Raw genomic sequence first — 50,925 nt, 5'->3', positions numbered from 1 at the left:
CTCAGCTTTCCGCTGACATCCACTTTCCTGACCTTCACCCCTTCATCATATTCCGGCGGCGTTACGCTCCCGCTGTACTGCCGGGCAGACGGCTGATACCGCGAGGCCGGTACCGCCATATCCAGCGCCTCGTGCGGGCGTTCAAGGTTGTAGACCGTCCGCCAGTGGTCGAAGGCGCGCTGCAGCTCTCCGCTGTCCGCGAACCATTTTCCCTGCAGCACTTCCGACTTCAGGCTGCGGTGAAAACGCTCCAGCTTGCCCTGCGTCTGCGGATGATAAGGCCGGGAATGGCCCACCCGGATACCGTGACGCATCAGCCACAGCTCCAGCGCCGTCCAGGTGCCGGTGGTGTCGCCCCACGGTGAGCCGTTGTCCATCGTCATCCGGTCCGGCAGGCCGTAGCGCTCAAACACGCTGACCAGCTGCTGCTGCACGGTCTCACGCCGTTCATCGGTACAGGGCGCCAGGCACAGGGAAAAACGGGAGTGGTCGTCCAGCAGGGTGAGCGGATGGCAGCGGCCACCGCCAAAGGGAAAGTGGCCCTTAAAATCCATCTGCCAGAGGCGGTTCGGCGCGTCGTGTTCGAAGCGTCCCGTGGCCGGAATGCCCGGTGAAGCGCCCGGCAGCAGGCCATGACGGGCCATCAGGTGATGGACGGTGCTGAAGGCGGGCATGGTGTGCCCCTGGTCTTCAAGCCAGCGCTTAATCTTGCGGGCTCCCCAGCGTTCATGGCGGTCATGGGCCATGCGCAGCAGGGCCGTGATGTCGTCTGACGAGCGGTTCGGGGAGTGATGAGGTGCGCGGGAGCGGTCCTGAAGGCCGGATACGCCTTCCTGAGCCCAGCGCTGAAGCCACTTGTAGCCGGTGGCAGGAGAAATGCCGTACTGACGGCAGAGGAAACGGATGTTCGCCCCGTCCTGCGAGGCGAGCAGCACAAACTCGGTACGTAATGACATGGTATCTCTCGCATCCCAGGGCATAAGCGACTCCATAAACGGATTCTTATGCCTCAGTTGTAAGTGTCTACCATGTCCCCGAACAAGTGTTCACTATGTCCCCGGACCGTACACCCACAGGGAGAGGGTGCAACTTGAGTTGCCGTTTTGCTTTTACCTCCGTTTCCACCACAGCAACCCCATCAGCACCACCCCCGGCAGCCACACCCACAGCAGTTCCGAGATAATGACCTGATGCCCGTACGGCGTGGCGTAGCGCGACAGCGCAAACGGCGCGACCTTGATCACCTGCCACGGCGCGAAGAAGCGTTCATCCGACCACGGCCACAGCCAGCCGACGCCTTTCCCGCCCGTTGTAATCGAGTCCAGCAGGCTGTGCGACAGCAGTGACACTGTTAAGAACAGCCAGCAGCGCGTCAGGCTGGCCCGGAACCATCGTCGTCCAGTCAGCACGCACAGTATCGGCACAACAAAGGCAAACAGCAGCGAATGGGTAAAGCCGCGGTGGCCGAAAATATTCCCGTAGGCGACGCCGAATTTGAACGCCAGCACGTCGGCGTCCGGCAGCATGGCGAGCACGATACCGGCAAACAGCAGGCGAGGAGGGATGACTTTCGTTCCCAGACCTAAGCCCAGGCAAAGAGGGACAGCAGCGTGAGTGATAACGGTAGGCATTGCAATTATCCATGGCAAATCATGGCAATATAGCAGCGAATCCGCTGCAGCAGACCTGTGTCAAATTCTGATTTTACGCCGACTCGCGCGCGATAAGCTGCCCGGACAGCGTAATGCGCTGGGTTTGCAGATCCGGCTCCTTCAGCTTGCGGATAATCAGCCCCGCCGCCTGTCGCCCGGTTTCATCGCTGGCCGAGGAGACGTAGGTGAAGGAAGGGGAGGTGAGGTTGACGTGCAGCATATCTTCAAAACCGATCAGCGCCACCTGCTGGGTTAAGAAGACGTCTTTCCCCACGGTGCGGCCCACCTGATGAATGCCTGAAATGGAGCCAATCATCGCATCCGGCGAATGGCAGAGCAGGGCGGTGATAGAGCTGTTTTTCTCCAGCAGCTGGCGCGTTGCCATCGCGGCGGCCTGGGTGTCGTCGCGGCAGGCCGGTGAATAATCATCGCGCCAGACCAGCCCGTTTTGCGTCATCGCGCTGCGAAAGCCGAGCAGGCGCTGCTCGCGGATAAGACAGCCCTCGCGTCCGCCAATGTAGGCGATCGTGCGGTGTCCGCGCTCGATAAGATAGCGTGCGGCAAGGTTCGCCGCCTGACGGTTATCGCGCATTACCAGATTGCATTTTTCATCCAGCAGAGACTGCGAGACCGCTACCAGCGGCAGCGGGCACTGGCGGATCTGCTCCGGTAAAGCGGCGTTACGGGTGTCAGATGCGAGATAAATAACGCCCGCGACGCCCTGCTGCTTAAACGACAGCAGGGTGCGTTCCAGATGTTCCCGGTCGTTCAGCGGCTGGCCGAGAAAAACCATATAACCCTGCTTCTCCAGCTCCTGAACGATGCTCGCCATCACCTTGATGGAAAAGCTGTCGCTGAAGTCGCGCAGGATCAGGCCGATAAGATTGGAGGTGTTGGCGCGGAGGTTGGCAGCGGCAACGTTATGAACATAGCCCAGCGTCGTGATGGCGGCATTGACCTTCTCGATCGTCGCCTCTGAGATTTTCCCTTTCTGACGTAGCACCAGCGAGACGGTAGAGACCGAGACGCCCGCGTGCTTTGCGACATCAATGATGCTGACTTTCTTCAAAACCGCTCCCTGAAATGTACCGATTATCAGCCGGATAAGACACGGCTCCCAGCGTACAGGAGACGTGTCGCTCAGGCATCTTATTATTTGCCGATCATGGTGGACATGGTCTGGGCGATAAACTGTGCTCTGGCACCGAAAATCACCTGGATCCCGTTGTCGCCGACGAAGACCACGCCGCGGGCGCCGAGCCCGTTCAGTCCGTCCCTGTCCACCGCATCGCTCTTCGCCACTTCCAGACGCAGGCGGGTGATGCAGGAGCCGACGGAGTCAATGTTCTGCGCGCCGCCCAGCAGGCCGATGATTTCGGTAGCAAGTTCGGAATCGGACTTGTCATTCGCGCTGGCGGTCACTTCCGTACGGCCCGGCGTTTTCACGTCGAAGCGACGGATCACGAAGCGGAACGTGAAGTAGTAAATCAGCGCCATCGGAATGCCGATGATAATGGCGCTCAGGAAGTTGGTCTGATAGCCGTTAAACGACGGCAGGATCCCGAACGACAGGTAGTCGATAAAGCCCGCCGAGAACGATTTGGCGATATGCGCGTGCAGCAGGTACATGGTCATGTACGCCAGGCCGGCCATGATGGCGTTGAAGACGTACAGAATTGGCGCCACGAAGATAAAGGTGAACTCTACCGGCTCGGTGATCCCCGTCAGGAAGCAGGTGAGGGCAGCGGAGAAGAGAATACCGGCCGCGATTTTCTTATTCTTCGTGTGCGCTTCGTGGTACATCGCAAGGCACGCCGCGGGCAGCGCGAACAGCATCAGCGGGAACTCGCCCTGCATGAACTTACCGGCATTCTGGTAGGTGTCGCTGCTGAAGGATTTCACGCCCTCTTCCAGCATCTTGAACCAGATGGTCTGGTCGCCGTGGATCACCTGGCCCGCCTGGGTGGTGTAATCCCCGAACGAATACCAGAAGGACGGATACCAGATATGGTGCAGGCCGAGCGGGATCAGCGCGCGCTCCACCAGCCCGAAGATAAAGGTCGATGCCGCCTGGTTATCACCGTTTACGATCACGGAGAGCGCGTCGATACCGGCCTGAATATGCTGCCAGACGTACGGCAGCAGCAGCCCCATCAGGAATGAGAGGAACGCCGTGGCGATTGCCACAAAGCGCTTCCCTGAGAAGAAGCCGAGGAATTCCGGCAGCTGCATGGTGTGGAAGCGGTTATAGCACCAGGCCGCGAGGATCCCGCAGATAAGCCCGCCAAAGACACCCATCTGCAGCGTCGGGATGCCGACCACCATGGCGTATTTTCCGCCCTGCGAAGCCATTTCCGGCGTAATGCTTAACACGGTGCTGATGGTGATGTTAGTGACAAACACCGAGACTGCCGCCGAGAGCGCCGCGATGCCGGACTCGGACGCCAGACCCACGGCGGAGCCGATGGCAAACAGCATCGGCAGGTTATCAAAGATAACCCCGCCGGCGTTCATCATCAGCGGCAGGTGGAACTTATCGCCGAAGGCCAGCAGCAGGCCCGCAGCGGGAAGCAGTGAAATTGGCAGCATTAAGGCGCGACCAATCATCGATAACTTAGACAGCGATTTAACAAACCCTGATATCAGACTCATGCTGATTTCCCCCGAGTAGCGCTTTTTTTGGCGCTGTTATTGTAAGTAGAACGTTTTAGTAGAACGTTCTACTTATCGTGGGGAAAGTCTGAAAAACGTGCAACATAATTTTCACGTTTCACCCAGAGGGGATCGTGATTATTTGAAGTTGATCGATAATTAACCGTGATGGATATGAGGGGATTTTTGATCCCCTCTCCCCGTTGGGGAGAGGGTTAGGGTGAGGGGAAACTCAGGCCGTCACGGTCACGCTCTGCCCTTCAAAGCTCACGGTCTGGCCGGCGACAATCTTGCAGCGCTTGCGGGTTTCCACTACGCCATCTACTTTCACCTGCCCGTCGGCGATAACGATTTTCGCCTGCGCGCCGCTTTCGCTCCAGCCTTCCAGCTTGAGCAGATCGCACAGCTCAACGTGCGGGTGTTTGCCTAATGAAAATGTGGCCATCTTATGCTTCCTCTACATCGTGGTACTCTTCGCATGCCTGCAAAGTATTCTGAATCAGGGTTGCGACGGTCATCGGGCCAACGCCGCCCGGTACTGGCGTGATGTAAGAGGCGCGAGCCGCCGCATCTTCGTACACCACGTCGCCGACCACTTTGCCGTTTTCCAGACGGTTAATCCCGACGTCCACGACAATCGCGCCCTCTTTAATCCACTCGCCCGGAATAAAGCCCGGCTTGCCGACCGCGACGATCAGCAGATCGGCGTTTTCAACGTGGTGACGCAGGTTTTTGGTGAAGCGGTGGGTCACGGTGGTGGTGCAGCCTGCCAGCAGCAGCTCCATGCTCATCGGACGGCCCACGATGTTGGACGCACCGATGACCACGGCGTTCAGGCCGTAGGTGTCGATGTTATAACGCTCCAGCAGCGTCACGATGCCGCGCGGGGTGCACGGGCGCAGACGCGGCGCGCGCTGGCACAGGCGGCCCACGTTGTACGGATGGAAACCGTCGACGTCTTTATCCGGCGCGATGCGCTCCAGCACCTTCACGTTGTCGATGCCCGCAGGCAGCGGCAGCTGAACCAGAATGCCGTCGATCTCTTTATCGGCATTCAGGGTGTCAATAAGTTCCAGCAGTTCCGCTTCGCTGGTGGTTTCCGGCAAATCGTAAGAGCGGGAGACGAACCCCACCTCTTCACACGCTTTGCGTTTGCTGCCGACATAAATCTGCGATGCCGGGTTGCTGCCAACCAGCACAACGGCCAGCCCTGGAGCGCGCTTTCCGGCCGCTTTACGCGCCTTCACTTTTTCCGCGACCTCAGAGCGCACCTGCTGCGCAATCGTTTTACCGTCAATAATCTTTGCTGCCATCAGAGAGAAGATTCCGTCTGTAACGTTTGAAAGGGGGGATGGCCTGTATTTTGTCAGAAGCGAGCCCCGCTGTCAGTCACCCTTTACGAGTTTTCATCCGTGAGGGGCAAAAACCCTTCTTAAGTGATGGTCAATTTCTTAGGCGGTATTAGGATGTGACCTGGCGAAATGGCAGTGTTTTGACATATTTAAAAATTGCTTCCTGAGCTACTTTGTCTCCTCCGAAATAAGTTTTCAATTACGCAATTGAACGTATTTCTTATTCCCGATTTTTCGCGGGAAGGGTTATTTACATTTTAAAGGAATAGACATGAAACTCAGCAACATTGCTTCTTCTGTTATTGCAACACTGGCCCTGGTCGCGGGTGCCGCTAATGCAGCCGACCCAGTTACGCCGGTTACCGTAAATGGCGGTACCGTGCATTTTAAAGGTGAACTGGTTAATGCTGCTTGTTCAGTAAATACCGATTCTTCCGAGCAGACGGTTAATCTCGGTCAGTATCGTACCGCGAAATTCACCAAAGTGGGCGACACCACCTCTAATATTCCGTTCAACATTGAACTGAATGACTGCGATCCGCTGGTTGCTAAAACCGCTGCCGTTGCTTTCACCGGCCAGATCGACGCGACCGACAAAACCCTGCTGGCCGTGACGTCCGGTAACAACGACAACACCGCGAAAGGCGTGGGTATCGAGATCCTCGACAGCAAATCCAGCGTGCTGACCCCGGACGGTGCCACCTTCTCTGCCGCGAAAGACCTGATTAAAGGGACTAACACCCTGCAATTCACCGCGCGTTACAAATCAACGGCTGCGACCACCGAGCCAGGCCAGGCGAACGCTGACGCCACCTTCGTAATGAAATACGAATAATACCCTCGCACAGGGATGTTCAGGCCTCAGGGACGAGGCCCGTCATACGCTACTGCCAGGAACGAAGGATGACAAGGACTGGAACACTACTGCTGTTAACCCTTGCGATGGCCTGCCCGGCATCGGCGCATACCGTGGTGATCGAAGGCGGCAAGGTGCATCTTCGGGGGGAGCTGGTAAATGGCGGCTGCGCCGTGGCGCCCGACAGCCAGAATATGCGCATCGACATGGGGCAGTACCGAACCAATTCATTTTCCGGTGTGGGCAGCTTTTCAACGGTTAATGTGCCGTTCACCGTGCGGCTGCTGGACTGCAGCGTGGATGTCTCGCGCATCGTGGGGATCCAGTTTCAGGGCGTGACGCCCGCGGAAGATCCGCAGGTTTTTCTGGCGACATCGCGGCCAGGTGAAACGCCTGTCAGCAGCGGCGTAGGGCTGGCGCTTTTTGATGAGCAGCAGCGTCAGATTATCCCGAATGCGACGGCCGTAAGCTGGTTGCCCGTGAATACCAGCGAGCTCGCATTTCATTTTAGCGCCCGCTATCGCGCTATTTCCGAACACCTCGTGCCAGGCAATATTCAGTCGGATGTCTGGTTTACGTTGATTTATCCATAACACCTGCGAACACATTATTAAAGGTACGGTTTTGATGAATATGCTAATTAAACCAGGACTGCTTTTATCGTTTATTTTAATGATGGTTTCCGCATGCGCGAATGCTTCCGGCGGTATTGCGCTGGGGGCCACGCGCGTTATTTACCCGGCGGATGCGAAGCAAACGTCGCTGGCGATCACCAACAGCAATAAACAAGAACGCTATTTAATTAACGCGTGGATCGAAAATGCCAGCGGGCAAAAGGAAAAAACCTTTGCCGTCACGCCACCGCTGTTTGTTAGCGAGCCGGACAGCGAAAACACGCTGCGTATTATTTACGCCGGTCCGGCGCTGCCCGCCGATCGCGAATCGCTCTTTTACATGAACGTGAAGGCGATCCCGTCAGTGAACAAAGCGAAAACAGAAAACAATAACGTGCTGCAGCTGGCGATCCTTTCGCGCATCAAGCTCTTTGTGCGCCCGAATAACCTGGCGATGCAGCCGGATGAGGCGCTTTCCCAGCTGCGTTTTGAGCGCGTGGGGAACCATCTCAAAGTCAGCAACGCCTCGCCGTATTACATCACTCTGGTCAACCTGAAGCTGGGCGGTCAGACGCTGGAAAACCTGATGGTGGCGCCGAAAAACTCGGCTCAGCAGGTGCTGCCCGCCGGGGCCAGCGGTACGCTCTCCTGGCAGAGCGTGAATGACTACGGCGCCATTACACCGGCGCGCAGCGTCAACCTGTGAGCAGAGTCAGGGCGATGAAAAACCACCAGGGACGTTACTGCCCGGTTGCGCTGGCGCTGATGGCCGCGCTCTGGCCGCAGGCCGGCTGGAGCGAAAGCTACTTCAACCCGGCCTTCTTGTCCGACGACACCGCCAGCGTGGCGGATTTGTCGCGTTTTGAACAGGGGCACCAGCAGGCACCCGGCATCTATCGCGTGGATATCTGGCGTAACGATGAGTTTATCGGCACCCAGGACGTGCGTTTTGAACAGGCCGAGAACACGCCGCCGGTGGCGGGCGGCCTGTCGCCGTGCATTACGCGCGCGATGCTCGATCGCTTTGGCGTCAACGTTGCCGCATTTCCCGAGCTGGCGAAGGTGCAGGGTGAAACTTGCGTTCCGTTGACCACGGCCATTCCCGGCAGCGAAACGGTATTTAACTTTGCCTCACAGCGCCTGAACGTCAGCCTGCCGCAGGTGGCGATGCAGAACAGCGCGCGCGGCTATATTCCGCCTGAACAGTGGGATGAAGGCATTCCCGCCGCGCTGGTGAACTACAGCTTCACGGGCAACCGAGGAAGCGAAGACGACAGCTATTACCTGAACCTGCAGAGCGGGCTGAACTATGGTGCCTGGCGTTTACGCAACAACGGCGCATGGCGCTACACGCAAAATAACGGCAAGCGGCGCAGCGAGTGGCAGAATATTGGCACCTGGGCGCAGCGCACCGTTATCCCGCTGAAAAGTGAGCTGGTGCTCGGCGACAGCAACACAGGAAATGACGTTTTCGACAGCGTCGGTTTTCGCGGCGGGCGGCTCTATTCGTCTGACAGCATGTACCCCGACAGCCTGCAGGGCTACGCGCCGACCGTGCGCGGTATTGCCCGTACGCCTGCCAAAGTGGTGGTTCGCCAGAACGGCTACGTTATCTATCAAAGCTACGTCCAGCCCGGCGCGTTCGCCATCACCGATCTTAACCCGACCTCCTCCAGCGGTGACCTGGACGTCACGGTGGAAGAGAAAGACGGCAGCCAGCAGCGTTACACCGTGCCGTACTCCACCGTGCCGCTCCTGCAGCGTGAAGGGCGCTGGAAATATGACCTCGTGGCGGGGGACTACCGCAGCGGTAACAGCGACCAGGATACACCGTTCTTCGCTCAGGGCACCCTGATTACCGGGCTTGCCAACGGCTTTACGCTTTATGGCGGCACCCAGCTGGCGTCACGCTATACCGCAGTGGCCGTCGGTGCCGGGAAAAACCTCGGTGACTGGGGCGCAGTCTCCGTCGATATCACCCACGCCCGCAGCCAGCTCGCGGACGACAGCAAGCATGAAGGTCAGTCCCTGCGTTTTCTCTATGCAAAATCGCTGAACGGATTTGGCACCAACTTCCAGCTGCTGGGCTACCGCTACTCAACGAAGGGGTTTTACACCCTGGACGACGTGGCCTGGCGCTCAATGGAGGGCTACCAGTATGCCGATAGCCAGGACGATAACGATGTGCCGGACGTGCAGAGCTATCACAACCTGACGTGGAATAAAAAAGGCCGCTTCCAGCTCAACATTTCCCAGTCGCTGGGGGATTACGGCTCGGTCTATATCTCCGGGAGCGAGCAAACCTACTGGGGGACGGACGAAACGAACCTCTGGTATCAGCTGGGCTACGCGGGGGGCGTGAAGGGGGTCAACTACTCCCTGTCATGGTCGTGGAACAAATCCGTCGGGATCGACGGTACCGACCGGATCGCGTCGTTTAACGTCTCCGTGCCGTTTAGCCTCTTTACCCGCCAGGGCTATCGCCGGGACAGCGCGATCGATCGCGCCTATGCCACCGCTTCCGCCAGCCGAAACAGCGATGGCGACACCAGTTGGCAAACCGGCGTCAGCGGCACGCTGCTTGAGGACCGCAACCTGAACTACAGCGTGACCCAGGGACACGCCAGCACCAACGGCTCAAGCGGAAGCGCCAGCGCCAACTGGCAGGCGACCTACGGCACGCTGGGCGTGGGCTACAACTATTCCCGCGATCAGCACGATCTCAACTGGCAGCTCTCCGGCGGGGTGGTTGGCCATGCCGACGGCGTGACCTTCAGCCAGCCGCTGGGCGATACCAACGTGCTGATTAAGGCGCCGGGGGCATCAGGCGTCAGCGTGGAAAACCAGACCGGCGTGAAGACCGACTGGCGAGGCTACGCGGTCATGCCGTATGCCACCGTCTACCGCTACAACCGCGTGGCGCTGGATACCAATACCATGAGCAACAACACCGATATCGAAAACAACGTGAGCAGCGTGGTGCCGACCAAAGGCGCGCTGGTCCGCGCCAGCTTTGATACCCGCATTGGCGTGCGCGCCCTGCTGACGGTAACGCGCGGCAACCAGCCGGTGCCGTTCGGCGCCGTGGTGCGCGAAACCCAGAGCGGGGTGACCAGCATGGTGGGGGATGACGGGCAAATTTACCTGAGTGGGCTGCCGCTGGAGGGCGAACTGCTGGTCCAGTGGGGTAACGGGGCGCAGTCCCAGTGCCGTGCGCCTTACAGCTTGCCTGAAAAGAGCCTGCAACAGGCGATCACACTTAAGGGGATCCGCTGTGATTAAAATCCATATCTTTGCCCTGTCGCTTCTGGCACTCCTGCCCGCGACAAACGCGTTAGCCACCGTGTGCGTCAATGAAAAGGGCGTGCCGACGGAGGTGCATTACGACCTGACGGATAAATTCAACAGCTCGAATAACCAGGTCGGGCAGGTTGTCACCCTCAGCGAGAAATCGCAGTGGGTGGGGGTAAACGCCGTCTGCCCGAAGGGCACCGTCGGGAATACCACCAAGCGCAGCTACGTGACGGATTACCCGATCACCGGGACCAGCGATGGCTATCAGTATCTGAAGCTTAACGACTATCTGGACGGGGCGATGAAGATCACGGACAGCTATGCCGGCGCGTTTTATCCACCCAAAAACTATATCCAGATGGGGAGCCATCCTAACGTTTCAAAAAACCAACCGTTTGGCGTGCAGGATTCCAGCCTTGTTTTCCGTCTTAAGGTGACCCGACGCTTTATCAATATGGTGGTGATCCCGCGTGCCACTATGTTCCGGGTTTACGTCACCACCACCTCCTCCGATCCGTTGACCACGCCGGTCTACACCATCAGCTATAGCGGAACCATTCAGGTGCCGCAGAGCTGCGCCATCAACGCCGGCAATGTGGTTGAATTTGATTTCGGCGACATTGGCGCCTCCCTGTTCAGCAAGGCGGGCGTGGGTAACAAGCCGGAGGGGGTCTCATCGCAGAGTAAAACCATCGCGATTAAATGCACCAACGTGGAGGCAAACGCCATGCTGACAATGCGCGTCGAGGCTGAAAAGGTCTCCGATAATGCGCTGGTGTCGGATAACCCGGATGTGGGGTTCATCATTGCCAACGAGAGCGGTGCGCCGCTCACGCCTAACAACCTGACGAGCAAAATTCCGTTCCGCCTGGACGACAGCGCGCAGGCGCAGGTGGGGATCCGGGTCTGGCCGGTGAGCGTGACGGGCAACAAGCCAGCGGAAGGGCGCTTTACCTCGCGCGGATATTTGCGCGTGGATTACGACTAAGGAGCAGACATGCGAAACGGGATCCGTTTTATCACCGTGGCGCTCTTTGCGCTTTGCACCCAGGCTCAGGCGGAAACCGCATTGGGCGAAATTAATATTCGGCTCTACGGCAATATTGTCGATTTCACCTGCGTGGCAGAGGGTAACGATAGCGACAAAACGGTCACGCTGGGCACCTGGCCCACGAAGCAGCTCAACACCACGGGGAGCCGCACACAGCCTATGCCCTTCACGCTGAAGCTGACCGGCTGTCCGCCCGGGGCGGCGTCCATTACGTTCTCGGGTAAGGCCGACGGGAGCAATAGCGGGCTGCTGGCGCTGAATGACGCCAGTACAGCGAGCCACGTCGCCGTCGAGATCAGGGATGCGGATAAAACGCGTCTGGCGCTTCAGCAGGCCAGCCAGCCGGTCACGGTTGATGCACAGGGGAATGCGACTCTGTCATTTTATGCCAATTATATTGCCACGGCCGATAACCCTCAGCCCGGACGGGCTGATGCGGATGCCACCTTCATGATTAATTATAATTAGCACTGACCGCACTCCCTGCAGCTCGGATAAACTGCAGGGAGTGAATTCAGGTTATAGCAGCTCGTGCGCTTTGGCGTAATCTATTAATTCCACGATGCTTTGTACGCCAAGCTTGGAATAAATATTGGATTTATGCGCACTAATGGTCTTATTGCTTAACAGTAACTGCTCAGCAATCTCCTTATTGGATAATCCATTCGCCAGATAACGTAATACCGTGACCTCGCGATTCGATAATGGCATATCCACTGCCATCCCTTTTCCCGAACCCATATGGTTAATAAAATTCAGCGTTTCAGACGGGAAAAAAGAATAGCCCATCAAAATCATCTCTACGGCGTTGTAGATCTCACCCAAATCTTTTCGTTTACTGACGAAGCCGTTGGCCCCGGCGCGAATAGCACGACCCGCGTAAAATAACTCTGATTTAGAGGAGAGGAACAGAACCTTGATGTCTTTGTTTAAGTTTCTGATTCTCTTCAGTAAAGCGAAGGCGTCTGTGCCCGTGAGTTCGATGTCAAGGATCACCAAATCGATAGGATGATTGCGAATGCAGTCAAGAACTTCATGGCTATCGCCAGACTTAAGCTTGACTGTGATATTTTTATTTTTCTGTAGCAGGACCTCTATCGACATTCTGACGATAGGATGTTCGTCCATAATGATAACGGATGCCGGTTTCATTTTTAATGCCTCAGATTGTTAAAAGCGTTATGCAGAGTTTTGTAAAACTCTCGAAATGCCGGAAGGATATAAAGTGCAGTCCCTATACCGTAGTATTTCCCTGGAAAGAGCGAAAGCATCCTTGTTTACGTAATGAAAAGAACAGTGCCTCAGCGCGGTCATCTCATTTGGCTGGTGTTGGCAAATAGATTTTTCTTATTCAGATTTGGTACGCATCTTATTATACAGAGTAAGTTTTTTCCGAAAACCCTGTAAATTAATCTCCGCTTATTGGTTTGTATTATCTTCTGGATCTGAATGGCTATGTTTTTAAATTTAGCGGAAATATCCTGTTATCCCATTTACCGCATCTTTTCATCTTTATGTAATAACAAAAAATAACAGATGTCTCTTTATGTTGCGTGTTTGTTAACGAAAGAGGGCGTCAGTTCGTAGGGCGAGCCAGGGTAAAAGAGGCGAAAAAGTGCCCTCGCAAGGTGTCAAACCTTCATCTGAAAGTGCTTAAGGCGCATCAACGTCACGCCATCATCGCGCAGGAGAACATGCTACCCACTTTGCTTTCCGCTCCTGGAGCGTGAAGCGAAGCTGCTTGTTTTTACATCATTATCATCTTATTAACGCCTTCTGCATTCACTTAACGGATGGAGGAAAGTGCTGCCTTTGATTCATTCTGTGACATTTCACATGGTTCCGAGCCAGAAATTAGGAATAGTTATAAAATCGAATACATTGTTAAAATTTAACCATTCAATAACATGAGTGGTAAGTAAATTCCTAAACCGCTTTAGGAAATAAGAGGTTAGTGAGTAAGTTAGAACGTGCAGTCTGAAAGGTTATTAAGAAGGTGTAACAATTCCTGGCGATGGCTCAGCCCCAGCTTAAGCAGGATGCAGCTCAGACGGTAGATAATGCGGCTATAGGGGCGATTCTGCAGAAGGGCGATCTGACGTAGCGTCTTACCGCGGGCAAGCTCCTGCAAAATGGGCCATTCGTTGCGGGAAAACCAGTCTTTGTCGGACCCCTGCGGGGGGCGGGTATCCATCAGGCTGTGCTGAAGCCCTGCCGCGTTCATCTGACGTTCCAGCACGTGAAAAGGCCCCGCCGCTTTGCAGAAGAGGCGGGTATCATAATTATCAGCCCGGACCAGTAGCCACGGCGTGAGGAAGGGGGGATACAGGCTATGCCTTCTTAACTGATCCAACTGATCGATCAGCCCGGTGGAACGGCTTTCAACATCCACCACCAGACGCGCTGAAGGCCATTGGGCCTGAGCGCCGAGGGCATCATCCAGCGAGGTATAGTCGCAACAGCTGCTCAGGGGAAACTGCCCGTTAAGAAAGCCGGTGCGCAGAAAATGATCCTCCGTGACCAGAATGATAAACGGAGCGTCGGTTTTTCGGGGCTGGCTGATGGACTGGCTCAAAAACTCGAGCCGGTCGAAAAAGGGGGGAGCAAAAGGTGAGCGCGTAAATCCCAGTGCATCACTTCCTGTACGCCGCCGCCGGTAACGGCGCACTGTCATTCGCATGGTCTCCCTCCTGGAAATGGCTCTTTAATCCTCCGGCCATGTCCAGGACGGCCAGTAATATCCCTGGCCGAGATCTGCGCCTGCCTGCAGTGCCCAGGTGCGATCGCGTTCAGTCTCAATACCTTCGATGAGTACGCTCCCGGCCAGCTGAAAGCAACGTGAAACCAGCTGCCTCAGCGCGGGCGTGGCGCGTAAACGCCAGAATGCGCCCTTATCAATTTTGATGCCGTTCAACGGTAATCGACAAAATAAAAACGGCTGAATGACAGATTCGTCGATGTCATCCAGCCATATACTGTGCCCCTGTTCCCGGAGTTTCGACAGGTTTTGAATGACGCGCTGCTTCTGTGCGGCAGAGAACGCCAGAAAGGCAGAGAGCTCAACAATCTCGATATTCAGCGGCGTGTTTTTCAGATTGATGAGCCGCTGAAAAGACGCTGGCTCTGTCAGAACGGTTATCGGCAGATTAATAAAAAGGTTATTACCGTGCGGCGTCTTTTTTAGTGCGGCAAGCTGCGCTTCGAGCAGCGTCATTGACCAGCCTGCCGATTGATGGCGGAAAAAATCCTCGCTGTGCTGCGGTTCGGACAGAATGCTAAGCACCTCCACGCCAACCTGACGCTGAGAGGTGAGGGCGACGACAGGCTCCAGTTTGATGCCGACGATGTCCTGAGAAATAAACTGTAACCGGGGGGGCGTATCGAACGGGTTTTGCGCTGTCACTCCATTGTCCTGTTGTCTGTCAGCCTCCAGGCGGCCGGGAAACCTCGCTCTAGTGTGACGAGCCGACGAACAGGAAAACAGCAGGCGTTACTTAAATGCAACTAAGCCTTTTCGCAGCGCTAAATTTTACGGTGAAACAGCGAGAAATGTTGAGAAAATAGCCGTATTTACAATCGGCTAGCGGTTATTGCCCCCGAAAACGGAAAAGGCATTGACTCACCTGCCATTGACCGTATAATTCTTCGCGTTTCACCACCGCGAAGTTCACTCTTCTCAGTGCGCCCTTAGCTCAGTTGGATAGAGCAACGGCCTTCTAAGCCGTAGGTCGTAGGTTCGAATCCTACAGGGCGTGCCATTTAAAAACAGGCACTTACGCCAGTTTCAACCCAGCCTGATTTCTCCTTGTGTCGTATTTGTGTCATGGTTGCCAAAAATGGCATCAATTTTCCGTGCGTGTTTGCTTAAATGGTTCGGTGCCAGGTGAGCATAGCGACGGACCATTTCTATCGACTCACAGCCGCCCATTTCTTGAAGAACGGACAGCGGCACACTGGAATGTATAGACAGACCGTTTATGGCCTGATAAGCGGGAAAGGCATGATTGTCATCTTTCCCGTGTGGTTATGGTGAATTAGCTCTACTGCAATCATTCTGGCGGGATGTAATCCGTTACTTGCTCAGGTAAAAGATCTGGCATCGCAATAGTTCGCCCTTCATCATCTACAAATTCAACCATGTAGGCCAGATATGGTTTTTCATGTATGAATACTATGGCACCGACCATGCCTTTAGTTAACCCTTCATCCGGCAAATCTTCCGCTAATACAACGACTTCAAACTCTTCTCTTCTCATGTCCTGCATCTCACTTAACAAAAATCGTCGTCATGCGTGGAACGACGGCATCAGGTTCATATATCCAACCGCTACGTACTATCACTGTCTCACCGTTGGCGCCTAATATTGGCATATCTACGGCCATTCGCTGCCCGTGCTGGTTTGCCTCCAAAACTTTAGCGGGGGCGGTTAATATACCCTCCTGGACTCGACTCCCTAGCACGTCTGAATTTGTCGGGTTATAACCCAGCGCAGACTCGAATACTCTGGCCTTATGCCCTCCGACTGGGTGGTTAACATCTAAAGAGTAAGTCGCTAGTTTTCTGTAATCCACAACGGCATGTTCGGCATTTAGCAATGCTCCTGACTCCGAGGTAAACCCCTTTAGAACAGGAGATTCAAACGTTGGAATTTTGCTTAACGACGATAATTCTTCTGGCTCGCCAGCAACGTTAATTTTTCCCATCGTTAGCCCAGCGGCTACTGATGCAGCGGTAATCAGTAATCCTTTGTTATCCATCACTTGATCGTAGCCCGCTGGGGCATCGCCTCCCAACTGTTCGGCTGTCTGCCTGAATCCCTCAATGTTGCCGTTGTAAATACCGCCAGCCGCAAGCAGTCGCCCTGCAGCTTTGGTGTTGATGGTTTTCGCCACCTGTGCGTACTGCACGGGTTCTCCGGAAGATTGAAACTTTTCAGTTGCAGCAGGTTTCCTGCCGTTCTGGTTGCTGATGGCGAGCCGGAATGCACGCTGAAAATCACTGACAACCCAGCAGAACGGATCTGCGTTATCAAAAATCAGTTCACCATCAGCGCTGATGTGGAAAGGGTTTACTGTTTCGTCCCAAGGTTCATCGGTATCAAGGCCGATAATCCAACCCTCCATCAGGTTTATTTCCAGATCATCATAAATCGGATCGTAGCCCGTTCGCTGATAGGGTTTGTTGTTAAGTCCATCTAGCGGTCTGGGAGCCTCGTTTATTGGTGGTGACGTGTAGTTCCTGTAGTCAAGGTCATAGCAGTATGCTGACTTTTTAAGTGCAGCTTCCGGGGTCAGAATATGTTGGAACTCATCGGGCGACACTTCCCGTTCAAGTTCCCACAGTGTGTAGAGTCTGAGCATCAAACGTCCTGTTAATCCATGTTATTTATATGGATTTTCCGGGCGGCATGTCTATAAATCAATCATTTTGTTATCCGTCAGTCAAACAGGGCGCTGATGTCCTGATGCTGACCTGAGTAATACCAACAACAAAATTCACGGCACGGCTGACAGTTACAAGAAAAAATAATGTCATGACGACCACCCCCACGCGAGGGGGTCGTTCTTCATCACCTCACGCGACGCCACCCTTCCGACTTTCTTCGCTCAACCGCTTTCCTCAACCAGAAATGCGCGGTTACACTTGCTAACGCATAGATAATGCGTATAGTTCTCATTTGCATTGCAACCAATACATTCTAAGGCCCGTCAACGGGTCATTTTTGCGCGCACTTTCAAACGAGTTAACGATGAACAACACCAAAATGCACAAAACGCTGCTGGCGCTCGCCATTGGCGCGGTTACACATTCCGCCTGGGCGGCGGAGGATAAAAAAGAAGACACCATCGTTGTGCAGTCTGCACCTGCCGGCGACTTCAAACCCGGCGGCGACCAGCTGGTGCCGGCCTTCCTTGACGGGCAGGTGGCGAACGGCGGACGCATGGGGATGCTCGGCCAGCAGAACGCCATGGACGTGCCGTTCAACATCATCAGCTACACCTCAAAGCTGGTGGAAGATCAGCAGGCGAAAACCATTGCTGACGTGGTCGCCAACGACGCGGGCGTGCAGTTCGTTCAGGGGTACGGCAACAGCGCGGAAACCTTCCGCATTCGCGGCCTGAAGTTTGACGGCGACGACATGACCTTTGGCGGCCTGTCCGGCGTGCTGCCGCGTCAGGTAGTGGATGCCCAGATGGTCGACCGCATTGAGATCTTCAAAGGGGCTAACTCGCTGATGAACGGCGCGGCAAGCTCCGGCGTGGGCGGGATGATCAACCTTGAGCCAAAACACGCGGGCGACACCCCGCAGGCGAAAGTGGGCGTCGACTACACCTCGGATTCGCAGATTGGCACCACGCTGGATGCGGGCCGTCGCTTTGGCGATAGCGACCAGTTCGGCGCGCGCGTGAACCTCGTACATCGTGAAGGGGAAACCGGCGTACCGAACGATCGCCGCCGCACCACGCTGCTCTCCACCGGCCTGGACTACAAAGGCGACCGCTTCCGCACCTCGCTGGACCTGGGCTACCAGAAAAAAACCTTCCACGGCAGCCCGACCAGCGTCAACATCTCGGCGGTGGATTTTGTGCCTGAACCGCCGAAAAACGATCGTAACTTCTCGCAGAAGTGGGCCTACAGCGATATCGAAAACGAGTTCGGGATGTGGCGCAGCGAGTACGACATCACCGATAGCTGGACGGCCTATACCGGCCTGGGGGCGCAGCACGCGCATGAAGAAGGGATCTACAGCGCGCCGAAGCTGGTGGACAAGAGCGGCAAGGCGACGGTCAGCCGTCTGGATACCAACCGCATCAGCGATTCCGTCAGCGGCATGGCGGGCATTCGCGGCAACTTCAACACCGGCTTCGTTTCGCACAAGGTGAACGTCGGGTACTCCGCGATGACCAAAAACGAAAAAATCGCGTGGAAAATGTCGGCGACGAAGGATAACCCGACCACCAACATCTACCACAACACCGGCGTTGATATGCCGGACAGCACCAACTTCAACGGCTCCGGCGGTAAATACAGCGATCCGCTGACCAGCGGGCGCACCCGCACCCAGGGCTGGCTGCTGAGCGACACGCTGGGCGTGCTTGACGACAAGCTGCTGTTCACCGCAGGCGCGCGCCATCAGAAAGTGGTCGTTCGCGGGTATAACAAAATTACCGGCGCGGAGAACGACGCGGACGGTTTCGACGGCAGCCGCTGGATGCCAACCTACGGCGTGGTCTACAAACCGTGGGAGGAAATTTCCCTCTACGCCAACCACACCGAAGCGCTGCAGCCGGGCAAAACCGCACCTAACACCGCCACCAACTACGGCCAGAGCACCGGCATCGTTCACTCTAAGCAGAACGAAGTGGGCGTGAAGGCGGACTTCGGGCGCGTGGGCGGCTCGCTGGCGCTGTTTGAGATCAAAATGCCCTCGGCGATCCTCGATGCTAACAATCACTACGGCCTGGATGCAGAGCAGCGTAACCGTGGCGTGGAGCTGAACGTCTTCGGCGAGCCGATGCTCGGGATGCGCCTGAACGCCAGCGCCACCTGGCTGCAGGCGGAGCTGACCAAAACCAAAAACGGCGTGAACCAGGGCAACGATGCGATCGGCATTCCGAACTTCTACGCCGTGCTGGGCGCGGAGTACGACATCAAGCCGGTTGAAGGCCTGACGGCGACCGCGCGCGTAAACCATTCCGGCACGCAGTATGCCGATCTGGCGAACACCAAAAAGCTCGACAGCTACACCACGCTGGATCTGGGCATGCGCTATCGCTTCGCGGTGAACCACAACGCAAACCAGATGACCGTGCGCGCGGGTATCGACAACGTGACCAACGAAAACTACTGGGCCAGCGTGGACGATTCCGGTACCTACATCACTCAGGGCGAGCCGCGTACCTTTAAGGTCTCGGTTGGCTACGAGTTCTAAGCGTTCCACCTCGTTATCCGGGGCACGGATGCCCCCATCCTTCCGTCACTGTGTTATAAAATTGTAATAAAAGCTTCTTACACTGGTCGCCAACTCCTTACCTCTTGGCCAATGACAGGAAGCCGCTATGGGCAGACCCCTCAAATCCGTATTTAAAAAAGAACATCGCGACGACATCGCTAACCGCAGCGCCAACCCGGTATTCTCCGAGGTAGCAGAGGTGTTCCTCTCCCGCCGCCGTTTTCTCCAGATGGGCGCCGTGGCGGGCGCTGCCGTTTCATTCCCCTTTTTGATCAAACCCGAAAATGCCGTTGCCGCGGTATCGAAGCCTTCCGCGCTGGCAAAGGCGGTTTCCCTGGGCTTTACCAGCATCGACGTCTCTACGGAAGATACGGTCAGGGTGCCGGAAGGCTATATTGCCCGCCCGTTCTATCGCTGGGGTGACCCGACGGGGATCAAGGGCAACATGCCGGCCTTTAAGCCGGACGCCAGCAACACCACGGACGAACAGGCCGTGCAGGCGGGCATGCACCACGACGGCATGGCGTGGTTTAGCCTGCCGCAGGGGGAGCAAAACCCGGAGCATGGCCTGCTGGCGATGAACCATGAATACATCGACAACGGGATGCTGTTTACCGACGGTACGGCGAACTGGAGCCTCGACAAGGCCCGCAAGGGGCAGAACGCGATGGGCGTCTCGGTAGTGGAAGTGAAAAAAGCGGGTAGCGACTGGCAGGTGGTACGCCCGTCCTCCTATGCCCGCCGCATCACCGTCAATACGCCGATGCAGCTTACCGGCCCGGCGCGGCATCAGGACTTAATGAAAACCGCCGCCGACCCGCAGGGGGAACGCGTGCTGGGCACCATGCAAAACTGCGCTAACGGCCATACGCCGTGGGGCACCTATCTCACCTGCGAGGAAAACTGGTCGGATATTTTTGTCAAAAAAGCCGATCGCAACCCGCTGGAAAAACGCTACGGCATCAGCGACAGCGATGAATCCTACCGCTGGAACGAGGTGGATGAGCGGTTCAGCGTCGATAAAACCCCTAATGAACCCAACCGTTTCGGCTGGGTCGTGGAGATCGATCCCTACAACCCGACCTCCACCCCGCGCAAGCACACCGCCCTGGGCCGCTTCAAGCATGAGGGGGCAGCCGTCACGCTCGCCGCCGATAACCGCGTGGTGGTCTACATGGGTGACGATCAGAAGTTTGAATACATCTATAAGTTTGTCTCGGACAAAAAATACGATCCCGCGAACCGTGAAGCCAATATGCAGCTGCTGACCTCCGGTACGCTGTACGTCGCCAGGTTCAACGAGGACGGTAGCGGCGACTGGCTGCCGCTGGTCTTCGGGCAAAATGGCCTGGATAAGAGCAAAGGGTTTGAAAGCCAGGGCGATCTGCTTATTAAAACCCGTCTGGCGGCCGACGCGGTGGGGGCAACTAAAATGGATCGTCCCGAGTGGATAGCCGTCGATCCGCACGCCAGCGGCAGCGTCTACTGTACGCTCACCAACAACAGCGATCGCGGAAAAGAGGGGAAGGCGCCGGTGGATGCCGCCAACCCGCGCGCCAACAACGTGTTTGGTCATATTATGCACTGGCATGAAGACGGCGCGGACCCTGCCGCCGCACGCTTTAAGTGGGATATTCTGGTCATGGCCGGACGCACCGACGGCGACGATCCGAAGGCCAAAGGCTCCATGCAGGGCGCGGCATTCGGCAGCCCGGACGGACTGTCGTTCGATCATCAGGGCGTCCTGTGGATCCAGACCGACGTCTCCTCCAGCACCATCAATAAGAAAGCGTACGAGGGGATGGGCAATAACCAGATGGTGGCCACCATTCCGGGCACCAACGAGTATCGCCGTTTCCTGACCGGGCCGCGCGGGTGTGAGATCACCGGCATTGCGTTTACGCCGGACAACCGCACGCTGTTTATCAACATTCAGCACCCAGGGGAGGGCGGGGATGATATTACCGATCCGTCCAATCCGCGCGCCGTCTCCAACTGGCCGGACGCCAGCCCGAACGGACGCCCGCGTTCGTCAACGGTAGTGATCGTCAAAGCGGACGGCGGAATTATCGGGTCGTGAAGTTTATCCGCCGGGCGCACGCGCTGGCCCGGCGTTAAGCTTGCTACCACCAGCATGAAGTGTTAAAACGTGCCCCTTCTAAAAAAGAGACAGGGGTAGGGCGTGAAAGACGCGTCATCCGCTTCAGGCCATGGTAGCGCTGAAGCCTCGTCGGATCAGAATCCGACGCTGCAACGTGGTTTGCAAAATCGACATATTCAGTTAATTGCCCTCGGCGGCGCAATCGGTACCGGGCTGTTTCTCGGTATCGGCCCCGCCATTCAGATGGCCGGCCCGGCGGTTCTGCTGGGTTACGCTATCGCCGGGATTATCGCCTTCCTGATCATGCGCCAGCTCGGCGAGATGGTCGTTGAAGAGCCGGTGTCAGGCTCCTTCGCACACTTTGCCTATAAATACTGGGGCCCGTTCGCAGGCTTCCTTTCCGGCTGGAACTACTGGGTGATGTTCGTGCTGGTGGGGATGGCAGAGCTGACCGCCGCAGGCATCTACATGCAGTACTGGCTCCCGGACGTGCCAACGTGGATCTGGGCGGCGGCCTTCTTCATCATCATTAACGCCGTTAACCTCGTCAACGTGCGCCTGTATGGCGAAACCGAGTTCTGGTTTGCGCTGATCAAGGTGCTGGCGATTATCGGCATGATCGGCTTTGGCCTGTGGCTGCTGTTCTCCGGCCACGGCGGCGAGCGGGCCACTATCGACAACCTGTGGCAGCACGGCGGTTTTCTGGCAACCGGCTGGAAAGGGCTGATCCTCTCCCTGGCGGTGATCATGTTCTCCTTCGGCGGGCTGGAGCTGATCGGCATCACCGCTGCCGAAGCGCGCGACCCGCACAAAAGCATTCCGAAAGCGGTCAACCAGGTGGTGTACCGTATTCTGCTGTTCTATATCGGCTCGCTGGTGGTGCTGCTGGCGCTCTACCCGTGGGTGGAGGTGAAGTCCGACAGCAGCCCGTTCGTGATGATTTTCCACGATCTCAACAGCAACGTGGTGGCTTCGGCGCTGAACTTTGTCATCCTCGTGGCCTCGCTGTCGGTCTATAACAGCGGCGTTTACTCTAATAGCCGTATGCTGTTTGGCCTCTCCGTACAGGGCAACGCGCCGAAGTTCCTCACCCGCGTCAGCCGTCGCGGCGTGCCGGTTAACTCGCTGTTCCTTTCCGGCGCGATTACCTCTCTGGTGGTGCTTATCAACTACCTGCTGCCGAAACAGGCCTTCGGGCTGCTGATGGCGCTGGTTGTCGCCACACTGCTGCTGAACTGGATCATGATCTGCCTGGCGCACCTGCGTTTTCGCGCGGCGATGCGCCGCAAGGGGCGCGAGACGCAGTTTAAGGCGCTACTCTACCCGGCGGGGAACTATATCTGTATTGCGTTCCTGGGGCTGATTCTGGTGCTGATGTGCACCATGGAGGAGATGCGACTCTCGGCAATGCTGCTGCCGGTGTGGGTGGTGTTTCTGTTTATTGCCTTTAAGCTCTCTCGAAGGTAAAAGCAAAACGGCAACCTGGTTGCCGTTTTTAGTGTTTGCACCCTCTCCCTGTGGGAGAGGGCCGGGGTGAGGGCACCAGGCCGCACCATCACCTCGCCTTCACCCCCGGTGGAGGGCCTACAAAAGACTGCTCCATCTTTATCGTGACCCCTCTCCCAAATCTTCTACGATCCACAGGATCTTTATTTTGTAATCGATTACTTTTTATCCGAACTGTTTTGTAATCGATTACTTTTTCCGGGTGAGGCTTATCATGGTGTCAACTGAAAGTAGTGAAAAGGCCATAGCGCAGCACCGGCTGCTGGTGCCGCGTCTGTCGCTGATGATGTTTCTGCAGTTTTTTATCTGGGGTAGCTGGTCGGTTACGCTCGGCCTGGTGATGACCCAGCACAACATGTCTCTGCTGATTGGCGATGCGTTCTCCGCCGGGCCAATCGCCTCCATTCTTTCGCCGTTCGTGCTCGGGATGCTGGTGGACCGCTTCTTCGCCTCGCAGAAGGTGATGGCGGTGATGCACCTGGCGGGGGCTGCAATCCTCTGGTTCGTGCCGGGCGCGCTGATTGCTGAAAACGGCGCGCTGCTGATTGGCCTGCTGTTTGGCTACACGCTCTGCTACATGCCGACGCTGGCGCTGACCAACAATATCGCGTTTCACAGCCTGGCGAACGTGGATAAAACCTTCCCGGTGGTGCGCGTGTTCGGCACCATCGGCTGGATCGTGGCGGGCATTTTCATCGGCGTCACCGGCGTGGCGTCCAGCGTCACCATCTTCCAGGTGGCGGCGGCCAGCTCCGTGCTGCTGGCTCTCTACAGCCTGACGCTGCCGCACACGCCAGCCCCGGCGAAAGGTCTGCCGGTGAAGGTGCGCGATCTCTTCTGCGCGGATGCCTTTGCGCTGCTCAAAACCCGCCACTTCTTCGTTTTCTCCGTCTGCGCGATGCTGATTTCCGTCCCGCTCGGCACCTACTACGCCTACACCGCCTCGTACCTCGCGGATGCCGGGATTGCGGACGTCAGTACCGCCATGTCGTTCGGGCAGATGTCGGAGATCTTCTTCATGCTGGTCATTCCGCTGCTGTTCCGCCGCCTGGGCGTGAAGGTCATGCTGCTGATCGGCATGCTGGCGTGGTTTGTGCGTTACGCCATGTTCGCGCTGGGCGTCAGCGAGGAGGGGCGCATCCTGCTGTATCTCGGCATTCTGCTCCACGGCGTCTGCTACGATTTCTTCTTTGTCGTCGGCTTTATCTACACCGACCGCGTGGCGGGAGAAAAGGTGAAAGGCCAGGCGCAGAGCATGATCGTGATGTTCACCTACGGCATCGGCATGCTCCTCGGCTCGCAGATTTCTGGCGCACTCTATAACCGCCTGGTGGCCGGGCAGTCCGTGCCGCAGGCGTGGGTGACATTCTGGTGGATCCCGGCGGTGGCTGCCGCGGCGATCGCGCTGATTTTCCTTCTCACGTTTAAGTATGACGATGACAAGGCGTAACGTTCAGGAGGTGGTATGAGGACGATAAAAGGGCCCGGCATTTTTCTCTCGCAGTTTATTGGCGCAGAAGCGCCGTTTAACTCGCTCGACGGGCTGGCTGGATGGGCGGCAGATAAAGGTTATAAGGCGGTGCAGATCCCCTGCAACCATCCGCACATTTTTGACGTGGAGAAAGCCGCAGAGAGCCAGACCTACTGCGATGACATCAGCGGTAAGCTGGCCGCGAACGGGCTGGTCATCAGCGAGCTTTCGACCCATCTGGAAGGGCAGCTTGTGGCGGTAAACCCCGCCTACAGCGAGGCATTTGACCACTTCGCGCCCGCGTCCGTGCGCGGTAACGATGCGGCGCGTCGGGCGTGGGCCACGGAGAAGCTGAAGCAGGCGGCGGTCGCCTCGGCAAGATTAGGCCTGAAAGCACACGCCACCTTCTCCGGCTCGCTGGCCTGGCCGTTTTTCTACCCTTGGCCGCCCCATAACGAACAGCGTTTTCAGGAAGCGTTCGAAGAGCTGGCAAACCGCTGGCGGCCGATTCTGGATACCTTCGACGAGCAGGGCGTGGACGTCTGCTTTGAGCTGCACCCGGCGGAAGATCTGCACGACGGCGTGACCTTCGAGCGTTTTCTGGCGCTGGTGGATAACCATCCGCGCTGCAATATTCTCTTTGACCCGAGCCATATGCTGCTGCAGCAGATGGACTACCTGACCTTTATCGACATCTACCACGCGCGCATCAAGGCGTTCCACGTGAAGGATGCGGAGTTCCGCCCGAACGGGCGCAGCGGCGTGTACGGCGGCTACCAGCCGTGGATCAACCGCGCCGGTCGCTTCCGTTCGCTCGGCGACGGGCAGATCGACTTTAAGGGCATTTTCAGCAAGCTGACCCAGTACGACTATGACGGCTGGGCGGTGCTGGAGTGGGAGTGCTGCCTGAAGGACGGCGATACCGGCGCGCGCGAAGGCAGCGAATTTATTCGCCGCCACATCATTCCGGTCTCCGGGCGCGCGTTTGATGATTTCGCCGCTGGAGGCAAGCATGATTAACGTCGGGATTATCGGCAGCGGGTTTATCGGCCCGGCGCATATCGAGGCGCTGCGGCGTCTCGGGTTTGTCCAGGTGGTCGCGCTGTGCGACGGCTCGCTCGTTAAGGCGCAGGAAAAGGCGCGCCAGCTTAACGTGCCGCACGTCTACGCCAGCGTGGAGGATCTGCTGGCGCACCCCGATCTGCACGTGGTGCACAACTGCACGCCGAACCACCTTCACGCCGAGATTAACCGCCGGATCCTGCGCGCGGGCAAGCACGTGTTTTCCGAAAAACCGCTGTGCATGACCCCGGACGAGGCGCGCGAGTTGGTGGCGCTGGCGGAGCAGGCAGGCGCGGTGCACGGCGTGAGCTTCGTCTATCGGCAGTTTGCGATGGTGCGCCAGGCGGCGAGCATGCTGCGTGCGGGCAGCGTCGGGCGGCTTTTTGCCTCGCACGGCAGCTACCTGCAGGACTGGATGCTACTGGAAACCGACTACAACTGGCGGGTGGATGCCGCGCTCGGCGGCGCATCGCGCGCGGTGGCGGACATCGGCTCCCACTGGTGCGACACGGTGCAGTTCGTCACCGGGCGGCGCATTACCGAGGTGATGGCGGATCTCGCCATCGTCTGGCCGACGCGCAGGGCCAGCAGGGGCGGGAATCAAACCTTCTCCCACGACGAGCGGGCGGAGTATGAAGACAAACCGGTCACCACTGAAGACTTCGGCTCGGTGCTGTTCCGCTTTGACGACGGCAGCAAGGGCTGCTTTAGCGTCTCGCAGGTGAGCGCCGGGCGTAAAAACCGCTTGACGTTTGAGATCAACGGCAGCGAGCGCTCGCTGGCGTGGGATCAGGAGGTGCCGCAGCAGCTGTGGATCGGCCATCGCGCGCGGGCCAACCAGACGCTCACCGACGATCCGGGGCTGATGAACCCAGACGTTGCCGACAGCGCCCACTTCCCCGGCGGGCATATTGAAGGCTGGCCGGACGCCTTCAAAAATATGATGGCGCAGTTCTACCGCGCCGTGCAGGCGGGCGCGATGCCGGAGGCGCCGCAGTTTGCAACGTTTCACGATGGCGCAAACGTGATGTATATCATTGATGCTATTGTGAAAAGCCATCAGCAGCAGCGCTGGGTGCGCGTGGAACAATAACGCGTTGCCCGGTTCGCCGGGCAATAAATTTATGGTAGCCTGCACAAAACGCTAACCGCAGGATGTGTCGTCGCTATGTCAATTCAGAAAATCGCTCAGCTGGCCGGGGTCTCCGTGGCGACGGTCTCCCGCGTGCTGAATAACAGCGACACCGTGAAGGCGAAAAACCGCGAGCGCGTTCTGCGGGCGATTCAGGAGAGCAACTACCAGCCAAACCTGCTCGCCCGTCAGCTGCGCACCGCCCGCAGCTATATGATCCTGGTAATGGTGTCCAACATTGCCAACCCGTTCTGCGCCGAGGTGGTGAAGGGCATCGAAGCCGAGGCCGAGAAAAACGGCTACCGCATTCTGCTGTGCAACTCCGGCTCGGATATTGAGCGCTCCCGCTCGGGCTTAAGCCTGCTTTCCGGCAAAATCGTCGACGGCATTATCACCATGGACGCCTTCTCGAAGCTGCCGGAACTTGCCGCGCTGATTGGTTCTGCCCCGTGGGTGCAGTGCGCCGAATACGCCGATGCGGGCGCGGTCTCCTGCGTCGGCATCAATGATGTGGACGCTTCACAACATGCCGTCAGCCGGCTGGCCGACGGCGGCCGCAAGCGCATCGCGATGATCAACCACGATCTCAGCTACAAATATGCCCGCCTGCGCGAGCGCGGCTACAAGAGCGTGATCCACCTGCGGGATCTGGACTATCAGGCGGTGGAGTATGCCAGCGATCTCAGCTCCGGCGCGGGCATGGCCGCGATGCAAAATCTGCTGAAAGAGAATCCGCCGGACGCGGTATTTGCCGTTTCCGATACGCTGGCGGCGGGCGCGCTGCGCGCCATTCAGCAGGCCGGGCTGCGGGTGCCGGAGGATATTGCGGTCGTGGGCTTTGACGGCACCGAGCTGGCGGAGATGATTTCGCTCACCACCATCGAACAGCCGTCGCGGGATATCGGGCGCAAGGCGGTCGATCTGCTCTTAAACAAGATCGACAACCCGGATGCGCCCACGGAAAGGGTGATGATGGACTGGCGCTTTATTTCCCGCGCCAGCACCTGATTATTTTGCGATAACGCCCGCCAGGGAGCGAATATCGTTCCCGGTTGGCGACTGGTGAATACGCAGACCAAATTCATCCACCACCGCGAAAATATGGTCGAAGATGTCGGCCTGAATCTCCTCATATTCCGCCCAGACTACCGTGTTGGTGAAGGCGTATATTTCAATCGGCAGACCGTTGGCGTCCGGCGCCAGCTGGCGCACCATTAACGTCATATCTTTGCGAATGCGCGGATGGTTGCGCAGATATTCATTCAGGTAGGCGCGGAAGGTGCCAATATTGGTCATCTTGCGCAGGTTTAATACCGACTCCCCTTCACCGTTCTGCTGATTCCACAGGCTAATTTCCTCATGGCGCGCGGCCAGATAGGGCTTCAGCAGCTTCGCCTGAATCAGCTTCTGCTGCTCTTGCTCGTCGAGAAAATGAATGCTGGTGGTATCGATATTCAGGCTGCGCTTGATGCGTCGCCCGCCGGAGGCGGACATGCCGCTCCAGTTGATAAAGGCGTCGGAGACCAGCGCCCACGTCGGGATGGTGGTGATGGTGTTGTCGAAGTTGCGCACCTTCACGGTGGTCAGGCCGATGTCCGTCACCGTGCCGTTGGCGCCGTACTTCGGCATCTCCAGCCAGTCGCCGAGCTTGAGCATATCGTTAGCGGAGAGCTGAATACCCGCCACCAGTCCGAGTATCGGGTCTTTAAACACCAGCATCAGAACGGCGGCCATGGCGCCCAGACCGCTGATCAGAATCGCCGGGGACTGGCCGATCAGCAAGGAAATAATCAAAATCCCCACCAGAATGGCGCTCACCAGCTTGATGCCCTGGAAGATCCCCTTCAGCGGCAGCTGCGACGCGGTCGCCATCTTTTGCGACAAATTAAATATCACGTCCAGCAGCGAGAAGAAGGAGAGCAGGGCATACACCATCACCCACAGCTTCGCGCAGGTGGTGAGCATTTCCGCCGCTTCGCTGCCTTTTTGCAGCCACAGTACCGCCTGAACGTTGACGATTATCCCCTGCAGGGTAAAGGCCAGACGATGAAATAATTTATTCTGGGTAATGATCTGCAGCCACAAATGGCTGCTGGCCTGCGCGCGCTTCTCGAATGCGCGCAGCACCAGCTTGTGCAGAATAAAATGAACGATGATGGCGGTGAGAAAAATAATACCAAAGATAATCACTAAAGAGGTGGTGTGATTAATTTCAATGCCTAACTCTTCAACCTGAGCAATTAATTCCTGCATAACATCTCCTGTATTGTTGCAGCCCCATAATGGCGGCTGCGGATCTATTATGCAAATTCGCGGGCTTATTTGGCGGCCTGGCAGACCTTCGCCACCGGCAGGCACAGCCTGCGACGCATACGCAGCGTCGCCAGCGCCAGGATAACCATCAGGCCGGTTTCCACCGCCAGGAAGAGGTTAATCGCCTGCGGGTAATCCCCGTGATGATTCTGCAGCCCGTGCAGCAAAATCGCCCCGAAAATGGCCGGGCCAAGCCCCAGCGCGGCCTGCTGCAGCGTGCTTAAAATGGCGCTCGCGGCGCCCGCGTCGTCAGGCTGAATATCGCGCATCCCGATGCGATAGAAGCTGTTTACAATCAGCGCCTGGCCGTAGCCCACCAGCCCGGTGGCAGGCGCCAGCGTCAGCGCAGTATTTTGTAATCCCCAGTAGCGGAACGTGACGATCAGCGCCAGCAGGCCGATTATCTGGATCGCCAGACCCGTCAGCAGAATCGTGCTGGTACTGTAGCGGGCAATCAACCTTGGCGCGAACCAGGCCGAAATAAAGTAGGTCACGCCGAGGGCGATAAAGCTGTTCCCGGACTGCCAAGGCGCCATCCCCAGGCCGGTCTGCATGGTCAGCGCCATGCAGAACATAAACCCGGACCAGACGCTGAAAAAGAGCAGCGCAATCACGATGCCAAAGCGAATGCTGCGAAGCTGAAGCAGACGCGGCGGGATCAGCGGGTGGGCATTCTCACGCTCCTTTTTGCGCGCGTTCTGCGCCATCAGCCAGGCCAGCGGAATAATGGCAAGAAGCATAACCTTCAGCGACCACGGCCAGTGCCACTGAGGGCCGAGCGCCATCGGGAACAGCAGGCAGCAAAGAACGATCGCCAGCAGCACGGTGCCTGTCCAGTCGATGCGCGACGGGGTATCGCGGCGGGTTTCCGGCACGTAGCGGCGGCTTAACGCCAGCACCACCAGACAAATCGGCACGTTGATAAAGAAGGCGTTTCGCCAGCCCAGCCCGGCGATATCCGCCGACACCAGCCAGCCGCCTCCCATCTGCCCGACGATAAACGCAATCCCGCCAATGCCGCCAAACAGGCTAATGGCTTTCGCGTGGGCGCTACCTTTTAGCGTGACGTGCAGCGTGGCGAGGATCTGCGGCATGATGAGCGCTGCCCCCGCGCCCTGAACGATGCGTGCGGCCAGCAGATGTTCAATGTTTCCCGCCATCCCGCACAGCAGCGAGGCCAGGCCAAAAACTGCCACGCCCCACATAAACAGGCGACGGCGGCCAAGGTTATCCCCCAGCTTGCTGCCGAGCGCGAGGCAGACGGCAAAGGCCACGCCGTAGAGCGCGACGATCAGCTCCAGCTCGGTAGCGGTGGCGTGCAGCGAGTGGGTGATGGCGTCCAGCGCCACGTTGGTGATTGAGGTATCAATCATCGGCAGCATCTGGCCGGTTAACAGCAATATCAGGCCTGCGCGACCCGGTGAAGCAACTGACGTATTCATGGTAACTCCATTGCGTCATTCATCAGATGGTCGTAGCATCAACCATCTGATAAACGGGTACCAGTTCTTGCTTATACTGGTACTGGCACTACCATGCAGGGGGATTTATGGCCTTGATGTCTGAACCCGTCACCACACTTCAGGATGACACCCGAAAACAGCTGGGGGCATTTTTACGCGCCCGGCGGGAAAGCCTCGATCCCCAGCGTCTCGGCCTGCCGCGCAGCGGTCGCCGCCGCACGCCGGGCCTGCGCCGGGAAGAGGTGGCGATGCTCGCTGACGTGGGCGTGACCTGGTACACCTGGCTTGAGCAGGGCAGGGACGTCAACCCGTCCAGCGCGGTGATGGCCGCCATCGCAAAAGCGCTACAGTGCACCCCAACCGAGGCCCGGCATCTTTTCGTGCTCGCCGGGTTGCCGCCGGGGGAAGCCCCGCAGGCGGTCTGCTGCGAGGGCATCAGCGAAGGCACCCGCCGCCTGCTTGATACCCTGATGCCTAAACCCGCCAGCATTCAGAAGCCCAACTTCGACATCGTGGCGTGGAACGACAGCTTCGGACACCTGATGGGCGTCGATTTCAATGACATCCCGCCGGAAGACCGCAACTGTATTTACCTGTTCCTTACCCATCCGGCGTGGCGCGCGCGTCTCGGCAGACGCGACGACGTGCTGCCGATTTTCGTTTCCTATTTCCGCGCGGCGATGGCCGAACACCGGGGCGACCCGCTGTGGGAAGCCAAACTGGCGCGCTTCTTCGCGGTATCGGAGGAGTTCAAAACCCTGTGGCATCAGCGCAACGACGTGCGCGGCGTGGAAAACCAGCTCAAGCTGTTTACCCATCCCGAGCTGGGAGATTTTACGTTGCAGCAGATGTACTGGTACTCCGCACCGCGAAACGGCTCGCGGCTGCTGGTGTATCTCCCGGTGGATGAGGCGGGGGAGAGGGCAATGGAATGGCTGGCGGAGCAGGGGAAGTAAGTTTTTTGCGAGGCGCTTTCAGGGAATCAACGCGGATCCGGTTCTCTCTGATAAAAGCAGGTAAGGTAAGTCACGAAAGGCAATATTAGCCTTTAATGCAAATTGCCTTATATGCTAATATTATCAGGGATGAAAAACCGTGTTCAGACTTATTGTCCATGAGGCGGTCAGGGAAGAGATTCTCTTACTGCCTGCTGGGGTGCAGGCGAAGCTGATTCGCCAGCTTGATAAATTGCGCTTAAACCCGACGGCTCTTCGGGAACCTGACAGCAAACCATTGCCGCATGGCCTGTTTGAAATAAGGACCGTTGGGCTGATCCATACTCGCGGTATCTATGTTTACCAGCGAGAAAAGACGATTTTTCTTTTGCGCGTGTTTGTTAAGAAGACGCAAAAAACGCCCTCAGCTGAACTCCGTCTGGCATTAAAACGACAACAGGAGATGTTGGATGAGCAAGAAGATTATTGACTGGGACGCACTTAGAGCTGAACTGTTAAGCGATCCGGAGGTGCAGGCCGCCTTCGATGCAGAAGAGCGTAAGGAGCGCCTGCGTGAGATGCTGGCGCAGTGGCGTAATCAGGCTGGCCTGACGCGCGCCCAGGTGGCGGAGCGGATGGGCGTCAGCGCACCGACGGTCTCCCGAATGGAAGCCAATATCACCCGGGCGAGTCTGGACACATTAACGCGTTATGCGATGGTGTGTGGGGTAAAGCATCCGCAGATTACGCTTTATTGAAAACGGGCATGCCCCAAGCGGGCGTGCCCGTGGCGATCAGCACTCGGTCACAATCGTGCTCAGCGGCAGACGAGACTTCGGCAGCGTGGCGTTGAAATCTTCCACGCTGTGATGCCCAACCGGCACCACCACCAGGCTGGTGAAGCCTTTCTCTTTCAGGCCGAACTCTTCGTCGAGGATAGCGGCGTCGAAGCCTTCGATTGGCACGGCGTCCAGACCCATCGCGGCCACGCCCAGCAGGAAGTTGCCGACGTTCAGATAAACCTGCTTCGCCATCCACTGGTCGTCATCTTTCAGATCCACGCGGTGCATATCGGCAAAATAGTGGCGTCCTTTGTTATTGGCCGCTTTCGCTTCCGGCGTGTTGAAACGACCGTCCGCCTCTTCCTGGTCGACAACGCGCTCAAGCCAGGCGTCGTCCATCGCGGTTTTCGCGCAGAACACCACCACGTGAGAGGCATCCAGCATTTTGCGTTCGTTGAACACGTAGGTGCCCGCGGCGGATTTCGCCACGCGCGCTTTACCTTCCTCGGTGCTGGCGATAATAAAGTGCCACGGCTGGGAGTTGGTGCTGGACGGGCTGTACTGCAGCAGGGTTTTGATTTTCTCCGCTTCTTCAGCGGTCAGTTTTTTGGTTGGGTCGAACGCCTTGGTAGAGTGGCGTTTCAGGGCGACAGAAATGATATCCATAACTACTCCTGGTAATGAAATTCGCCCTTGCGCGGGCGCGAAAGGAGAGCAGATTACCGCGCGAAGCGGCAAAAGATAAGTGCGATTCGAGCGGTTATACTGTTCGGCACAGACGAACAATCAGACAGGGCGTATCCACTTCTGGTCTTTTTTCGGCAGCTTATCGACGACCAGATTCCACGAATCCGCGATCAGGTCGGCGACCAGTTCAGGCGTGATGTCCTCGGTGCCGTAGAGCGAAATCCAGTGTTTTTTATTGAGGTGGTAGCCCGGCTCAACGCCACGGTAAATCTGCTGATTTAACAGGGATTTTTCCGGGTCGGACTTCAGGCTAACGTGGGGGCGTCCGTGCGCGGTGGCCATCAGCATAAAAATTTTCCCGCCCACCTTAAACACGTCGTACTCGGGGCCAAACGGCCAGCAGTGTTCGGTGAAAGGCATCTCCAGCGCGACGCGTTTTGCGTGCGCCTGCAGGGATTTACTGTCCATCGTTATCCTCCTGAGCCAGCCCGCGCCACATGGCTTCGAAACCCAGCGCTTTAAAATCGGTGGCGCGGGACGGATCGCGGGTGGCAAACTCCATGGTGGTTTCCGCCAGCGATAAGAAAAGCGCATCGCCAAACGTTTTGAATTCATCGGACATAAACACAGGGCGCACCGAACGGCGACACAGCTCGTGAAGTTCCGGGAACATCTCTTTCACCGCCTGTTCCGTTTCGGCGCTCAGCTTTTCACTGACGCCAATCTGGCGGATCGCCGCATGCGCAACGGGGTTACGAATCCCCCAGTCGACGTAGCTGTTCCAGATATTGCGGGTATGCTCTTTAGGAAGCGTGAGGGTGCGATCGAGGTTCGCCAGCATGGTCTGGCAAAGATCCTGCTTGAGGTGCAGGTAAAGGGCATTCAGCAGATCGTCTTTTGTAGCAAAGTAGCGAAACAGCGTGCCTTCAGCAACGCCCGCGTTACGGGCAATTAACGCCGTTGAGGCGGCAATACCTGACTGTGCAAATGCCACCGTTGCGGCTTCCAGTAAGGCCTGTTTTTTATCTTCACTCTTCGGACGTGCCACTAAATTCTCCCCCTTTCAATTATAAAAACCCTGATTGAAACACGTGCTTTGACGGCCTGCAACGCGGAATGTCAAAGATCGAAAACGTCTTGACGACTTTATCATCATATCTATAATGAGTGCTTACTCACTCATAATCAAGTTTCCCCCGCGTAAACCATCGGATGGCGCGCGTTTTCGGGTCAGGATATGAAAAAGCCTCTCTTCATCTGCGTGGTGTTCGTCATGATTATTGCTTCAGCTGCGAGTTTACCGTTTGTTCTGAATGCCGGATTTGGCCAGCCGCCGCAGGGTGCGCAGCTCACGGAAGTGGAGGCTTCTCCGCACTATCGCGACGGGAAGTTCCACAACACGCTCCCGACGCCCGGCTTTACCGGGCAGCAAAACATGCTGGTGGCGTGGTGGCAGTTCCTGACCCGTAAAACCGAAAACGCCCGCCCGGCGCAGCCGCTGCCGCTGGTAAAAACCGATCTGGCGAGCCTGCCTCTGGAGCAGGATACGCTGGTGTGGCTCGGCCACTCCTCGTGGTATATGCAACTGGCGGGAAAACGCATCCTGATCGACCCGGTCCTCGGCAACTACGCCGCGCCGTTCTCGTTCCTCAATAAAGCGTTTGCGGGAGAGTACCCGTGGCGCGCGGAGAGCATGCCCGAAATCGACCTGCTGATTATCTCGCACGATCACTACGACCATCTGGACTACGCCACCATCCGGGCGCTGCTGCCGAAGGTGAAGCACGTCGTCACGCCGCTCGGCGTCGGCTCACACCTGCGCTATTGGGGGATGAGCCCGGACATTATCGACGAACGGGACTGGAACCAGTCGGTGCACATCAGCGATGCGCTGACGGTTCACGTCCTGCCCGCGCGCCACTTCTCCGGGCGCGGCATTAAGCGTGACCAGACCCTGTGGGGCAGCTTCATGTTCGTCACGCCAGAGCAGAAGGTCTACTACAGCGGAGACTCCGGCTACGGCCCGCATTTTAAGGCCATCGGCGAGCAGTTTGGTGAGGTGGATTTAGCCATCATGGAAAACGGCCAGTACGACCAGGACTGGAAGTACATCCACATGCTGCCGGATGAAACGGCGCAGGCCTCGGCGGACCTCAACGCGAAAGCGGTGGTGCCGGGGCATAACGGACGCTTCGTGCTGGCGAAGCATACCTGGAACGATCCGCTGATCCAGCTGGCGCGGGCCAGCAAGGATAAAAATTATCGGCTGCTGACGCCGGAGCTGGGCGAGCCGGTTCGGGTGAGCGATAGCACGCAACAATTTCGTGAGTGGTGGGAATAATGTTGAACCAAGAAACAGAGGGGGAGAGCAGCATGACGATTTCCGCTCAGGTCATTGATACGATTGTCGAATGGATCGATGACAACCTACACCAGCCGCTACGCATCGAAGAGATCGCCCGCCACGCGGGTTACTCCAAGTGGCATTTACAGCGGCTGTTTATGCAGTACAAAGGCGAAAGCCTTGGGCGCTACATCCGCGAACGCAAGCTGCTGCTGGCGGCGCGGGATCTGCGTGAATCTGACGAGCGCGTGTACGAAATCTGCCTGCGCTACGGCTTTGAATCGCAGCAGACGTTTACGCGCATCTTTACCCGCACCTTCCATCAGCCGCCCGGGGCTTACCGCAAAGAGAACCATAGTCGGGCGCATTAAAGTTAACGAAACAAAGGCCGGGTAAGTCATCGCTACCACCCGGCTTTTTTATTGGCTTACGACGCCAGTGAAAACCAGCGGCGCCAGACGAAACGCAGGATGAAGAATTCGATGGCGCCGAGCAGTAAAAACCACACGCAGAACAAAATTGTGTAGAGCTGGTTCAGGTCGACCATATGAAAGGTCTGAACCAGCTTCTGCGCCAGCACCAGACCCAGCGACGGCGCGGGCAGCAGTAAGCAAGAGATAAGGGCCATCAATAAAATGCCCCCCGCAGTCAGCAGCGATTCCAACGGGTGTTTCATCGTAATGTTAATCGTCAGTTAAAAATGTCATTGTCCGGCATCCTTTAACGTAAAGCAATATCAACCCGTCGGCCCTTTTTTAATTAAATAATTCCATATCCCGACGAATAATGCGCGGAAAGAGAATAATTTAATCCTGATGATTAAATTAATATCGCACTATGTAAATAAATGTCTGCATCACGAAAATAATTTTACAAACATATAGGTGCTATATCCAATTAACGTCGCAATAACAATGGCTGCGACAATGTATAACGCCAGGCGCCGTCCGCGATAAATACCAAACATGGTTCCCCCTCGTTTAGGATCGGTTTAGAAATATTTTGTAAAAATCATCTCGTCGAAATAATTTCAATCAATTTTGAATAACCCAGTGGTAAATATATTGCGGTAGATCAATTTTACCCGCAAGACTTTAAAATCAATTTATTTAAGCCAGAAAGGAATTCAGGCTTCTGTTCACCGGATATTGAAGGAAAAATACGATGACTGAAAAAAAATACTCCCCAAACATGCCGCCTTCCGGCGGGCTGGCATACCAGCAGACCGCAGAGCAGGTGCTTACGCACGTGCAGAGCCAGGCCAGCGGTCTGGATTGCGCAGAGGCGCAGGCGCGTTTGCAAAAACATGGCCCGAATGCGCTGCCGGAGAAAAAAGGTAAACCCGCCTGGCTGCGTTTTTTAGCCCATTTTAACGATGTGCTGATTTACGTTCTGCTGGCCGCCGCGGTATTAACGGCGGTAATGGGCCACTGGGTGGATACGCTGGTTATTTTGGGCGTGGCGGTTATCAACGCCTTAATTGGCCATATTCAGGAAAGCAACGCGGAAAAATCCCTGAAGAGCATTCGTAATATGCTCTCCAGCGAGGCGCGCGTTATTCGCAACGGCAACCACGAAACTATACCCACAACTGAAATAGTCCCGGGCGATATTATTGTATTACGCGCGGGGGATCGTATTCCGGCAGATATGCGTTTAATCGAGGCGCATAATTTACGCGTGGAAGAGGCGATTCTGACCGGTGAATCCACCGTAGTGGATAAACACACGAATCCGCTGAGCGGTGAGTTACCGCTGGGCGACCGCACCAATATGGTCTTCTCCGGAACGACCGTGAGCGCGGGCGGCGGCGTCGGCGTTGTCACCGCGACCGGTAAAGAGACGGAACTCGGCCACATCAACCAGATGATGGCGGGCATTGAAAAGCACCGCACGCCGCTGCTGGTGCAGATGGACAAGCTGGGCAAGGCGATCTTCGCCATTATTCTGGCGATGATGGCGGCGCTGTTCGTCTTCAGCCTGGTGTTCCGCGAGATCCCGATGGGCGAGCTGCTGCTCTCTCTGATCAGCCTGGCGGTCGCCTCCGTACCGGAAGGTCTGCCGGCCATTATCTCCATCATCCTCTCGCTGGGCGTGCAGGCGATGGCGCGCAAGCGGGCGATTATCCGCAAACTGCCGACGGTTGAAACGCTGGGCGCGATGACCGTGGTCTGCTCGGATAAAACCGGCACCCTGACCATGAACGAGATGACGGTGAAAGCCATCATCACCGCCGACGTCTGCTACCGCGTGGACGGCAACAGCTACGAGCCGGTGGGCAATATCTACCTGGAAGGCAGCGACGAGCCGGTGCAGATCCAGCCGGGCACCGTGCTGGAGCAGTACCTGCGCACCATCGACCTGTGCAACGACAGCCAGCTGATTCAGGACGAGCGCGGCCTGTGGGGCATTACCGGCGGGCCGACCGAGGGCGCGCTGAAGGTGCTGGCGGCGAAGGCCAGCCTTGAGCCGGTGGCGACCGCGCTGGTTAACAAAATTCCGTTCGACTCGCAGTACAAGTACATGAGCACCCACTACCAGATTGGCGGCGAGGAGCAGATCCTGATCACCGGCGCGCCGGACGTCATTTTCGCCCTGTGCGCCCAGCAGCAGACCCGCAGCGGTGCGGAAGCATTCAACCGCACGTACTGGGAAAGCGAGATGGAGCGCTATGCGCGTCAGGGGCTGCGCATGGTCGCCGCGGCGTTCAAGCCGGCGAACGGCGAGCAGGCGCTTACGCACGATGACCTGAGCCACGGCCTGATCTTCCTCGGCATCGCCGGGATGATGGATCCGCCGCGTCCGGAAGCGATTGATGCGATTAACGCCTGCCAGCAGGCGGGGATCCGCGTGAAGATGATCACCGGGGATCACCCGCAGACAGCGATGAGCATCGGCCAGATGCTGGGGATCACCAACAGCGAGCAGGCGGTCACCGGCTACGAGCTGGAGAAGATGGACGACGCCGCGCTGGCGGAAGCAGCGGTGAAATATGACATCTTCGCCCGTACCAGCCCGGAGCATAAGCTGCGCCTGGTGAAAGCGCTGCAGGACAAAGGCGAAATCGTCGGTATGACCGGCGACGGCGTGAACGACGCCCCGGCGCTGCGTCAGGCGGACGTGGGCATCGCGATGGGCATCAAGGGCACGGAAGTGACCAAAGAGGCGGCGGACATGGTCCTGACGGACGATAACTTCGCCACCATTGCCAGCGCGGTGAAAGAGGGGCGTCGCGTTTACGACAACCTGAAGAAGACCATTCTGTTCATCATGCCGACCAACCTGGCGCAGGGTCTGCTGATTGTGATTGCGCTGCTGGCGGGGAACATCATTCCGCTGACGCCGGTGCTGATTCTGTGGATGAACATGGCGACCTCCGCCACGCTCTCCTTCGGCCTGGCCTTTGAGGCCGCCGAGCGCAGCATCATGCGCCGTCCGCCGCGTCAGACCGGGCAGCACGTGATGGACGCCTACGCCGTGTGGCGCGTGGCCTTCGTCGGCACCATGATTGCCATCGCCGCTTTTGCGCTGGAAGCCTGGCTGGCCCCGCGCGGCCACAGCGCGGAGTTCATCCGCACCGTGCTGCTGCAGATGCTGGTCTGCGCCCAGTGGGTGTACATGATTAACTGCCGTAACACCGAAGGGTTCTCCCTGAACCGCGGCCTGCTGGCGAACAAAGGGATCTGGCTGGTGACGGGCGTGCTGTTCCTGCTCCAGGCGGCGATTATCTACCTGCCGTTTATGCAGATGCTGTTTGGTACCGAAGCGCTGCCGCTGCGCTACTGGTTTGTGACTCTGGCGGTGGCGGGCGTGATGTTCTTCGTCGTCGAAATCGAGAAGCGACTGACCCGCAGGTTCCGTAAGGCTGCATAACAAAGACCCCACACCCCTCACCCTAACCCTCTCCCCACAGGGGAGAGGGAACTTGAACACCCTCGCCCCTTTGGGGAGAGGGCCGGGGTGAGGGGAGACAACGCTGAGGTACTCCCATGAAATTCCCGGTCCTGTTAGCACTTCTTGTCAGTACCCTGCAACCCGCATTCGCCGCCATTCCGGTGCGCGTCGCCGCCGTGGAGCAGACCGCCCACGCCGCCGAGCGCCAGATCCCGGGCCGCGTCGAAGCTATCCACACCGTTGAGCTGCGCGCGCGTACGGAAGGCGTGATCACCAAAATCCACTTCCGCGACGGGCAGTACGTGAAAAAAGGCGACGTGCTGTTCGAGCTGGACGACGCCGAGCCGCGCGCCGCCCTGCGCCTGGCGCAGGCCGAGGTGAGAAGCGCCGAAGCCACGCTGCGTCAGGCGCAGCAGCAGCTTTCCCGCTTCGAAAGCCTGGGCAGCAGCAACGCCATCAGCCGTCACGACGTGGACAACGCCCGCATGCAGCGGGACGTGGCGAGCGCCGCGCTGGAGCAGGCCAAAGCCCGGCTCGATACCCGCAGCGTCACGCTGAACTACACCCGCATCACCTCGCCGATTGACGGCCGCGTGGGGCACAGCCAGTTCCACATCGGCAGCCTGGTGAATCCTGCCAGCGGCGTGCTGGTGGAGGTGGTGCAGCTTGACCCGATCCGCATCGCCTTTGCGCTGGAGGAGGGGGCGTTTGCCACCAAAGTCGGACAGCATGCGGATATCATCGCCATGAAGCAGGCCTGGCAGGCGTTTATTGACAGCAACGGCCAGCGCGTCAGCGGCGAGCTGACGTCCGTAGACAACCGCATCGATCCGCGTACCGCCAGCGTGATGCTGCGCGCGGAGTTCGCCAACCCGCGCCATCAGCTCCTGCCCGGCGGCAACGTGAACGTAACCCTGCGTCCGGCCAGCGAGCAGCCGGTGCTGACCCTGCCCGCCGCGGCGGTCCAGCAGAACGGCGACGGGTTCTTTGCCTGGATAGTTAACGCCGACGGCAAAGCCGAAATGCGCCCGCTGAAGGTCGCCGGGCAGCCTGGGCAGCAGTTTCACATTGCCTCCGGCGTAAAGGCAGGTGAGCGAGCGATTACTGACGGCGCACAGCGCGTGCAGCCCGGCGCTGCCGTCCAGATACTCAATTAAGGAGCCATCATGCTGACGTTTTTCATCAAACGCCCGCGCTTTGCGATGGTGATTGCGCTGGTTATCACCCTGCTGGGGGCCATCGCGCTGAGGATTATCCCGGTGGAGCAGTACCCGCAGATCACGCCGCCGGTGGTGAATGTGTCTGCCAGCTGGCCGGGCGCCAGCTCGGCTGACGTGGCGGAGGCCATCGCCACGCCGCTGGAAACCCAGCTGAACGGCGTGGATCACATGCTCTATATGGAGTCCACCAGTTCGGACGAAGGCAGCTATAGCCTGAACCTTACCTTTGCGGCGGGCACCGATCCTGACCTCGCCGCCATCGACGTGCAAAACCGCGTGGCGCAGGCCCTGGCGCAGCTGCCGACCGAGGCGCAGCAAAACGGCGTGCAGGTGCGCAAGCGCGCCACCAACCTGATGATGGGGGTAAGCCTTTACTCACCGAATAACACCCACACGCCGCTGTTCGTCAGCAACTACGCCAGCACCCAGGTGCGCGAGGCGCTGTCACGCCTGCCGGGCGTCGGGCAGGTGCAGATGTTCGGCGCGCGCGACTACAGCATGCGCATCTGGCTGCGTCCGGACCGCATGAACGCCCTGAACGTCACCACCGACGACGTGGCCCAGGCGCTGCGCGAGCAGAACGTGCAGGGGGCGGCAGGCCAGGTCGGCACGCCGCCGGTGTTTAACGGCCAGCAGCAGACCCTGACCATCAACGGGCTGGGGCGCTTAAATCAGGCCGAAGACTTTGCCGACATCATCATCCGCGCGGGCGAGATGGGCCAGCTGGTGCGCCTGAAGGACGTCGCCACCATCGAGCTTGGCTCGCGCAGCTACAGCTCCGGCGCGCAGCTGAACGGGCACGACTCCGCCTACCTCGGCATCTACCCGACGCCGTCCGCCAACGCCCTGCGCGTGGCCGCCGCGGTGCGCGCGGAGCTGGAGCGTCTCTCGACGCGCTTCCCGGACGACCTGGTCTACGAGGTGAAATTCGACACCACCGCCTTTGTTGCCGCCACCATTCAGGAGATTGGCGTCTCGCTGGCGCTGACGATGCTGGCCGTTGTGGTCGTGGTGTCCCTGTTCCTGCAAAGCTGGCGCGCGACGCTGATTGTCGCCCTCGCCATTCCGGTATCGCTGGTGGGCACCTTTGCGGTGCTCTACGCGCTCGGCTACTCCGCCAACACGCTGAGCCTGTTCGCCATTATTCTGGCGCTGACCATGGTGGTGGATGACGCCATCGTGGTGGTGGAGAGCGTCGAAACGCTGATGGCGGAAGGGCAGAGCCGCACGGCGGCGACCGCGCTGGCGCTGCGCCAGATCGCCGGGCCGGTGATTGCCACGACGCTGGTGCTGCTGGCGGTGTTTGTGCCGGTGGCGCTCCTGCCGGGGATTGTCGGCGAGCTGTACCGCCAGTTCGCGGTGACGCTTTCCACCGCCGTGACGCTTTCAAGCCTGGTGGCGCTGACCCTGACGCCCGCCCTGTGCGCGCTGCTGCTGCGTCCGCGCCCGGAGAAACCTGCGGCAGTTTATCGCGCCTTTAACCGCGGGCTGGATGCCGCGCGCGGTTTCTACACCCGCATTGTGAACGTCTTAAACCTGCGCCCGTGGCTGGCGCTGCTGGCCACCGCGGGCGCGGCGGCCGTGGTGGCGTTCAGCTTTACGTCGATGCCAAAAGGCTTCCTGCCGCAGGAGGATCAGGGCTACTTCTTCGCCAGCGTCCAGCTGCCGGAGGCGGCCTCGCTGGAGCGCACCGAAGCGGTGATGGCTACCGCGCGCGAACTCATCGCTAAACATCCGGCGGTGGAGGACGTGATTCAGGTCTCGGGGTTTAACATCCTCAACGGCACCAGCGCCTCCAACGGCGGGTTTATCTCCATCATGCTGAAGGACTGGAGCGAACGACCGCCGCTGGACGAGGTGATGGGCACCCTGCAGCGTCAGCTGCTGGCCCTGCCGGAGGCGACCATCATGACCTTCGCGCCGCCGACGCTGCCGGGGCTGGGCAACGCCTCCGGCTTCGACCTGCGCATCCAGGCGCAGGCGGGGCAGAGTCCGGCGGAGCTGGAGCGCGTGACGCGTGAGGTGCTGGCGAAAGCCAACCAGCATCCGCAGCTGAGCCGCGTGTTCACCACCTGGAGCAGCAACGTGCCGCAGCTGACGCTGACCGTTGACCGCGAGCGCGCGGCCCGCCTCGACGTGCCGGTGTCGCGCATCTTCAGCAGCCTGCAAACCGCCTTCGGCGGCGCGCGCGCCGGGGATTTCAGCGTCAACAACCGCGTCTACCACGTGGTGATGCAGAACGAGATGCAGTGGCGCGAGCGCGCGGAGCAAATCAGCGAGCTGTTCGTGCGCAGCAACGGCGGCGAGCGGGTGCGACTGAGCAACCTCGTCACCATCACGCCGACCGTCGGCGCGCCATTTATTCAGCAGTACAACCAGTTCCCGTCGGTATCGGTAAGCGGTTCGGCAGCGGAAGGGGTAAGCAGCAGCACCGCGATGGCGGCGATGGGCGAGATCCTGGCGCAGAGCCTGCCCGCCGGGTACGACTACGCCTGGAGCGGCATGTCGTATCAGGAGCAGCAGACCGGCAATCAGGCGATATGGATTGTGCTGGCGGCGGTAGTGATGGCGTGGCTGTTCCTCGTCGCCCAGTACGAGAGCTGGACGCTTCCGGCGAGCGTGATGCTCTCGGTGCTGTTCGCCATCGGCGGGGCGCTGGTCTGGCTGTGGATGGCGGGCTACGCCAACGACGTGTACGTGCAGATTGGCCTGGTCCTGCTGATCGCGCTAGCGGCTAAAAACGCCATTCTTATCGTGGAGTTTGCCCGCGCGCGGCGCATGGACGGCATGGAGATTGTCGATGCCGCAAGAGAAGGGGCATCGCGCCGCTTCCGCGCGGTGATGATGACCGCCGTGTCGTTCATTATAGGCGTTCTTCCAATGATGCTGGCGACCGGGGCGGGAGCCCAGAGCCGCCGCATCATCGGCACCACGGTGTTCAGCGGCATGCTGGTGGCGACCGTGGTGGGGATCGTGTTTATCCCCGCACTGTTCGTGCTGTTCCAGCGCCTGCGCGAGTGGGGCCACGGCCTTACGGACTCGTCGCCCACAGCTCGCAGTGCTTCTGAACCAGAGAAATAAGCGAGCCGCCGTCGGCGATAAAGTCCCGCATGCGCTGCGCCTCGCTCTTGCCCTGCTTTAACAGCAGGGCAATTTCATTGACTGCGCTCGTCGCGCCGAGCTTCTCGGCCGACGGCGCAACCTGCTCCAGCAGCCAGGCAATGTCTTCCGCCACGGTTTTATGCTCGCCGGTGTGCACGTCCGTCAGGATCCCCTCCAGCCCGTAGCGACAGGCCTGAAAGCGGTTAAAGCGGTACAGCAGAAAATCCCGTTCCTGATGCTTATACGGCCGCGCGGTCAGCAGCCAGTGGGACGTCGCCTGAATCAGCCCGGCGATGTTAATCGCGTGGCCGAGCGTCAGCGGCGTATCCATCACCCGCACCTCCACGGTGCCGAAGTGCGGGCTGGGGCGGATGTCCCAGTGCAGATCCTTAATGCTGTCGATCATGCTGGTAGAGCTCAGGCGGCGGAACAGCCCCTCGAACTCCTGCCAGCTGTTGACCCACGGCATCTGGCCGTTATCCGGGAACCCGGAGAAGATGTTGAGCCGCGACGAGGAGAACTTTGTGTCGGTGCCCTGCATGTACGGCGAGGCGGCCGCCAGGGCGATAAAGTGCGGTACGAAGCGCGACAGGCCGTGCAGCAGGTAAATCGCGTCGTCCCCGGTCCGGCAGCCGACGTGCACGTGCTGGCCGAACACCGTTGCCTGCAAAATCAGGTAGCCAAAGCGCTCCAGCGTGACGTTATAGCGCTCGTCGTCGCACACCTCCTGACGCTGCCACTTCTGGAACGGGTGCGTCCCGCCGCCGCAGATCTGAATATGCTGCTCCGCCGCCGCGCGCAGGATGCTCTGCTGCATCACCGAGAACTGCGCCGCCGCCTGGTCGATGGTCTGGCACACGCCGGTGGCGATTTCGAGCATGCTTTCGGTGATGTCGTGCTTCACCTCGCCGCCTTTGATCTCGTCTTTGACGGCGGCGATGAGGGCGGAGGAGTCCTGGCTCAGATCGTAGCCCGGCGGGTTCACCACCTGCAGTTCGAGCTCAATGCCGAGGGTGAAAGGTTCAGAGGACTTAAAATCGGGTAAAGGCATGGCGCACTCCGTTGTCTGTTGTGTGTTGAGTATAGACAACGACGTGGCGCTCACTTTTCAGGGTGGTATAACTGTTAGCAGGCTTAGCGAAAAGGGGAGTGAATGATGTCTGACAATCCAACCATTGCGCTGATAGGTCCCGGTGCGATTGGGACCACCATTGCCGCGGTATTGCATGACGCGGGCCGCACGCCGCTGCTGTGCGGACGTACCGCGCATCCTGAGCTGCGTTTGCGCTACGACGAGGGGGAAACGGTGGTGCCCGGTCCGGTATTAACCGATCCGTCCATCATCACGCGCCCTGCCGATCTCGTTTTTGTGGCGGTAAAAACGACGCAAAATGCCGACAGCGCCGGGTGGCTGCGCGCCCTGTGCGATGAAAACACCGTGGTCTGCGCGCTGCAAAACGGCGTGGAGCAAAAAGCCCAGCTTGATCCGTGGGTTAACGGCGCTACGGTGCTGCCGTCGGTAGTCTGGTTCCCGGCCCAGCGCGAGCCGGACGCGTCCGTGTGGCTGCGGGCGAAGCCGCGCCTGACCCTGCCGGAGGTGCCGCAGGCGCAGCGGGTGGTTGAGGCGCTTCACGGAACGCGCTGCGCGGTTGAGCTCTCGGCAGACTTCGCCACCGTCGCCTGGCGCAAGCTGCTGCAAAACGCGGTCGCCGGGCTGATGGTGCTGGCCAACCGCCGCGCAGGGATGTTCAGGCGCGAGGATATCACCGAGCTTGCGCTGGCCTACCTGCGCGAGGGGCTTACCGTCGCCCGCGCCGAGGAGGCGAAGCTGGATGATGGCGTGGCCCAGGAGATTCTTGCGAACTTCCAGCGCGCGCCTGAGGACCTTGGCACGTCGATACTCGCCGACCGCCAGGCGGATCGCCCGATGGAGTGGGATATCCGCAACGGCGTGATCCAGCGCTACGGCCGCAAGCACGGCATTGCGGTGCCCATCAGCGAGGTAGTGGTGCCGCTGCTGGCGGCGGGGAGCGAGGGGCCTGGCTAACGGCCGCTGTTTTTCCGTTCGGCAAAGTAATGGGCGGGCGTGCTGCCCATCGCTTTTCGGAACATGGTGATGAACGCATTCACGGATTCGTACCCGAGCGTTGCCGCCACGTTCTGGACGGGCACGCCGCTGGCCAGTTCCCGCAGGGCAATAATCAAATGCAGCTGCTGGCGCCAGCGCCCGAAGCTCAGCCCAGTTTCGCGCTGCATCAGGCGGGCAAACGAGCGCTCGCTGAGGGCAAGACGTTTCGCCCACTCCTTCAGGGTGCTTCTGTCCTCAGGGCGGCTGACCAGCGCGTCGGCCATCGCGCGAATTTTCGGGTCTGCCGAGACCGGCAGGCTGAGCTTCTGCTGCGGCATGCTGGCGAGCTCGTCCAGCGTCACTCGGGTCAGCCTGGCGACGTGGCTGTCTGGGGGATAATCCACGCCTTCGCGCGTCAGACGATCGACCAGCTCCTTAATCAGCGGCGAGATCGCCAGCGTGCAGCATCTCTCCGGCAGCGCCGCCGCGCCGGGCTCAATAAACAGATAGTTCAGATGCGCGTTCCAGGTCGCCCTGGCGCTGTGCGGGATCCCGCCGGGGATCCAGACGGCGCAGTCCGGCGGCACGATCCAGATATCATTTTCCGCGTAACAGCTGACCGCGCCGTATCGGGCAATAATCAGCTGCCCCTTGCGGTGGGTATGCACCGGCACTTCCGCGGCGTAATCCACAAAGTCCAGACGACGCGCCACCGCCGGGCTGGCGGTGGCGTCAGGGTCGTACAGCGTATGAGCGAGTTGAGGCTTCACGATTCTGGCAACATTTAGGTATTTTTTGACAGAATAGAGTATTTAAGGGCGTCTGTAAGCCGGTAATAATCCCGGCATGAAAAACTTCTTCTCTCATCCCGCGCGCATGCCCGCCGCATTGCGAAACGATGCGGGCGCGCTGATCTACGCCGCCAAGAGTTTTGCCGCGGCGATGCTGGCTTATTACATTGCGCTGTCGATAGGCCTCGAACGTCCCTCATGGGCCATTATTACCGTTTACATCGTGTCCCAGACGTCGGTCGGGGCATCGCTGAGCAGAAGCCTCTACCGGCTGGCCGGTACCGTGGCGGGTGCCAGCGCGACCGTGCTGATCGTGCCTACCTTCGCGAATACGCCGATTTTGTGCAGCGCGGTGCTGACGGGCTGGATCGCGTTCTGCCTGTGGCTCTCCCTGCTGGAGCGCACGCCCCGGGCCTACGCCTTCGTGCTGGCCGGCTACACCGCGAGCCTGATCGGCTTTCCCGCGGTATCCGATCCCGGCGGCATCTTTAACGTTGCTATCGTCCGCGTGCAGGAGATCGCGATTGGGATTTTTTGCGCGGCGCTGATCCACCGCTACGTGCTGCCCGCGCGCGCATCAGGGCTGTTCAACGCTAAATTATCCCAGACGCTACAGGCCGCGCGCGGGCGGGTGGCCGACACCTTAGCGGGTAAACCCGACGCGGCTTCCGGCCCGCTGCATCTGGCGCTGGCGCTGCAGTTTCTGCAGGGCATAAGCCACCATATTCCGTATGATTTTGCGCTTTCCGCCCCGGCGCGGCAGGCCAGAAAAGCGATCCACGACCGGCTGGCGCGGCTGGTTATCGTCAACTGCGAACTGCACGATCGCCTGCCAGCGTTCGGAACCCCGCCCGCCGACGTGCAGACGTTGCTGGGCGACGTTCAGGCCTGGCTTGCCGGTGAGGGTGCCAGCAGCACGGCAGAGGCGCTGCGGCTCCGCTGTGCGCTTCTCGTCGATCGGTATGCCGCGCAGGCGCAGACGTTTGACGACGCGCTGCGGGTCAGCTTTATTCGCTACCTCTCGGAGGCCATCGCTCTCCTGCAGCAGTGCGAGCGTCTTTCCGGGGCCATCCACCACGCCAAACCCGTTTCTGGAGAGAGGCAAACCCGCGCGGCGAAAGGCTACGTTTTCCACCGCGATCCGCTTACCGCCGCCCGCACGGCGCTGGCGGCTTCCGCCATCATTCTGAGCGGCTGTCTGGTCTGGATCTTCTCGGCGTGGCCGGATGGCGGTACGGCGGTCTCTATCCTTGGCGTCTGCTGCACGCTGTTTGGCAGCTTCGATATCCCGGCGCCGCACATTGTGAAGTACATCATTGGCTCGTTCTGGGGCGTGGTCATAAGCCTGTTCTACAGCTTTGCGCTGCTGCCGCAGGTGAGCGATTTCCCGGTGCTGGTGGCGGTGCTTGCCCCGGCGTATCTGCTGGCCGGGTCGCTTCAGGCGCGCCCGCCCACTACGTTTATGGCGATGGGCATCACCCTGACGCTGCCCATTCTGTGCGAGCTGGGGGCGCGCTACAGCGGAGACTTTGCCGTTGCGGCCAACACCGCCATCGCGCTATTTGCCGCGACCGGCTTTGCCGTCATCAGCATGAGCCTGCTGCAAACCGTGCAGGCGGATGGTGCCATCACGCGACTGCTGAAACTGTGCCAGCGCGACATTCGCCGCAGCGTGAAGGGCACGCTGCGGGTCGACGAAACGCACTGGATCAACCTGATGATGGACCGAACCGCCCTGTTGCTGCCGCGTTTACAGCGCAGCGAGCGCGCGCCAGAGCAGGCGCTCGATCGGCTGCTGCACGCGCTGCGCCTGGGGCTTTCGGTTATGCATTTACGCCGCAGCGACACACCGCCCGGCAGGGAGGTTGACGCGCTTTTTCATCGGATAAACGCCGCGGACAGTAGCGCCGTACGTGAACGCATTGCCGCCCTTATCGAGCGCCATCTGCCTGCGGCAGATGAACATACGCGCCAGTTTGTCTTCAGGCTGGTGGATCTGCACTGTGCATTACGGAGGCCAGAGCATGGTTAACGATCTCAATATCGGCGGGGTTTTTATTCCGGGGCTGCTGATGGTCGCCCTCGCGGCGCTGGTCTGCACGCTGGGCCTCGTCGCGCTTTTCTCTCTCAGCAGGATCTACCGGCGCTTGCCGTTCCGCCCGCTGATGGATGTTTCCACCTGGATTGTCACCTTTTTCCTGCTGATGCAGGGCCTGACCGCGTTGGGGTTATTGTCATGAAATCACTGCTCTCTTTACTGGCTCGCTATGCGCTGACGTTAAGCGCCGTCGCGGCGGCCACGCTTCTGGCCTTTATGATGTGGAAACACTACGCACAAACGCCGTGGACCCGCGATGGCCGCGTGCGGGCGGACGTGGTTCAGATTGCGCCGGACGTCTCCGGGCCCGTCATCAGCGTGGCCGTGCGGGACAACCAGTGGGTGAACCGGGGCGATGTGCTCTACGCCATCGATCCGCGCTGGCTGAAGCTGGCGGTGGTCAGCGCGCAGGCTGACGTGGAATCGAAACGCCATGAGATGCTGATGCGCCAGGACGCGGCCCATCGCCGCACGCTGATTAAAAACGCGATCTCGAGCGAGGATTTGCAGCAAACCGGCAGCGCGGCGAACGTCGCGACGGCCAATTATCACGGCGCGCTGGCCGCGCTGGAGCTGGCCGAGCTGAATCTGGCCCACGCCACCGTCCGTGCGCCGGTCTCGGGGTACGTTACGCACCTGCGGCTTCGCCCCGGAGACTATGCGACGGCGGGGGAGACGAAGGTCGCCATCGTCGATGCCCACAGCTTCTGGGTGGTGGGGTACTTTGAAGAGACCAAGCTGCGCCATATTCGCGTCGGGGATGCCGCGCAGGTGGTGCTGATGGGCTACGAGCCGGTCATCTCGGGTCACGTGGAGAGCATCGGACGTGGGATTGGGGACAGCAACGACGAGACGGGCGGGCTGGGTCTGCCCGACGTCGAGCCCACCTTTAGCTGGGTGCGGCTGGCACAGCGCGTGCCGGTGCGCATTCATATCGACAGGCTGCCGGAGGGAGTTGAGCTGGTGGCGGGGCTCTCGGCGAGCGTGGCGGTGGGGCGATAGATAAGGATTGAAGGGACTATTCCTTGTCTACGAACTTATCAGCTTCTGGAGAATAATGCTGACAAACGCATGCCAGCTTATGCCCGTCAGGATCGCGCAGATAGGCAACATAAAAGTCGGGGCCGTACGCGCTTCGCGTGCCCGGCTCGCCTTCATTCGTTCCTCCCGCGAGGAGGCCCACGGCATGGAACCGTCTGACAAGGTCCGCGTTATCTGCACTGAATGCGAACATAGTCCCGTTTCCCGCCGTTGCGCGATGCCCGTCAAAAGGAGGACAAATACAGAAGCTGAACCCCTCACCTGGATTATTTTCATCCCCCCACATTGCCCAGCTTTCTGTCCAGGCAGGCAGACGCGAGTAGCCCAGAACGTTAAAAACAGCGTCATAAAAGTTCACGGAGCGCTGAAAATCATTTGTACCTATAGTGATATAAGCCAGCATCTTAAGACCCCCGTTCTTCAATAGTCGATTTAACAGCCTTCAGCGTCCTTTTACGGATCCAGCCGTGTACAAAGCCTTTTTTTAATCACTTCCCTACAAATGCACTCACTGGTAAATCAAAACGCTTCGCCAGTCTACGCATATGATCCAGCGTTAACGTACGCTGTCCGTTGAGGATCCGACTCACCAGAGATTTCTTACCAATTTCGTTCTCCAAGTCGCTCTGAGTGAGTTGATACTGATCCATCAGCGTTCGCAGTAATGCAACGCCTGACGGAATGCTGGCAACACGCGCGTTAAATTCCGCAAACTCCGGAGATTCGTTTTCGTACTTATCGATCCTGGCGGTGAGCATCTCTACCAGCGGGCTATCGGGTTCGTGTTCGATCAGATACTCCACCAGCGCTAACGCATCCTCGTAATCCTGGCGCGACGGGCTTGAGCCCAGGAAAGGGAGCGCGTTTGTCAGATCCTTTGCCGCTTTGATGGCTGCTGCAAAATTCATTCTTTCGTTCTCCGGTAGAGGTCAGTGAGCTTGTCATACTCTGCGTGTGTGCTGATGTGTTTGATGAAAATCTTTCCTCGCTCAAAATCAGCAAAAAACATCACTCTTAAATGTCCGCCACCCACATCAATGACCCACCATTTTTCCCGGTATTTCATCCGATCCAGGCTGGGAAAGCGCTTTCGCATGTCGTCTGGTGAAGGGTAGTGTTCCTTCTTTAGTACCCGGTAAAGATCGTCCAGGGCGAGTGATTGGTTAGGAAATTGTCTGGCCGCTGTGTCGAAAGGCACTCTTGAAACTATGTGCATTCTTGCACCTTGTTTCCACGAAGGAAACAGTATAGGTGGTGGTGAGAGATAAAAGTGGATGGTTTGGTTTTGGGTATTTGTTTGATTTGCGGAGCGTATTCAGGCATTGTTTGGTGAGAAGGATTTTTGTGGGTGATTGTTTTGCTTACAGCAGTATATGGATGTGTGTAAAAGCTGCGTCCGCTTTGTGCCAAGAGTAGATATTAAACGTCATTAATTTTATTGCTTTGCAGTCACAACAATTACCAATTTTCTCTAAAATGTTATGGTCAT

Annotated in this window: 47 protein-coding genes, 1 tRNA gene and 1 pseudogene; 26 read left to right on the top strand and 23 right to left on the bottom strand. The window is 58.5% G+C overall.

The window, feature by feature from the left end:
- The 6 genes from OSH03_RS06745 to folD form a co-directional block, all read right to left on the bottom strand.
- Positions 1-980: IS481 family transposase (locus OSH03_RS06745; RefSeq protein WP_420909751.1), on the bottom strand; the 980-nt coding region annotated here is incomplete at its 3' end.
- A gap of 129 nt (positions 981-1,109) precedes the next feature.
- Positions 1,110-1,631, bottom strand: coding sequence for a metal-dependent hydrolase (locus tag OSH03_RS06740; RefSeq protein ID WP_266178612.1), 522 nt, complete (start codon positions 1,629-1,631; stop codon positions 1,110-1,112).
- A 73-nt stretch (positions 1,632-1,704) separates the two neighbouring features.
- Complete coding sequence (gene malI, locus OSH03_RS06735; protein WP_266178611.1) at positions 1,705-2,721, bottom strand: Mal regulon transcriptional regulator MalI; 1,017 nt, start codon at positions 2,719-2,721, stop codon at positions 1,705-1,707.
- A gap of 83 nt (positions 2,722-2,804) precedes the next feature.
- Positions 2,805-4,304 (bottom strand): PTS transporter subunit EIIC, encoded by a 1,500-nt coding sequence (locus tag OSH03_RS06730; protein WP_028012223.1) that lies wholly within the window; start codon positions 4,302-4,304, stop codon positions 2,805-2,807.
- A 232-nt stretch (positions 4,305-4,536) separates the two neighbouring features.
- Entirely contained in the window at positions 4,537-4,749 is a 213-nt protein-coding gene (gene ybcJ / locus OSH03_RS06725) for a ribosome-associated protein YbcJ (RefSeq protein ID WP_028012224.1), read from the bottom strand.
- Position 4,750: 1 nt separating this feature from the next.
- Complete coding sequence (folD, locus tag OSH03_RS06720; protein ID WP_028012225.1) at positions 4,751-5,617, bottom strand: bifunctional methylenetetrahydrofolate dehydrogenase/methenyltetrahydrofolate cyclohydrolase FolD; 867 nt, start codon at positions 5,615-5,617, stop codon at positions 4,751-4,753.
- 310 nt (positions 5,618-5,927) lie between these two features.
- Between folD and fimA the strand changes: the two genes are divergently transcribed.
- The 6 genes from fimA (at position 5,928) to sfmF (ending at position 11,939) form a co-directional block, all read left to right on the top strand.
- Entirely contained in the window at positions 5,928-6,491 is a 564-nt protein-coding gene (gene fimA, locus OSH03_RS06715) for a type 1 fimbrial major subunit FimA (protein WP_028012226.1), read from the top strand.
- A gap of 68 nt (positions 6,492-6,559) precedes the next feature.
- The gene (gene fimI, locus OSH03_RS06710; RefSeq protein ID WP_028012227.1) at positions 6,560-7,105 is read left to right on the top strand and encodes a type 1 fimbrial protein subunit FimI; all 546 of its coding nucleotides are present in this window, start codon (positions 6,560-6,562) and stop codon (positions 7,103-7,105) included.
- A gap of 34 nt (positions 7,106-7,139) precedes the next feature.
- Positions 7,140-7,832 (top strand): type 1 fimbria chaperone FimC, encoded by a 693-nt coding sequence (fimC, locus tag OSH03_RS06705; protein WP_219258529.1) that lies wholly within the window; start codon positions 7,140-7,142, stop codon positions 7,830-7,832.
- A gap of 14 nt (positions 7,833-7,846) precedes the next feature.
- Positions 7,847-10,408, top strand: coding sequence for a fimbrial biogenesis usher protein (locus tag OSH03_RS06700; protein WP_266178610.1), 2,562 nt, complete (start codon positions 7,847-7,849; stop codon positions 10,406-10,408).
- Positions 10,401-11,408, top strand: a complete 1,008-nt coding sequence (fimH, locus tag OSH03_RS06695) for a type 1 fimbria D-mannose specific adhesin FimH (RefSeq protein WP_061098982.1) — start codon at positions 10,401-10,403, stop codon at positions 11,406-11,408. Before OSH03_RS06700 ends, fimH begins: the two co-directional genes overlap by 8 nt.
- 9 nt (positions 11,409-11,417) lie before the next feature.
- A complete protein-coding gene (gene sfmF / locus OSH03_RS06690) occupies positions 11,418-11,939 on the top strand; it encodes a fimbria assembly protein (protein WP_028012231.1) in 522 nt (173 codons plus the stop codon).
- Between the two features lie 51 nt (positions 11,940-11,990).
- Here the strand turns inward: sfmF and fimZ are convergent, their stop codons facing one another.
- From fimZ to OSH03_RS06675, 3 genes are all read right to left on the bottom strand, one after another.
- A complete protein-coding gene (gene fimZ / locus OSH03_RS06685; protein ID WP_061098981.1) occupies positions 11,991-12,623 on the bottom strand; it encodes a fimbria biosynthesis transcriptional regulator FimZ in 633 nt (210 codons plus the stop codon).
- Between the two features lie 811 nt (positions 12,624-13,434).
- Positions 13,435-14,151, bottom strand: coding sequence for a helix-turn-helix transcriptional regulator (locus OSH03_RS06680; RefSeq protein WP_061098980.1), 717 nt, complete (start codon positions 14,149-14,151; stop codon positions 13,435-13,437).
- A 24-nt stretch (positions 14,152-14,175) separates the two neighbouring features.
- The gene (locus OSH03_RS06675) at positions 14,176-14,874 is read right to left on the bottom strand and encodes an EAL domain-containing protein (protein ID WP_266178609.1); all 699 of its coding nucleotides are present in this window, start codon (positions 14,872-14,874) and stop codon (positions 14,176-14,178) included.
- 278 nt (positions 14,875-15,152) lie between these two features.
- Here OSH03_RS06675 and OSH03_RS06670 point away from each other — a divergent pair.
- Positions 15,153-15,229: transfer RNA gene (locus OSH03_RS06670), tRNA-Arg, on the top strand.
- Positions 15,230-15,244: 15 nt separating this feature from the next.
- Here the strand turns inward: OSH03_RS06670 and OSH03_RS06665 are convergent.
- From OSH03_RS06665 to OSH03_RS06655, 3 genes and pseudogenes are all read right to left on the bottom strand, one after another.
- A pseudogene (locus OSH03_RS06665) lies at positions 15,245-15,435 on the bottom strand (integrase); the annotation flags it as partial.
- Between the two features lie 85 nt (positions 15,436-15,520).
- Positions 15,521-15,727 (bottom strand): DUF4926 domain-containing protein, encoded by a 207-nt coding sequence (locus tag OSH03_RS06660; protein WP_265194334.1) that lies wholly within the window; start codon positions 15,725-15,727, stop codon positions 15,521-15,523.
- Between the two features lie 10 nt (positions 15,728-15,737).
- Positions 15,738-16,832 carry a DUF6883 domain-containing protein gene (locus tag OSH03_RS06655; protein ID WP_266178608.1) on the bottom strand — a complete coding sequence of 365 codons (1,095 nt, stop codon included), beginning with the start codon at positions 16,830-16,832 and terminating at the stop codon, positions 15,738-15,740.
- Positions 16,833-17,221: 389 nt separating this feature from the next.
- Between OSH03_RS06655 and OSH03_RS06650 the strand changes: the two genes are divergently transcribed.
- The 7 genes from OSH03_RS06650 to OSH03_RS06620 all read left to right on the top strand — a co-directional run bounded on the left by OSH03_RS06650 (position 17,222) and on the right by OSH03_RS06620 (position 27,706).
- The gene (locus tag OSH03_RS06650) at positions 17,222-19,405 is read left to right on the top strand and encodes a TonB-dependent receptor (RefSeq protein WP_266178607.1); all 2,184 of its coding nucleotides are present in this window, start codon (positions 17,222-17,224) and stop codon (positions 19,403-19,405) included.
- Positions 19,406-19,532: 127 nt separating this feature from the next.
- The gene (locus OSH03_RS06645; protein WP_266178605.1) at positions 19,533-21,506 is read left to right on the top strand and encodes a PhoX family protein; all 1,974 of its coding nucleotides are present in this window, start codon (positions 19,533-19,535) and stop codon (positions 21,504-21,506) included.
- Positions 21,507-21,608: 102 nt separating this feature from the next.
- Complete coding sequence (pheP, locus tag OSH03_RS06640; RefSeq protein WP_266178604.1) at positions 21,609-22,994, top strand: phenylalanine transporter; 1,386 nt, start codon at positions 21,609-21,611, stop codon at positions 22,992-22,994.
- 253 nt (positions 22,995-23,247) lie between these two features.
- Entirely contained in the window at positions 23,248-24,483 is a 1,236-nt protein-coding gene (locus OSH03_RS06635) for an MFS transporter (RefSeq protein WP_266178603.1), read from the top strand.
- 15 nt (positions 24,484-24,498) lie between these two features.
- Positions 24,499-25,524: a sugar phosphate isomerase/epimerase family protein gene (locus OSH03_RS06630; RefSeq protein ID WP_266178602.1), complete on the top strand. Its 1,026-nt coding sequence runs from the start codon at positions 24,499-24,501 to the stop codon at positions 25,522-25,524.
- Complete coding sequence (locus OSH03_RS06625; RefSeq protein ID WP_266178601.1) at positions 25,517-26,659, top strand: Gfo/Idh/MocA family protein; 1,143 nt, start codon at positions 25,517-25,519, stop codon at positions 26,657-26,659. The genes OSH03_RS06630 and OSH03_RS06625 overlap by 8 nt, the downstream gene beginning before the upstream one ends.
- A 75-nt stretch (positions 26,660-26,734) precedes the next feature.
- The gene (locus OSH03_RS06620; protein WP_266178600.1) at positions 26,735-27,706 is read left to right on the top strand and encodes a LacI family DNA-binding transcriptional regulator; all 972 of its coding nucleotides are present in this window, start codon (positions 26,735-26,737) and stop codon (positions 27,704-27,706) included.
- On the opposite strand, the gene OSH03_RS06615 is transcribed toward OSH03_RS06620, so the two are convergent.
- Entirely contained in the window at positions 27,707-28,951 is a 1,245-nt protein-coding gene (locus tag OSH03_RS06615) for a mechanosensitive ion channel family protein (protein ID WP_266178599.1), read from the bottom strand.
- Between the two features lie 65 nt (positions 28,952-29,016).
- The gene (locus OSH03_RS06610; protein WP_266178598.1) at positions 29,017-30,453 is read right to left on the bottom strand and encodes an MFS transporter; all 1,437 of its coding nucleotides are present in this window, start codon (positions 30,451-30,453) and stop codon (positions 29,017-29,019) included.
- 107 nt (positions 30,454-30,560) lie between these two features.
- Between OSH03_RS06610 and OSH03_RS06605 the strand changes: the two genes are divergently transcribed.
- From OSH03_RS06605 to OSH03_RS06595, 3 genes are all read left to right on the top strand, one after another.
- A complete protein-coding gene (locus tag OSH03_RS06605) occupies positions 30,561-31,430 on the top strand; it encodes a helix-turn-helix transcriptional regulator (protein WP_266178597.1) in 870 nt (289 codons plus the stop codon).
- 139 nt (positions 31,431-31,569) lie between these two features.
- Positions 31,570-31,899, top strand: coding sequence for a type II toxin-antitoxin system RelE/ParE family toxin (locus tag OSH03_RS06600; protein ID WP_266178596.1), 330 nt, complete (start codon positions 31,570-31,572; stop codon positions 31,897-31,899).
- On the top strand, positions 31,880-32,167 hold the full coding sequence (locus OSH03_RS06595) for a helix-turn-helix domain-containing protein (protein WP_266178595.1): 288 nt from the start codon (positions 31,880-31,882) through the stop codon (positions 32,165-32,167). Before OSH03_RS06600 ends, OSH03_RS06595 begins: the two co-directional genes overlap by 20 nt.
- 36 nt (positions 32,168-32,203) lie before the next feature.
- On the opposite strand, the gene nfsB is transcribed toward OSH03_RS06595, so the two are convergent.
- The 3 genes from nfsB to OSH03_RS06580 form a co-directional block, all read right to left on the bottom strand.
- Positions 32,204-32,857, bottom strand: a complete 654-nt coding sequence (gene nfsB / locus OSH03_RS06590; RefSeq protein ID WP_151413901.1) for an oxygen-insensitive NAD(P)H nitroreductase — start codon at positions 32,855-32,857, stop codon at positions 32,204-32,206.
- 120 nt (positions 32,858-32,977) lie between these two features.
- A complete protein-coding gene (locus OSH03_RS06585; RefSeq protein WP_266178594.1) occupies positions 32,978-33,346 on the bottom strand; it encodes an MmcQ/YjbR family DNA-binding protein in 369 nt (122 codons plus the stop codon).
- Positions 33,336-33,926 carry a TetR/AcrR family transcriptional regulator gene (locus OSH03_RS06580; protein WP_028012251.1) on the bottom strand — a complete coding sequence of 197 codons (591 nt, stop codon included), beginning with the start codon at positions 33,924-33,926 and terminating at the stop codon, positions 33,336-33,338. The genes OSH03_RS06585 and OSH03_RS06580 overlap by 11 nt, the downstream gene beginning before the upstream one ends.
- 189 nt (positions 33,927-34,115) lie before the next feature.
- Between OSH03_RS06580 and OSH03_RS06575 the strand changes: the two genes are divergently transcribed.
- Entirely contained in the window at positions 34,116-35,219 is a 1,104-nt protein-coding gene (locus OSH03_RS06575; protein ID WP_266178593.1) for a RomA family MBL fold metallo-hydrolase, read from the top strand.
- Between the two features lie 32 nt (positions 35,220-35,251).
- Positions 35,252-35,593, top strand: coding sequence for a RamA family antibiotic efflux transcriptional regulator (locus OSH03_RS06570; protein WP_028012253.1), 342 nt, complete (start codon positions 35,252-35,254; stop codon positions 35,591-35,593).
- 56 nt (positions 35,594-35,649) lie between these two features.
- On the opposite strand, the gene OSH03_RS06565 is transcribed toward OSH03_RS06570, so the two are convergent.
- Positions 35,650-35,898 (bottom strand): DUF1158 domain-containing protein, encoded by a 249-nt coding sequence (locus OSH03_RS06565; protein ID WP_041910998.1) that lies wholly within the window; start codon positions 35,896-35,898, stop codon positions 35,650-35,652.
- Between the two features lie 488 nt (positions 35,899-36,386).
- Here OSH03_RS06565 and OSH03_RS06560 point away from each other — a divergent pair, with 488 nt between their 5' ends.
- From OSH03_RS06560 to OSH03_RS06550, 3 genes are all read left to right on the top strand, one after another.
- A complete protein-coding gene (locus tag OSH03_RS06560) occupies positions 36,387-39,095 on the top strand; it encodes a cation-transporting P-type ATPase (RefSeq protein WP_266178592.1) in 2,709 nt (902 codons plus the stop codon).
- A gap of 116 nt (positions 39,096-39,211) precedes the next feature.
- On the top strand, positions 39,212-40,273 hold the full coding sequence (locus tag OSH03_RS06555) for an efflux RND transporter periplasmic adaptor subunit (protein WP_266178591.1): 1,062 nt from the start codon (positions 39,212-39,214) through the stop codon (positions 40,271-40,273).
- Between the two features lie 9 nt (positions 40,274-40,282).
- Positions 40,283-43,417: an efflux RND transporter permease subunit gene (locus OSH03_RS06550; protein ID WP_266178590.1), complete on the top strand. Its 3,135-nt coding sequence runs from the start codon at positions 40,283-40,285 to the stop codon at positions 43,415-43,417.
- Here OSH03_RS06550 and OSH03_RS06545 read toward each other — a convergent pair.
- Positions 43,368-44,489: a YbdK family carboxylate-amine ligase gene (locus tag OSH03_RS06545; RefSeq protein ID WP_061098955.1), complete on the bottom strand. Its 1,122-nt coding sequence runs from the start codon at positions 44,487-44,489 to the stop codon at positions 43,368-43,370. The two genes, OSH03_RS06550 and OSH03_RS06545, sit on opposite strands and share 50 nt — an antisense overlap.
- 105 nt (positions 44,490-44,594) lie before the next feature.
- Here OSH03_RS06545 and OSH03_RS06540 point away from each other — a divergent pair, with 105 nt between their 5' ends.
- Positions 44,595-45,485, top strand: coding sequence for an oxidoreductase (locus OSH03_RS06540; RefSeq protein WP_266178649.1), 891 nt, complete (start codon positions 44,595-44,597; stop codon positions 45,483-45,485).
- Here OSH03_RS06540 and OSH03_RS06535 read toward each other — a convergent pair.
- Positions 45,482-46,276: an AraC family transcriptional regulator gene (locus tag OSH03_RS06535; protein WP_266178589.1), complete on the bottom strand. Its 795-nt coding sequence runs from the start codon at positions 46,274-46,276 to the stop codon at positions 45,482-45,484. The two genes, OSH03_RS06540 and OSH03_RS06535, sit on opposite strands and share 4 nt — an antisense overlap.
- A 76-nt stretch (positions 46,277-46,352) precedes the next feature.
- On the opposite strand from OSH03_RS06535, the gene OSH03_RS06530 reads away from it, so the two are divergent.
- From OSH03_RS06530 to OSH03_RS06520, 3 genes are read left to right on the top strand one after another with little or no spacing between them, the layout of a single operon-like run.
- The gene (locus OSH03_RS06530; RefSeq protein ID WP_266178588.1) at positions 46,353-48,329 is read left to right on the top strand and encodes an FUSC family protein; all 1,977 of its coding nucleotides are present in this window, start codon (positions 46,353-46,355) and stop codon (positions 48,327-48,329) included.
- Entirely contained in the window at positions 48,322-48,537 is a 216-nt protein-coding gene (locus OSH03_RS06525; RefSeq protein ID WP_266178587.1) for a DUF1656 domain-containing protein, read from the top strand. Before OSH03_RS06530 ends, OSH03_RS06525 begins: the two co-directional genes overlap by 8 nt.
- A complete protein-coding gene (locus OSH03_RS06520) occupies positions 48,534-49,397 on the top strand; it encodes an efflux RND transporter periplasmic adaptor subunit (protein ID WP_266178586.1) in 864 nt (287 codons plus the stop codon). Before OSH03_RS06525 ends, OSH03_RS06520 begins: the two co-directional genes overlap by 4 nt.
- Before the next feature lie 16 nt (positions 49,398-49,413).
- Here OSH03_RS06520 and OSH03_RS06515 read toward each other — a convergent pair whose 3' ends face one another.
- The 3 genes from OSH03_RS06515 to OSH03_RS06505 all read right to left on the bottom strand — a co-directional run bounded on the left by OSH03_RS06515 (position 49,414) and on the right by OSH03_RS06505 (position 50,652).
- Positions 49,414-49,839, bottom strand: coding sequence for a VOC family protein (locus OSH03_RS06515; RefSeq protein WP_266178585.1), 426 nt, complete (start codon positions 49,837-49,839; stop codon positions 49,414-49,416).
- Between the two features lie 85 nt (positions 49,840-49,924).
- Positions 49,925-50,344 carry a helix-turn-helix domain-containing protein gene (locus OSH03_RS06510; protein WP_266178584.1) on the bottom strand — a complete coding sequence of 140 codons (420 nt, stop codon included), beginning with the start codon at positions 50,342-50,344 and terminating at the stop codon, positions 49,925-49,927.
- The gene (locus tag OSH03_RS06505) at positions 50,341-50,652 is read right to left on the bottom strand and encodes a type II toxin-antitoxin system HigB family toxin (RefSeq protein ID WP_266178583.1); all 312 of its coding nucleotides are present in this window, start codon (positions 50,650-50,652) and stop codon (positions 50,341-50,343) included. Before OSH03_RS06505 ends, OSH03_RS06510 begins: the two co-directional genes overlap by 4 nt.
- Between the last annotated feature and the right edge of the window lie 273 nt (positions 50,653-50,925).

The organism is Enterobacter nematophilus (assembly GCF_026344075.1).
In the GTDB taxonomy this organism is placed as follows: Bacteria; Pseudomonadota; Gammaproteobacteria; order Enterobacterales; family Enterobacteriaceae; genus Enterobacter; species Enterobacter nematophilus.
Note: the sequence above shows the minus strand (reverse complement) of the source record. Positions and strands in the feature narration are given on the sequence as shown.

Coding starts and splice junctions, on each gene's coding strand:
- OSH03_RS06740 (WP_266178612.1), bottom strand. CDS start 1,631: ATGCCTACCGTTATCACTCACGCTGCTGTCCCTCTTTGCCTGGGCTTA.
- OSH03_RS06730 (WP_028012223.1), bottom strand. CDS start 4,304: ATGAGTCTGATATCAGGGTTTGTTAAATCGCTGTCTAAGTTATCGATG.
- ybcJ (WP_028012224.1), bottom strand. CDS start 4,749: ATGGCCACATTTTCATTAGGCAAACACCCGCACGTTGAGCTGTGCGAT.
- folD (WP_028012225.1), bottom strand. CDS start 5,617: ATGGCAGCAAAGATTATTGACGGTAAAACGATTGCGCAGCAGGTGCGC.
- fimA (WP_028012226.1), top strand. CDS start 5,928: ATGAAACTCAGCAACATTGCTTCTTCTGTTATTGCAACACTGGCCCTG.
- fimI (WP_028012227.1), top strand. CDS start 6,560: ATGACAAGGACTGGAACACTACTGCTGTTAACCCTTGCGATGGCCTGC.
- fimC (WP_219258529.1), top strand. CDS start 7,140: ATGAATATGCTAATTAAACCAGGACTGCTTTTATCGTTTATTTTAATG.
- OSH03_RS06700 (WP_266178610.1), top strand. CDS start 7,847: ATGAAAAACCACCAGGGACGTTACTGCCCGGTTGCGCTGGCGCTGATG.
- sfmF (WP_028012231.1), top strand. CDS start 11,418: ATGCGAAACGGGATCCGTTTTATCACCGTGGCGCTCTTTGCGCTTTGC.
- fimZ (WP_061098981.1), bottom strand. CDS start 12,623: ATGAAACCGGCATCCGTTATCATTATGGACGAACATCCTATCGTCAGA.
- OSH03_RS06680 (WP_061098980.1), bottom strand. CDS start 14,151: ATGCGAATGACAGTGCGCCGTTACCGGCGGCGGCGTACAGGAAGTGAT.
- OSH03_RS06660 (WP_265194334.1), bottom strand. CDS start 15,727: ATGAGAAGAGAAGAGTTTGAAGTCGTTGTATTAGCGGAAGATTTGCCG.
- OSH03_RS06655 (WP_266178608.1), bottom strand. CDS start 16,832: ATGCTCAGACTCTACACACTGTGGGAACTTGAACGGGAAGTGTCGCCC.
- OSH03_RS06650 (WP_266178607.1), top strand. CDS start 17,222: ATGAACAACACCAAAATGCACAAAACGCTGCTGGCGCTCGCCATTGGC.
- OSH03_RS06645 (WP_266178605.1), top strand. CDS start 19,533: ATGGGCAGACCCCTCAAATCCGTATTTAAAAAAGAACATCGCGACGAC.
- OSH03_RS06635 (WP_266178603.1), top strand. CDS start 23,248: ATGGTGTCAACTGAAAGTAGTGAAAAGGCCATAGCGCAGCACCGGCTG.
- OSH03_RS06630 (WP_266178602.1), top strand. CDS start 24,499: ATGAGGACGATAAAAGGGCCCGGCATTTTTCTCTCGCAGTTTATTGGC.
- OSH03_RS06625 (WP_266178601.1), top strand. CDS start 25,517: ATGATTAACGTCGGGATTATCGGCAGCGGGTTTATCGGCCCGGCGCAT.
- OSH03_RS06620 (WP_266178600.1), top strand. CDS start 26,735: ATGTCAATTCAGAAAATCGCTCAGCTGGCCGGGGTCTCCGTGGCGACG.
- OSH03_RS06615 (WP_266178599.1), bottom strand. CDS start 28,951: ATGCAGGAATTAATTGCTCAGGTTGAAGAGTTAGGCATTGAAATTAAT.
- OSH03_RS06610 (WP_266178598.1), bottom strand. CDS start 30,453: ATGAATACGTCAGTTGCTTCACCGGGTCGCGCAGGCCTGATATTGCTG.
- OSH03_RS06605 (WP_266178597.1), top strand. CDS start 30,561: ATGGCCTTGATGTCTGAACCCGTCACCACACTTCAGGATGACACCCGA.
- OSH03_RS06595 (WP_266178595.1), top strand. CDS start 31,880: ATGAGCAAGAAGATTATTGACTGGGACGCACTTAGAGCTGAACTGTTA.
- nfsB (WP_151413901.1), bottom strand. CDS start 32,857: ATGGATATCATTTCTGTCGCCCTGAAACGCCACTCTACCAAGGCGTTC.
- OSH03_RS06585 (WP_266178594.1), bottom strand. CDS start 33,346: ATGGACAGTAAATCCCTGCAGGCGCACGCAAAACGCGTCGCGCTGGAG.
- OSH03_RS06575 (WP_266178593.1), top strand. CDS start 34,116: ATGAAAAAGCCTCTCTTCATCTGCGTGGTGTTCGTCATGATTATTGCT.
- OSH03_RS06570 (WP_028012253.1), top strand. CDS start 35,252: ATGACGATTTCCGCTCAGGTCATTGATACGATTGTCGAATGGATCGAT.
- OSH03_RS06565 (WP_041910998.1), bottom strand. CDS start 35,898: ATGAAACACCCGTTGGAATCGCTGCTGACTGCGGGGGGCATTTTATTG.
- OSH03_RS06560 (WP_266178592.1), top strand. CDS start 36,387: ATGACTGAAAAAAAATACTCCCCAAACATGCCGCCTTCCGGCGGGCTG.
- OSH03_RS06555 (WP_266178591.1), top strand. CDS start 39,212: ATGAAATTCCCGGTCCTGTTAGCACTTCTTGTCAGTACCCTGCAACCC.
- OSH03_RS06550 (WP_266178590.1), top strand. CDS start 40,283: ATGCTGACGTTTTTCATCAAACGCCCGCGCTTTGCGATGGTGATTGCG.
- OSH03_RS06545 (WP_061098955.1), bottom strand. CDS start 44,489: ATGCCTTTACCCGATTTTAAGTCCTCTGAACCTTTCACCCTCGGCATT.
- OSH03_RS06540 (WP_266178649.1), top strand. CDS start 44,595: ATGTCTGACAATCCAACCATTGCGCTGATAGGTCCCGGTGCGATTGGG.
- OSH03_RS06530 (WP_266178588.1), top strand. CDS start 46,353: ATGAAAAACTTCTTCTCTCATCCCGCGCGCATGCCCGCCGCATTGCGA.
- OSH03_RS06525 (WP_266178587.1), top strand. CDS start 48,322: ATGGTTAACGATCTCAATATCGGCGGGGTTTTTATTCCGGGGCTGCTG.
- OSH03_RS06520 (WP_266178586.1), top strand. CDS start 48,534: ATGAAATCACTGCTCTCTTTACTGGCTCGCTATGCGCTGACGTTAAGC.
- OSH03_RS06515 (WP_266178585.1), bottom strand. CDS start 49,839: ATGCTGGCTTATATCACTATAGGTACAAATGATTTTCAGCGCTCCGTG.
- OSH03_RS06510 (WP_266178584.1), bottom strand. CDS start 50,344: ATGAATTTTGCAGCAGCCATCAAAGCGGCAAAGGATCTGACAAACGCG.
- OSH03_RS06505 (WP_266178583.1), bottom strand. CDS start 50,652: ATGCACATAGTTTCAAGAGTGCCTTTCGACACAGCGGCCAGACAATTT.